48 protein-coding genes (2 of these 48 running past the window's edge) are annotated in these 57671 nt (G+C 76.5%); 28 read left to right on the plus strand and 20 right to left on the minus strand.

The window, feature by feature from the left end:
• The 6 genes from Q0848_RS02415 to Q0848_RS02440 all read right to left on the minus strand — a co-directional run.
• Positions 1–163: the start of a dicarboxylate/amino acid:cation symporter gene (locus Q0848_RS02415; protein WP_299034283.1), read on the minus strand. Its footprint begins 1253 nt before the window's first position; the window shows 163 of its 1416 coding nt (coding positions 1–163); the start codon lies at positions 161–163; the stop codon falls past the left edge of the window.
• A 130-nt stretch (positions 164–293) separates the two neighbouring features.
• Positions 294–2006 carry a DUF885 domain-containing protein gene (locus tag Q0848_RS02420; protein WP_299034285.1) on the minus strand — a complete coding sequence of 571 codons (1713 nt, stop codon included), beginning with the start codon at positions 2004–2006 and terminating at the stop codon, positions 294–296.
• Between the two features lie 102 nt (positions 2007–2108).
• Complete coding sequence (locus Q0848_RS02425) at positions 2109–2825, minus strand: PspA/IM30 family protein (protein ID WP_299034287.1); 717 nt, start codon at positions 2823–2825, stop codon at positions 2109–2111.
• A gap of 407 nt (positions 2826–3232) precedes the next feature.
• Entirely contained in the window at positions 3233–5326 is a 2094-nt protein-coding gene (locus tag Q0848_RS02430; RefSeq protein WP_299034289.1) for a TPM domain-containing protein, read from the minus strand.
• Positions 5323–5631 (minus strand): acyl-CoA carboxylase epsilon subunit, encoded by a 309-nt coding sequence (locus tag Q0848_RS02435; RefSeq protein WP_299034291.1) that lies wholly within the window; start codon positions 5629–5631, stop codon positions 5323–5325. Before Q0848_RS02435 ends, Q0848_RS02430 begins: the two co-directional genes overlap by 4 nt.
• Positions 5628–7268: an acyl-CoA carboxylase subunit beta gene (locus Q0848_RS02440; RefSeq protein ID WP_299034293.1), complete on the minus strand. Its 1641-nt coding sequence runs from the start codon at positions 7266–7268 to the stop codon at positions 5628–5630. The genes Q0848_RS02435 and Q0848_RS02440 overlap by 4 nt, the downstream gene beginning before the upstream one ends.
• Before the next feature lie 132 nt (positions 7269–7400).
• Between Q0848_RS02440 and Q0848_RS02445 the strand changes: the two genes are divergently transcribed.
• Positions 7401–8345 carry a biotin--[acetyl-CoA-carboxylase] ligase gene (locus Q0848_RS02445; RefSeq protein ID WP_299034295.1) on the plus strand — a complete coding sequence of 315 codons (945 nt, stop codon included), beginning with the start codon at positions 7401–7403 and terminating at the stop codon, positions 8343–8345.
• On the plus strand, positions 8342–9556 hold the full coding sequence (locus tag Q0848_RS02450) for an adenylate/guanylate cyclase domain-containing protein (protein ID WP_299034297.1): 1215 nt from the start codon (positions 8342–8344) through the stop codon (positions 9554–9556). The genes Q0848_RS02445 and Q0848_RS02450 overlap by 4 nt, the downstream gene beginning before the upstream one ends.
• 360 nt (positions 9557–9916) lie before the next feature.
• Here the strand turns inward: Q0848_RS02450 and Q0848_RS02455 are convergent, their stop codons facing one another.
• Positions 9917–10642, minus strand: a complete 726-nt coding sequence (locus tag Q0848_RS02455; protein ID WP_299034300.1) for a polyprenol monophosphomannose synthase — start codon at positions 10640–10642, stop codon at positions 9917–9919.
• Entirely contained in the window at positions 10639–11178 is a 540-nt protein-coding gene (locus Q0848_RS02460) for a GtrA family protein (protein WP_299034302.1), read from the minus strand. The genes Q0848_RS02455 and Q0848_RS02460 overlap by 4 nt, the downstream gene beginning before the upstream one ends.
• A 331-nt stretch (positions 11179–11509) precedes the next feature.
• Between Q0848_RS02460 and Q0848_RS02465 the strand changes: the two genes are divergently transcribed.
• Together Q0848_RS02465 and purE are read left to right on the plus strand one after the other, a co-directional pair.
• The gene (locus Q0848_RS02465; protein ID WP_299034304.1) at positions 11510–12721 is read left to right on the plus strand and encodes a 5-(carboxyamino)imidazole ribonucleotide synthase; all 1212 of its coding nucleotides are present in this window, start codon (positions 11510–11512) and stop codon (positions 12719–12721) included.
• On the plus strand, positions 12714–13277 hold the full coding sequence (gene purE / locus Q0848_RS02470) for a 5-(carboxyamino)imidazole ribonucleotide mutase (protein ID WP_299034306.1): 564 nt from the start codon (positions 12714–12716) through the stop codon (positions 13275–13277). Before Q0848_RS02465 ends, purE begins: the two co-directional genes overlap by 8 nt.
• Before the next feature lie 58 nt (positions 13278–13335).
• Here the strand turns inward: purE and Q0848_RS02475 are convergent, their stop codons facing one another.
• Positions 13336–13779: a CoA-binding protein gene (locus Q0848_RS02475; protein WP_299034308.1), complete on the minus strand. Its 444-nt coding sequence runs from the start codon at positions 13777–13779 to the stop codon at positions 13336–13338.
• A 158-nt stretch (positions 13780–13937) separates the two neighbouring features.
• On the opposite strand from Q0848_RS02475, the gene Q0848_RS02480 reads away from it, so the two are divergent.
• Together Q0848_RS02480 and Q0848_RS02485 are read left to right on the plus strand one after the other, a co-directional pair.
• Positions 13938–14741 carry a hypothetical protein gene (locus Q0848_RS02480; RefSeq protein WP_299034309.1) on the plus strand — a complete coding sequence of 268 codons (804 nt, stop codon included), beginning with the start codon at positions 13938–13940 and terminating at the stop codon, positions 14739–14741.
• Positions 14742–14967: 226 nt separating this feature from the next.
• A complete protein-coding gene (locus Q0848_RS02485) occupies positions 14968–15765 on the plus strand; it encodes a hypothetical protein (protein ID WP_299034311.1) in 798 nt (265 codons plus the stop codon).
• 128 nt (positions 15766–15893) lie between these two features.
• On the opposite strand, the gene Q0848_RS02490 is transcribed toward Q0848_RS02485, so the two are convergent.
• Together Q0848_RS02490 and rfbC are read right to left on the minus strand one after the other, a co-directional pair.
• Positions 15894–17180 (minus strand): LCP family protein, encoded by a 1287-nt coding sequence (locus Q0848_RS02490; protein ID WP_299034313.1) that lies wholly within the window; start codon positions 17178–17180, stop codon positions 15894–15896.
• A 145-nt stretch (positions 17181–17325) separates the two neighbouring features.
• Positions 17326–17946, minus strand: coding sequence for a dTDP-4-dehydrorhamnose 3,5-epimerase family protein (rfbC, locus tag Q0848_RS02495; protein WP_299034315.1), 621 nt, complete (start codon positions 17944–17946; stop codon positions 17326–17328).
• A 61-nt stretch (positions 17947–18007) separates the two neighbouring features.
• Between rfbC and rfbD the strand changes: the two genes are divergently transcribed.
• From rfbD to Q0848_RS02520, 5 genes are all read left to right on the plus strand, one after another.
• A complete protein-coding gene (gene rfbD / locus Q0848_RS02500; RefSeq protein ID WP_299034317.1) occupies positions 18008–18880 on the plus strand; it encodes a dTDP-4-dehydrorhamnose reductase in 873 nt (290 codons plus the stop codon).
• Between the two features lie 261 nt (positions 18881–19141).
• Complete coding sequence (locus Q0848_RS02505) at positions 19142–20734, plus strand: hypothetical protein (protein WP_299034320.1); 1593 nt, start codon at positions 19142–19144, stop codon at positions 20732–20734.
• Positions 20731–21225 carry a hypothetical protein gene (locus Q0848_RS02510; protein ID WP_299034323.1) on the plus strand — a complete coding sequence of 165 codons (495 nt, stop codon included), beginning with the start codon at positions 20731–20733 and terminating at the stop codon, positions 21223–21225. The genes Q0848_RS02505 and Q0848_RS02510 overlap by 4 nt, the downstream gene beginning before the upstream one ends.
• A 113-nt stretch (positions 21226–21338) precedes the next feature.
• Positions 21339–22142, plus strand: a complete 804-nt coding sequence (locus tag Q0848_RS02515; RefSeq protein ID WP_299034326.1) for a VCBS repeat-containing protein — start codon at positions 21339–21341, stop codon at positions 22140–22142.
• Positions 22143–22423: 281 nt separating this feature from the next.
• Positions 22424–23227, plus strand: a complete 804-nt coding sequence (locus tag Q0848_RS02520) for a hypothetical protein (protein WP_299034328.1) — start codon at positions 22424–22426, stop codon at positions 23225–23227.
• Between the two features lie 37 nt (positions 23228–23264).
• On the opposite strand, the gene rfbA is transcribed toward Q0848_RS02520, so the two are convergent.
• Positions 23265–24131, minus strand: a complete 867-nt coding sequence (rfbA, locus tag Q0848_RS02525; protein ID WP_299034330.1) for a glucose-1-phosphate thymidylyltransferase RfbA — start codon at positions 24129–24131, stop codon at positions 23265–23267.
• 28 nt (positions 24132–24159) lie between these two features.
• Between rfbA and Q0848_RS02530 the strand changes: the two genes are divergently transcribed.
• Entirely contained in the window at positions 24160–25206 is a 1047-nt protein-coding gene (locus tag Q0848_RS02530; RefSeq protein ID WP_299034333.1) for a glycosyltransferase family 2 protein, read from the plus strand.
• A gap of 36 nt (positions 25207–25242) precedes the next feature.
• On the opposite strand, the gene Q0848_RS02535 is transcribed toward Q0848_RS02530, so the two are convergent.
• Genes Q0848_RS02535 through Q0848_RS02550 form a run of 4 tightly spaced genes read right to left on the minus strand, consistent with a single transcriptional unit; the run spans position 25243 to position 29231 of the window.
• Positions 25243–26349 (minus strand): glycosyltransferase family 4 protein, encoded by a 1107-nt coding sequence (locus Q0848_RS02535; RefSeq protein WP_299034336.1) that lies wholly within the window; start codon positions 26347–26349, stop codon positions 25243–25245.
• A complete protein-coding gene (locus tag Q0848_RS02540) occupies positions 26346–27119 on the minus strand; it encodes an ABC transporter ATP-binding protein (protein ID WP_299034339.1) in 774 nt (257 codons plus the stop codon). The genes Q0848_RS02535 and Q0848_RS02540 overlap by 4 nt, the downstream gene beginning before the upstream one ends.
• A complete protein-coding gene (locus Q0848_RS02545) occupies positions 27112–27972 on the minus strand; it encodes an ABC transporter permease (protein WP_299034341.1) in 861 nt (286 codons plus the stop codon). The genes Q0848_RS02540 and Q0848_RS02545 overlap by 8 nt, the downstream gene beginning before the upstream one ends.
• Complete coding sequence (locus Q0848_RS02550; protein WP_299034343.1) at positions 27969–29231, minus strand: nucleotide sugar dehydrogenase; 1263 nt, start codon at positions 29229–29231, stop codon at positions 27969–27971. The genes Q0848_RS02545 and Q0848_RS02550 overlap by 4 nt, the downstream gene beginning before the upstream one ends.
• A gap of 175 nt (positions 29232–29406) precedes the next feature.
• On the opposite strand from Q0848_RS02550, the gene Q0848_RS02555 reads away from it, so the two are divergent.
• From Q0848_RS02555 to Q0848_RS02585, 7 genes are all read left to right on the plus strand, one after another.
• Positions 29407–30294: a hypothetical protein gene (locus Q0848_RS02555; protein ID WP_299034346.1), complete on the plus strand. Its 888-nt coding sequence runs from the start codon at positions 29407–29409 to the stop codon at positions 30292–30294.
• On the plus strand, positions 30291–33518 hold the full coding sequence (locus Q0848_RS02560) for a glycosyltransferase (RefSeq protein ID WP_299034348.1): 3228 nt from the start codon (positions 30291–30293) through the stop codon (positions 33516–33518). Before Q0848_RS02555 ends, Q0848_RS02560 begins: the two co-directional genes overlap by 4 nt.
• Positions 33519–33671: 153 nt before the next feature.
• Complete coding sequence (locus tag Q0848_RS02565) at positions 33672–35732, plus strand: SpoIID/LytB domain-containing protein (protein WP_299034350.1); 2061 nt, start codon at positions 33672–33674, stop codon at positions 35730–35732.
• Between the two features lie 80 nt (positions 35733–35812).
• Entirely contained in the window at positions 35813–37843 is a 2031-nt protein-coding gene (locus Q0848_RS02570; protein WP_299034352.1) for an N-acetylmuramoyl-L-alanine amidase, read from the plus strand.
• Between the two features lie 44 nt (positions 37844–37887).
• The gene (locus Q0848_RS02575) at positions 37888–39309 is read left to right on the plus strand and encodes a hypothetical protein (RefSeq protein WP_299034354.1); all 1422 of its coding nucleotides are present in this window, start codon (positions 37888–37890) and stop codon (positions 39307–39309) included.
• 230 nt (positions 39310–39539) lie between these two features.
• Positions 39540–42833: a glycosyltransferase gene (locus Q0848_RS02580; protein WP_299034356.1), complete on the plus strand. Its 3294-nt coding sequence runs from the start codon at positions 39540–39542 to the stop codon at positions 42831–42833.
• A complete protein-coding gene (locus Q0848_RS02585; protein ID WP_299034358.1) occupies positions 42830–44095 on the plus strand; it encodes a glycosyltransferase family 2 protein in 1266 nt (421 codons plus the stop codon). Before Q0848_RS02580 ends, Q0848_RS02585 begins: the two co-directional genes overlap by 4 nt.
• Here the strand turns inward: Q0848_RS02585 and Q0848_RS02590 are convergent.
• Positions 44010–44765, minus strand: coding sequence for a class I SAM-dependent methyltransferase (locus Q0848_RS02590; RefSeq protein WP_299034361.1), 756 nt, complete (start codon positions 44763–44765; stop codon positions 44010–44012). The two genes, Q0848_RS02585 and Q0848_RS02590, sit on opposite strands and share 86 nt — an antisense overlap.
• Before the next feature lie 488 nt (positions 44766–45253).
• Here Q0848_RS02590 and Q0848_RS02595 point away from each other — a divergent pair, with 488 nt between their 5' ends.
• Together Q0848_RS02595 and Q0848_RS02600 are read left to right on the plus strand one after the other, a co-directional pair.
• A complete protein-coding gene (locus Q0848_RS02595; protein ID WP_299034364.1) occupies positions 45254–46144 on the plus strand; it encodes a bifunctional 2-polyprenyl-6-hydroxyphenol methylase/3-demethylubiquinol 3-O-methyltransferase UbiG in 891 nt (296 codons plus the stop codon).
• Between the two features lie 20 nt (positions 46145–46164).
• Positions 46165–46404: a hypothetical protein gene (locus Q0848_RS02600; RefSeq protein ID WP_299034367.1), complete on the plus strand. Its 240-nt coding sequence runs from the start codon at positions 46165–46167 to the stop codon at positions 46402–46404.
• A 52-nt stretch (positions 46405–46456) separates the two neighbouring features.
• Here the strand turns inward: Q0848_RS02600 and Q0848_RS02605 are convergent, their stop codons facing one another.
• Positions 46457–48412, minus strand: coding sequence for a heparinase II/III family protein (locus Q0848_RS02605; protein WP_299034369.1), 1956 nt, complete (start codon positions 48410–48412; stop codon positions 46457–46459).
• Between the two features lie 146 nt (positions 48413–48558).
• Between Q0848_RS02605 and rfbB the strand changes: the two genes are divergently transcribed.
• Complete coding sequence (gene rfbB / locus Q0848_RS02610) at positions 48559–49572, plus strand: dTDP-glucose 4,6-dehydratase (protein WP_299034372.1); 1014 nt, start codon at positions 48559–48561, stop codon at positions 49570–49572.
• 117 nt (positions 49573–49689) lie between these two features.
• A complete protein-coding gene (locus Q0848_RS02615) occupies positions 49690–51426 on the plus strand; it encodes a hypothetical protein (RefSeq protein ID WP_299034376.1) in 1737 nt (578 codons plus the stop codon).
• Between the two features lie 27 nt (positions 51427–51453).
• Here the strand turns inward: Q0848_RS02615 and Q0848_RS02620 are convergent, their stop codons facing one another.
• Entirely contained in the window at positions 51454–52842 is a 1389-nt protein-coding gene (locus Q0848_RS02620) for a hypothetical protein (protein ID WP_299034378.1), read from the minus strand.
• A gap of 72 nt (positions 52843–52914) precedes the next feature.
• Between Q0848_RS02620 and Q0848_RS02625 the strand changes: the two genes are divergently transcribed.
• The 4 genes from Q0848_RS02625 to Q0848_RS02640 are packed head-to-tail and all read left to right on the plus strand — an operon-like array spanning position 52915 to position 56558.
• Positions 52915–53454 (plus strand): phosphatase PAP2 family protein, encoded by a 540-nt coding sequence (locus tag Q0848_RS02625; RefSeq protein ID WP_299034381.1) that lies wholly within the window; start codon positions 52915–52917, stop codon positions 53452–53454.
• The gene (locus tag Q0848_RS02630; protein ID WP_299034384.1) at positions 53454–54401 is read left to right on the plus strand and encodes a decaprenyl-phosphate phosphoribosyltransferase; all 948 of its coding nucleotides are present in this window, start codon (positions 53454–53456) and stop codon (positions 54399–54401) included. The genes Q0848_RS02625 and Q0848_RS02630 overlap by 1 nt, the downstream gene beginning before the upstream one ends.
• 40 nt (positions 54402–54441) lie before the next feature.
• Positions 54442–55806, plus strand: coding sequence for an FAD-binding oxidoreductase (locus tag Q0848_RS02635; RefSeq protein ID WP_299034387.1), 1365 nt, complete (start codon positions 54442–54444; stop codon positions 55804–55806).
• The gene (locus Q0848_RS02640) at positions 55803–56558 is read left to right on the plus strand and encodes a decaprenylphospho-beta-D-erythro-pentofuranosid-2-ulose 2-reductase (RefSeq protein ID WP_366146348.1); all 756 of its coding nucleotides are present in this window, start codon (positions 55803–55805) and stop codon (positions 56556–56558) included. The genes Q0848_RS02635 and Q0848_RS02640 overlap by 4 nt, the downstream gene beginning before the upstream one ends.
• A gap of 88 nt (positions 56559–56646) precedes the next feature.
• On the opposite strand, the gene Q0848_RS02645 is transcribed toward Q0848_RS02640, so the two are convergent.
• Positions 56647–57111, minus strand: coding sequence for a GtrA family protein (locus Q0848_RS02645; protein WP_299034390.1), 465 nt, complete (start codon positions 57109–57111; stop codon positions 56647–56649).
• 167 nt (positions 57112–57278) lie between these two features.
• Between Q0848_RS02645 and Q0848_RS02650 the strand changes: the two genes are divergently transcribed.
• Positions 57279–57671, plus strand: the start of a protein-coding gene (locus tag Q0848_RS02650; protein WP_299034392.1) for a DUF1800 domain-containing protein. It continues 1143 nt past the right edge of the window; 393 of the gene's 1536 nt are visible here — the first part of the coding sequence; its start codon is at positions 57279–57281; the stop codon falls past the right edge of the window.

The following is a 57671-nucleotide window of genomic DNA, read 5'->3' on the forward strand; positions in this document are numbered from 1 at the left end:
CGAAGGTGCCGCCGATGGTGGCGAGCACGGTGGTCAGCGCGTTGGGGTCGTCGGCCGTCCCGCCGAGGGAGCGGGCCAGGATTCCCAGTCCGACGCCGGCCACGAGGCCGACGAGGATCTGGGCGCCGAAGGGGATGCGCGCGGCGCGCCGGAGGAGTCTCACGGACCAGGCAACCACCACCGTTGCCCGAGGCATTCCCCGCTATCCCGACTCCATCGGTCGGGAATGCCCCGGGCGGCCGTGACCTGGTGCGGCGGCGCCGGTTCGGCAGCCAGACCGACGCGCGCGGCCGTCAGCGAGCCGGGACCAGCGCCTCGCGCAGCACGTCCAGGCCCACCGCGCCGAGGTCGAGCGCGCGCCGGTGGAAGTCGCGCAGGACGAAGTCGTCGCCCTCGCGGGCGCGGACCTCCTCGCGCAGCGCCAGCCACAGGCGCTCGCCGACCTTGTACGACGGCGCCTGGCCCGGCCAGCCCAGGTAGCGCAGGTGCTCGAAGCGGCGCACCGGCTCGTCCTGGCGGGCGTGGGCGGTGAGGTAGTCCCAGACCCCGTCGGCGTCCCAGGTGCCGCCGCCGACCTCCGCGGGTGCCTCCAGGCGGCAGTGCAGGCCGATGTCGACGACGACGCGCACGGCCCGCAGCACCGAGCCCACGAGCATGCCCATCCGGTCGCCCGGGTCGTCCAGGTGCCCCAGGTCGGCCATGAGGCGCTCGGCGTAGAGCGCCCAGCCCTCGCCGTACCCGCTGCTCCAGGCCATGGTCCGGCGCCAGCGGTTCAGGACGTCGGAGCGCAGCAGGGCGTGGCCCACCTGCAGGTGGTGGCCCGGGACGCCCTCGTGGTAGACGGTCGTCGTGTCCAGCCAGGTGGCGAAGGTGGTCTGCCCCGGCGGCACCGAGAACCACATGCGTCCAGGACGGGAGAGGTCCTCGCTGGGGCCCGTGTAGTAGATGGCCCCGGACGAGCTGGGCGCGATGCGGCACTCCAGCCGGCGCAGCGGCTCGGGGACGTCGAAGTGCGCAGCCCCCATCTCCTCCACGGCGCGGTCGGAGAGGTCCTGCATCCACGCGGTGAAGGCGGCGCTGTCGGGCAGGCGTCGCGCCGGGTCGGCGTCCAGCACCGCGATGGCCTCGTCGGGGGTGGCGCCGGGGCGGATGCGCTGGGCGACGTCGGCCATCTCGGCCTCGATGCGCGCGACCTCCTCCAGGCCCCAGGCGTAGGTCTCCTCGAGGTCGACCTCCGCCCCGAGGAAGAGCCGGCTGCGCAGCGCGTACTCCTGCCGGCCGCAGGCGTCGTCCTCCCGGGCGCGGGGGAGGACGTCCTCGGTCAGCACGCGCGCCAGGTCGGCGTAGGCCGACCGCGCCGCCTCGGCGCCGCGCGCCAGGTCGGCGGCCAGGCCCGCGGCCGGGGCGGTGCCGTCCGGACGGGCGCCGGCCGCGAGGCCCGGGAAGAAGCCGTCCGCGGCGGCGAACTCGAGGGCCTGCTCGGCCCCGGCCGCGACCTGCCGGGCGGCCGGGGGACGGCCCCGGTCGCACGCGGTGCGCAGCGACTCGGCGTAGCCCTCCAGCGCCCGCGGCACGAGGGCCAGGCGGCGGGCGATCGTCGCCCAGTCCCGCGCGGTGCCCGTCGCCATGAGGTCGAACACCTCGCGCACGTCCTGCAGCGGGGTGGCGAGCACCGTGATCTCGCCGGAGTCGAGGCCCGCGTCGGCCATCTCGACCTCGAGCGAGAGCCGCTCGCGCATCGCGGCGAGCGTGACGACGTCGACGTCGTCGGTGACCGACCCCGGCCCGAGGTCCTCGAGACCCGCCAGCGTGCGGCGGGCGAGGTCCGCGCGGCGCGCCGCGCCGGCGGGGCTGTAGTCGGTCATCTCGTCGTCGTGCCCGGGCAGGCCCATCGACGTCGCGGCGACCGGGTCGAGGGCGGCGTAGGCCGCCACGTGGGCGTCCGCCAGGTCGTCGAGCGCCGAGCGGGCGCGGCGGGCGTCGGGGGCGGCGGTCGTCACGGGCACCCGCACCACCCTAGGAGGACGTCGCCCTCCCGCACCGGCCTTCCACGACCCCGACCGCGGGGGGCGGGGAGGGGCGGTAGCCGCCACCCCTCCCCGCGCGGCTCAGACGCCGCCGGCCTTCAGCGCGGCCAGGCGGGCCTCGACCTCGAGGGAGTCGGAGTCGGCGTCGAGCTCCTCGAACTGGGCGTCGATCGAGGACGCCGCCAGCTCGGCCCGGCCGGCGGCGCGAGCCTCCTCGCGGCGGACCTTCTCCTCGAAGCGGGAGACCTCGCTGGTCGGGTCCATGAGGTCGATGCCCCTGACCGCCTCGTGCATGCGGTTCTGCGCCTCGGCGACCTTGGCGCGCGAGGCGAGCTGGTCGCGCTTGGTGCGCAGGTCGGAGAGCTTGCCGCGCATGCCCTCCAGGCCCTTCTTCAGCTTGGCCACGACCTCGGTCTGGGCCGCGATCTGCGGCTCGAAGCCGCGCAGCTCGGCCTCGGCGGCGATCTGGCGCTGCAGCGCGACCTTCGCGAGGTTGTCGAAGCGGTCGGCCTCGGCGGGGGTGCCGGCCGAGCGCAGGTCGTCGGCGCGGCGGCTGGCGGCGAGCGCCTTGCCGCCCCACTCCGACGCCGTCTGCCGGGCCTCCGCGGCGTCGGCCTCGAGCAGGCGCAGGTTGCCGATCGTCTGGGCGACCGCCTCCTCGGCCTCGCGGATGCTGCTCGTGTAGTCGCGGACCATCTGGTCGAGCATCAGCTCGGGGTCCTCCGCGGCGTCGATCGCCGCGTTGAGGTTGGCCCGGACCAGCTGCCCGACCCGTCCGAGCAGGGACTGCTGCGCCATGGTCGTCTGTCCTTCCGTCGTTCTCCGGTGGTCGCGGCCGCGCGCGATGGCGCCCGCCGCTCGCCCGCGAGCCTCCCACGACGGCGCCCGCCGGGCCCGGTCCGACCGCCGCGCTCGACGTCCCGTCCAGGGACCTCGCCGACGACCGCCTGGAAAGGGGACCCCACGACGGCACTGCGCCGTCGAAGTGCTGGGGAGAGCGCCTCACGGCGGCACTGTGCCGACACAGTGCGGGGAAGGGCGGCTTCCCGCGGCACTGTGCCGACACAGTGCGGGGAAGGGCGGCTCCCGGCGGCACTGTGTCGACAGAGTGCGGGGAAGGGCGGCTCCCCGCGGCACTGTGTCGACAGAGTGCGGGGAGGGGCGGCGACGGGCGGCACGGGTCGCCGCAGTGCGCCGGGGGTGGGCTAGAAGCGCCCGCCGCCGCCGGAGCCGCCGAAGCCGCCGCCCCCGAATCCGCCGCCGCCACCGCCGCCCCCGAAGCCGCCCCCGAACCCGCCGCCGCCACCGCCTCCGCCGAACCCGCCGCCGAACCCGCCCCCGCCGCGGGAACCGCCCCCGCCGGTCAGGACGGCGCCGAGGATGCCGCCGATGACGGCGGCCTCCATCGACCCGCCCTGGCGACCGCGGTAGCCGCCGCCGTAGCCCCCGCCGTCCCAGGGGCCGCGGCGGTCGAGGTCGTCCTGGACGCGCTGCTGGACGCGCTCGGCGAGGGCGTCGGCGCGGCGGGCCTCGGCCAGCGCCGTCACCGGGTCGGCGTCGGCCGAGCGCTCGGCCCGGTCCAGCGCCTGCTCCGCCTCGCGCAGCAGCGCGCGGGCCTCCTGGCCGACGCCGCCGCGGCGGACGGCGACGACCTGGCGCGCCATGTCGACCTCCGCGCGCGCGGCCACGAGGGCGTGGTCGACGCCGGCCCGGGCGCGGGAGGCGCGCTGGCGCTGCTCGCGCACCGAGGCCAGGGCGCCGTCGAGGGCCTCGTCGGCCTCCTCCAGGCGGCGCAGGGCGGTGAGCGGGTCCTGGCGGCCGGGCTCGCTGGCGGCCTCGGCCTCGGCCACCGCCGTCCGGGCGCGCGCCAGCAGGGGCGCCAGGTCGCGCACGGCGGCGTCGCCCCGGCTGCCCTCGAGCAGGGCCTGGGCCTCGGAGAGGTCCTGCTCGGTCTCCGCGCGGGCGTCGGAGAGGTGGCGCTCGGCCTCCTCCAGCTCCTGCTCGCGCGTGCCGACGGCGTCGAGCAGCTGCCGCGCCCGAGCGGCGGCCTGGTCGGCGCCGCGGGCGGCGAGCGCCGCGCGCCCGGTGTCCCCGGCCTCGACGGCGGCGCGTCCCTCGGCGATCTCCTCCTCGGCCAGGTCGAGCGACGCCTCCGCGTCGTCCGGCGCGCTGCGCACGGCGGTGACGGCCGAGTCGGCGTACTCGCGGTGCATCGCCACCAGGCGCGAGCGCTCCTGCGCCACGCGGGGGCGCAGCGCGGCGACGTCGTCCGCGCGCGCCGTCAGGACGCCGGGGGCCCGGCGTCCCAGGTCGCGCAGCTCGTCGAAGGCGTCGGACTGCTCGTCCAAGGCCGTGTCGGCGCGGCCGCAGCGGTCCACGACCTCCTGCAGGGCGGCCCGGCGCGCCGTCTCGTCGATCTCGAGGCGGTCGCCGTCGGGACCCTCGCCGTCCGCGCGCCGGCGGGCGGCGAAGGCGGCCGCGAGGTCCTGCCGGGCCGCGGCCAGGGTCTGCTCGAAGCGCACCACGGCCTCGTCGCCGAACTCGGCGCGCGCGAACTCGACCTCGGTGGCCGAGGACATGACCGCGTCGTCGACGGCGACCAGGGCCGAGCTGGCCCGGCGCTCCAGCTCCGGCAGCGGCTCGAGCGGCGCCGGAGCGGGTCCGCGGCGGCGCCGGGCGTCCGCGCGCTGCTCGCCCCGGCCCCGCACGAGGGCCACGACGACCGCGACGCCGACCCCGAGGAGCAGCAGGAGGACCAGGAGGCCCAGCCCCGAGCCGCCGGAGCTCGTGCTCGCCCCCGCACCCGGGTCGGTGCTGCTGCTCCCGCCGGCGGCGGCGCCGGCCGACGAGCCGGCCAGGGCGTCGGCGTACGCCTCGACGGCGCCCGCCCAGTCGTCGTCGGCGAGCTCGGTCTCGGCGGCGCTGTTGGCCGCGGCGACGTCGACGTCGGCGTCCACCTGGCTGCCGTACGCGCGGTCGCCCACCGCCACGGCGAGGACGCCGTCGCCGTCGCCGAGCTGGGAGAGCGTGCCCGTCTGCTGCGCCCACTGCTGGCCGCCGAGCCCGTCGAAGCTGTCGACGAAGACGACGAAGAGCTGGACGCCGGTCTCGGCGCGCAGGTCCGCCAGCGCGGCCTCGACCTGCGCCTCCTCGCCGGTGAGCGCGCCGACCTGGTCGGTGACCTGGTCGTCCAGGCGCAGGGGCTCGACCGCCGAGGCGGCCGGGGCCAGGAGCAGCAGCGGTGCGAGCGCCAGCGCGAGAGCGGTGGACGTCGCGGCGGTGGCCCGCCGGCGGCTCACCGGTGTCCCCAGCCGCGCGTGCGCCACGCGTCCGGGCCGAGCGCCGCGACTCCGAGCCGGTGCGCGGGGTCGCCCCACGCCGGGACGACCTCCGGCGCGGGCTCCGGCAGCGAGGAGCCCTGCCGCGCGGCGACGACGGCCACCAGCGCCGCCAGCTCGGCGTCGTCGGGGCGCCCGCGCAGCACGCGCAGCAGCGGGGGAGCGCCCTCCGTCCCGGTCGCCGTCGTCGCCCCGGTGGTCGTCGCCCCGGTGGTCGTCGCCCAGGTGGTCGTCGCCTCGGTGGTCGTCGCCTCGGTGGTCGTCACAGGGGGATGTTCCCGTGCTTCTTCGCGGGGAGCTGCTCGCGCTTGCCGCGCAGCGCCCGCAGGGCCTTGACGACCTCGGCGCGCGTGCGCGAGGGCGCGATGACGGCGTCCACGTAGCCCCGCTCGGCGGCGATGTAGGGGTTGGCCAGGGTGTCCTCGTACTCGGCGACGAGGTCGGCCCGCAGCGCCTCGACGTCCTCGCCGGCCTCGGCGGCGGCCCCGAGGCGGCCCCGGTGGAGGATGTTGGCCGCGCCCTGCGCGCCCATGACGGCGATCTGGGCGGTCGGCCAGGCGAGGTTCACGTCGGCCCCGAGGTGCTTGGAGGCCATGACGAGGTAGGCGCCCCCGTAGGCCTTGCGCGTGATGACGGTGACCATCGGCACGGTCGCCTCGGCGTAGGCGTAGATGAGCTTGGCGCCGCGGCGGATGATGCCGTTCCACTCCTGGTCCGTGCCCGGCAGGAAGCCCGGCACGTCGACCAGGGTCAGCACGGGCACGTTGAAGGCGTCGCAGGTGCGGACGAAGCGGGCGGCCTTCTCGCCGGCGTCGATGTCCAGGCAGCCGGCCAGCTGCATCGGCTGGTTGGCCACGACCCCGACCGCGTGGCCCTCGACCCGCCCGAACCCGCAGATGACGTTGGGGGCGAACAGCTCGGCGACCTCGAGGAAGTCGCCGTCGTCGAGCAGGTGCTCCACCACGCGGTGCATGTCGTAGGGCTCGGACGCCGCGTCGGGAACGAGGACGTCGAGCTCGAGGTCCTCCTCGGTGGTCCGCAGGCCCCGGACGTCCTCCGGCGGCACGACCGGCGCCTCGGCGAGGTTGTTGCTCGGCAGGTGCGCCAGGAGGTCCTTGGCGTACTCGATCGCCGCGTCCTCGTCCGCCGCCAGGTGGTGGGCCGCGCCGCTGCGGGTGTTGTGCGTGAGCGCCCCGCCGAGCTCCTCCATCGTCACGTCCTCGCCCGTGACGGCGCGGATGACGTCGGGGCCCGTGATGAACATCTGCGACGTGCCCTCGACCATCACCGTGAAGTCGGTGAGCGCGGGGGAGTAGACGTGCCCCCCGGCCGCGGCGCCCATGATGAGCGAGACCTGGGGCACGACGCCGGACAGGCGCGTGTTGCGGCGGAAGATCTCCCCGTAGAGGCCGAGCGAGACCACGCCCTCCTGGATGCGCGCGCCGCCGCCCTCGACGATGCCGACGACCGGGCAGCCCGTCTTGAGCGCGTGGTCGAGGACCTTGACGATCTTCTCGCCGTAGACCTCCCCGAGGGAGCCGCCGAAGACCGTCACGTCCTGGCTGAACACGGCCACGGGGCGCCCGTCGACCGTCCCGTAGCCGGTGACGACGCCGTCGCCGGGCGGGCGGCGGCGCTCCTGCCCGAACTGGGTGGAGCGGTGGCGGGCCAGCGCGTCGAGCTCGGTGAAGGAGTCCTCGTCGAGCAGCGCCTCGAGGCGCTCGCGCGCCGTCTTCTTGCCGCGGGCGTGCTGCCGCTCGACCATCCGGGCCGAGCCGGCGTGGACGGCCTCGTCGGAGCGGGCCTCGAGGTCGGCGAGCTTGGCGGCCGTGCCGTGCGGCGCCTCGTCCGGAGGTGGCGCGCTGCTCGTCTCGGCGGCTGCTGCGGACCCTGCTGCGGGCAAAGGAGGCCTCCAGGGGGCGGGCGCGGTGCCGCGGCCGCCCCGGGGGCGGCCGCGACCGGCGGGCGGTGCGCTCCGGGGCTGGTGCGCCTCGAGCACGACGGTCCGCGACTCTAGTGCGCCTACGCTGGACGGGTGAGCAGCGCCGGGCCGTGGGCCGACCTCGCGCGCCCGCCGCTGCGAGCCGGTGCGCTCCGCGCGGCCCTCGAGAGCCCCTCCGGCCCGCTCGGCCGGCTCGTCGTCGAGCCGGAGCTGGCCTCCACGAGCACCGCGCTGGCCGAGCGCGCCCGTGCGCAGCCGCACCGCTGGCCGGACCTGTCGGTGCTCGTCGCCGAGCACCAGACGCAGGGCCGGGGTCGCCGCGGCCGGACCTTCACGACGGCGCCGCGGGCGGCGCTGACCGCCTCCGTCCTGCTGCGAACCCCCGCCGGGTCCGCGCGCCACCTGCCCTGGCTGCCCCTGCTGGCCGGGCTGGCCGTCGTCGAGGAGGTCCGGCGTCGCGCGGGGCTGCAGGCCGTCCTGAAGTGGCCGAACGACGTCCTGGTCCCGCCGCCCTCGGGAGGGGAGTCGCGGCCGGCCAAGGTCTGCGGCGTCCTGGCCGAGGTGCTGCCCCCCGAGCCCGGTGCCGCGGGAGGCGCCGACGAGGGTCCGGTCGTCGTGGTCGGCCTCGGCCTCAACGTCGACGCCCGCGCGCAGGAGCTGCCCGCGGCCGGTGCGACGTCGCTGCGGCTGGCCGGGTCGGCGACGACCGACCGCGACGTCCTGCTGCGCGCGGTCCTGCGCCGCCTCGCCGACCTCTACGGGCGCTGGCGCGAGCTGGGCGGCGCCGGGGACGACGCCGCGGTCGCGCGCGCCCTGGCCGCGCTCACCGACCCCGTCCGCGAGGTCTGCTCGACGCTGGGCGAGCACGTGCGCGTGGAGCTGCCCGGGGGGAGCGCGCTGGAGGGCGTGGCCGAGTCGCTCGACGCCTCCGGGGCGCTCGTCGTGCGCACGCCCGCGGGAGCTCGCGCGGTGACCGCGGGCGACGTCGTGCACCTGCGTCCGCTGACCGCGGCGCCCCCCGCCGGCGAGCGGCGGTGAGCGAGCCCGCGCGCGCGCCCGGCGCGCCGGACCCCGACGGGGTGGACGGCGCGCCCGCTGCCCTGCCGGAGCGGGCCGAGAGGCTCGCCAGGCCCTCCGAGGACGTCGTCGGCCCTCCTGACGACGCCGCCGGCGCGCCGCAGCGGGACGCGCTCGGCAGCGCCGCGCTGGCGGCCGAGCGGGCCCTCCTGGGCGGTGAGCCCACCCTGTCCCGGCGCGAGGTGGCCACCGCGGCGGACGTGCGCCTGCGCGACGCCCGGGCCCTGTGGCGGGCGCTGGGCCTGCCGAACGTCGAGTCCTCCGTGCCGGCCTTCACCCAGCTCGACGTCGACGCCCTCGCGCAGGTGACGCACCTGGTGGAGGAGGTCCGGCTCGGCGAGGAGGTGGCGCTCGAGCTCGCCCGCGCCATCGGCCGGACCATGGACCGGCTCGCGTCCTGGCAGGTGCAGCTGCTGCTGGAGGAGACGGGCCGCGCCGAGGACGTGCCGCCGCTCCTGGTCGCGCTGGTGGAGGACCTGCGCCCGCTGCTCGACTACACCTGGCGGCGGCACCTCGCCTCGGCGCTGGACCAGCTCGCCGCCGACCGCCTCGCGCTCGACACCGCCACCACCGTGCAGCGGACGGTCGGCTTCGCCGACATCGTCGCCTTCACCTCGGTCGCCCGGCGGGTCTCCGAGGCCGAGCTGGCCCGGCTCGTGCAGCGCTTCGAGACCACGGCGGCGGACGTCGTCGCCCGCCACGGCGGCCGCGTCATCACGATGATCGGCGACGAGGTGCTCTTCGCCTGCGCCCCCGGGCGGCCGGCGGCCGGCATCGCCCTCGACCTGGCCGAGGCCATGAGCGACGACGAGCTCCTGCCGCCCGTGCGGGTCGGCGTCGCGACCGGCAAGGTCGTCGCCCGCCTCGGCGACGTCTTCGGCACGCCCGTCAACCGCGCGTCGCGGCTGACGGCCATCGCGCGGCCGGGCACGGTGCTCCTCGACGGCGCCACCGCGCACCCGCTCGTCGGGACGCCGGGGCTCGACCTGCAGCCCCTGCGCGAGCGCGAGCTGCGCGGCCTCGGGCCGGTGCGTCCCTGGCTGCTGCGGCGCGCGGGTCCTGACGGCGAGGCCGGCCCCCTCGAGACCGAGGACCTCGAGGGCGTCGCGGCGCTGAGCGACGACGCAGACCTCGTGCGCCTGGACGGTCTGGGCGACCGGTCGCGCCCCTGAGGCCTGCGCCGCCGGGCGGGTGGGCACGTCCCGCGCGTCGCGCAGGCCCGTCTCGGGCGTGCCGCGAGTGCGACGGAGCTGCCTGAGTGCGACGAGGTCGGCCGCACGCGTCGGCGCACGGCTGCCGCGACGGGTGGTGACGGCACCCACCAGCGCGGGGGCGGGCGTCCTCCGGGGGCACGTGAGGCGAGCGTCTCGAGCGGGGCGCAGGCCCCGCTCGAGCGCGTAGCCAGTGCCCCCGGAGGGCGCCCGGCTCCGCGCACTCGTCCCCGCGGGACGACACCCGCCCCGCTGGCGGGTGACGTCACCACTCGTCGCGGGGCGATGGGCAGCCGCTCGGGCCCGCGTCCCGGGAGCGACTCAGGCCCTCGCCGCGAGGCGCCGCCGCAGGTCCAGCAGCGCCCACCACGTGACGCGCACGACCGCCTCGCCGACGATGGCGGGCCCCATCTTGGAGCGGCCGGCCGCGCGCTCGACGAACGTGATGGGCACCTCGACCACGCGCGCGCCGGCGGTGACGGCGCGCAGCGTGGTCTCCACCTGGAAGCAGTAGCCCGTCGAGCGCATCCGGGCGACGCCGATGCGCGCGAGCAGCGGGGCGCGGAAGGCGCGGAAGCCCGCCGTCGCGTCGCGGACGCCGAGGCGCAGCGCCGCGCCGATGTAGGCGTTGCCGCCCCGGGAGAGCAGGCGCCGGTGCAGGGGCCACCCGCGCGTGCCGCCGCCCTCGACGTAGCGCGAGCCGATGGCGAGGTCGGCGCCGCCCGGGCCGACGGCGCGGAGCAGGGCCGGCAGGCGGTCGGCGGGGTGGGAGAGGTCCGCGTCCATCTCCACGACGACGTCGTAGCGCCGCTCGCGGGCCCACGCGAAGCCGGCGCGGTAGGCGGCGCCGAGGCCGTCCTTGGTCGCCCGTCGCAGCAGGTGGACGCGCGGCTCGGGCCGGGCCGCGACGAGGTCGCCGGTGCCGTCCGGGCTGCCGTCGTCGACGACGAGGACGTCGACGTCCTCGTCGGCGGCCAGCACCCCGTCCAGGAGCGCGCCGATGGTGGCGGCCTCGTCGTAGACGGGGACGACGACGAGCGCCCTCACGCGCCGCGCTCCCGCGCGTCGGGAGCCCCGCCCGTGACGAGCACGCCGCCGTCCGCGGGCGGGCGCGGGGCGTCGCGGAACACGACCGTGCGGTAGGCCACGAAGCGGAACGCGGTGCCGAGCACCAGGCCGACCCCGTTGGCGGCGACGTTGTCCGCCAGCAGGCTGGTGAAGCCCAGGACGTAGTGCGAGACCGCCAGGCACCCGACCGCGATGCCCATCCCCACGACGTTCATGGCGACGAAGAGCACGAGCTCGCGGCGGGTGGACGCGGTGGTGCGGTGCCCCCAGGTCCACCACCTGTTGCCCTGCCACGTCACCGCCGTGGCCACCGCGGTCGAGGCGACCTTGGCCGTCAGGGGGTGGTCGTCGAGCAGGCCGAGCGCCTCGCTGCGCAGCGCGGTGAAGACGGCGACGTCGGTGACGAACCCCGCCCCGCCCACGAGCAGGAACCGCCACAGCTCCTCGGTGAGGCCGCGCGGGTGCCGGCGCAGGACCTCTGGCCAGCTGCGTCGTGCCCGCCTGGGTCCTGGCACGGGGTCCTCCTCCCGCTCGCTCCGGTGCGCGCGGTCGGTCCACGCCGGGCTGCCGACCTCGGCAATCTAGCCGGGGCCGCTGCGCCGTCCCGACCACCCCGTCCTGCGTCGGCACCCGGGGGCCGGGGCTGGAGCCGTCGGCGCGGCGACGACGGCGCGGCCCGGCTCCGCGGCCCGCGACGGGTGCGGGAGGAGCCTCGTCGCGTCGGTAGCCTCCCCGCGTGCACCTCCTCGAGCTGTTCCCGGTGCGGCCGGGCCGCGCCGCTGTCGTGGCCCCGGCAGGCCTCGTGGCCGTGGTGAGCGCCCCGGGCGCGGAGCCGGGGGGTGCGGCGTGAGCCCGTCGGCGCCCGGCGAGCGCACGGGGGCCGGCCCCGGCTTCCCCGTCGTCGCCGTCGTCGGCGGGGGGCAGCTCGCCCGCATGATGCAGCCGGCCGCCGTCGAGCTCGGGGTCGGCCTGCGGGTGCTGGCGACCGCCCTCGACGAGAGCGCGGCGCTCGCGGTGCCGGACGTGCGCCTGGGCGCGCACACCGACCTGGGCGCGCTGCGGTCGGTGGCCGAGGGGGCGGCGGCCCTGACCTTCGACCACGAGCACGTGCCGACCGAGCACCTGCGGGCCCTCGAGGCCGAGGGCGTCCCGGTCCGCCCGGGGCCGGCCGCGCTGGTGCACGCGCAGGACAAGGTCGTGATGCGCCGCCGGCTCACCGACCTCGGCGTGCCGTGCCCGCGCTGGGCCGCGGTGGACGACGTCGAGGCCCTGGTCGCCTTCGGCGAGGACGCCGGCTGGCCGGTCGTGCTCAAGACCCCGCGCGGGGGCTACGACGGCAAGGGCGTCCGCGTCCTGGCCGACCCCGGGGCCGCCCGCGGGGCGCAGGACTGGTTCGACGCCGCCGACGGGCCGCTGCTCGCCGAGGAGCGCGTCGACTTCGCCCGCGAGCTCGCCGTGCTCGTGGCGCGCAGCCCGAGCGGGCAGGTCGCCGCGTGGCCCGTGGTGGAGACGGTCCAGGTCGACGGGGTCTGCAGCCGGGTCACCGCTCCCGCGCCGGGCCTGGACGAGGACCTGGCCGCCGAGGCGACCGGCGCGGCGCTGCGGGTGGCGGGCGAGCTGGGCGTGACCGGCGTCCTCGCGGTCGAGTGCTTCGAGACGGCCGACGGGCGGGTCCTGGTCAACGAGCTGGCCATGCGCCCGCACAACTCCGGCCACTGGACCCAGGACGGCGCGGCCACCTCGCAGTTCGAGCAGCACCTGCGCGCCGTCCTGGACCTGCCGCTGGGGTCCCCGCGGGCGCGGGCGCCGTGGACGGTCATGGTCAACGTGCTCGGCTCGTCCCGACCGGACCGCGCCGCGGAGGACCCGGCGCAGATGTACCGCTCCTACCTGCACGTGATGGCGCGCGACCCGGAGGTCAAGGTGCACCTGTACGGCAAGGGCGTCCGCACCGGGCGCAAGCTCGGCCACGTGACCGCCTGGGGCGAGGACCTCGACGACGTGCGCGCCCGCGCCCAGCACGCCGCCGACTTCGTGGCGGGGGACATCGATGAGTGAGGCGCCCGCGGGGCCCGGACCTCTGGGCGCGGTCGTCGGGGACGGCGACCCCGTCGTCGGCGTCGTCATGGGCTCGGACTCCGACTGGCGCGTCATGGAGGCCGTCTCCACGGCGCTGCGCGAGTTCGACGTCCCCCACGCGGTGGACGTCGTCTCGGCGCACCGGATGCCCGAGCGGATGGTCGACTACGGCCGCGCGGCCGCCGCCCGTGGGCTGCGGGTCGTCGTCGCGGGCGCCGGGGGAGCGGCGCACCTGCCGGGCATGCTCGCGGCGCTGACGCCGCTGCCGGTGATCGGCGTGCCCGTGCCCCTGGCGCACCTGGACGGGATGGACTCGCTGCTCTCGATCGTGCAGATGCCGGCCGGCGTGCCGGTGGCCACGGTGTCGGTCGGCGGGGCGCGCAACGCGGGGCTGCTCGCGGTCCGCGTGCTGGCGGCCGGCGACGACGCCCGCGGGGTGGACCTGCGCGCGCGGATGGCTCGCTTCCAGGACGACCTGCGGGTCGCCGCCGAGGCGAAGGGCGCCGCCCTGCGCGAGGGGCTCGCCGGGGCCTGAGCCCCGGCGGCCGGGCGGCGTCCCGACGGCCCCGGGCGGTCGGGACGCCGCCGGGCGGTCAGACGATGCCGAGCCGCGGCGCCTCGATCGCGGGGCAGGCGTCCATGACGACGTCGAGCCCGGCCTCCCGCGCTCGGGCGGCCGCCGCCTCGTCGACGACGCCCAGCTGCATCCACACCGCCTTCGCGCCGATCGCGATCGCCTGGTCGACGACGGCACCCACGCGCTCGCTGTTGACGAAGCAGTCCACGACGTCGATCGGGCCGTGCTCGTCGGCGGCGGCGAGGTCGGGGAAGCCCCGCTCGCCGTGCACGTCCACGGCGCGCGGGTGGACGGGGACGACCTCGACGCCCAGCTGCTCCTGCAGGAAGCGCGCCACCCCGTAGGCGGGGCGGTCGGTGTTGTCCGACAGCCCGACGACGGCCCAGCGGCCGGGCTCGGTGAGCAGGCGGCGCACGACCTCGGGGTCGTCGGCGGAGGAGGTGGTCGGCTCGGGGCTCATGGGCCCACGGTGCCCGGCAGGGCGGGCCTCGCGCCAGGCGGAGCGCCCCGCACGGGCGGGACCGGTTCCACAACTCTTCGATCACGACGCCTGCGGCGCCGCGCGCGACGTGCTCGGCTCGCCGAGGGGGCAGGGCGCTCCCCAGGAGGAGGTCATCCATGTCCCGCACCACGCGAGCCGTCACCACCGCCGTCGCTGCGCTGGCGCTCTCGGCGGGCGTCGTCCCCGCCGCCCAGGCGGCGGAGACCCCGGCGAACCCGCTGACCGCGACGATCTACTTCCGCGACGGCAAGGTCGCCGACGTCTTCCGGCCCTTCGACCGCGCCTTCTTCGCGGACACGGGAGAGGGCGTCGAGCTCCTCACCTTCCGCGGGGGCCGCTGGACCACGGCGGGCAACCTGCTCCAGAAGTCCTTCGACTTCGGGAGGGCCGGCGACGTCCCCGTCGTCGGTGACTGGGACGGAGACGGACTGGACGAGCCCGGGGTCGTCCGCGGCAACCGCTACTTCCTGGCCTCGGAGGCCGTGGACGGCGGAGGCGCGGTGCGCACCTTCAGCTTCGGCAGCTCGCGGATGCTCCACGGCGTGGCCGGTGACTGGGACGGCGACGGGGTGGAGGAGCCGGTCGCGGTGACGAGTGCGGGCAGGACCGGCCGCTTCTGGTTCGCCACCGAGCAGGTGGACGGCGGGGGGACCCCCTACGCGCGCGACTGGGGGCGGGCCCAGGGGGACGTCGTCGCCGCGGGGGACCTCGACGGCGACGGCGTGGACTCCGTCGTGCTCCAGCGGGCGTCGCAGGACGGGGGCGCGCCGACCTTCTTCGTCTCCGACGGGCCGCCCGCGGCGGGGCTGCGCGCCGACGAGGTGCTGCGCTACGGACGCAGCGGTGACCTGCCCCTGGTCGCGGAGAGCGGTCGCGCCGGCGGCGCCGACCTGCTCGGCGTCGTGCGCGAGCGCTGGTGACCGGCACCCGCTGAGCCCAGCACGTCCGGAGGCCCCTGCGCGGTCGGCCCCGGGGGGGCCTGCGCACCAGCGCTCCCACCCGGTGGCCGGTCGGGCTCCGCGGGCGGGGCGGCCCCGCCCGCGCGGAGCCGTTCCCACAACGTTCTGATCACTTCTCCTGCAGCGCCTCCCGCGACGTGCTTAGTTCGCCGAGGGGGGCAGGGCGCTCCCCAGGAGGAGGTCATCCATGTCCCGCACCACGCGAGCCCTCACCACCGCGGTCGCCGCTGCGCTGGCGCTCTCGGCGGGCGTCGTCCCCGCCGCGCAGGCGGCGGACGAGTCGCTGACGGCGCAGCTGTTCTTCCGCGACGGCACCGTCGTCGACGTCTTCCGGCCGTACGAGCGCCTCTTCATGGCGGACACCGGGCAGGGCGAGGAGCTCCTCACGTTCTACCGGGGTCGGTGGACGGCGGCGGGCGGTGCCTGGGAGCGGTCCTTCAGCTTCGGGCGGCCGGGCGACGTCGCGGTCGTCGGGGACTGGGACGGCGACGGCGTCGACGAGCCGGGCGTCGTGAGGGGCAACCGGTACCACCTGGCCTCGGAGGCCGTGGACGGCGGAGGAGGGGTGCGCAGCTTCACCTTCGGCAGTCCCTCGATGTACCACGGTGCGGTCGGCGACTGGGACGGCGACGGGGTGGACGAGCCGATGGCCGTGACCGGCGCGGGACGGTCGATCCGCTTCTGGTTCGCCACGGAGCAGGCAGACGGCGGTGGGACGCCCTACGCCCGTGACTGGGGGCGGAACCTGGGCGACGGCTTCGCCGTCGGCGACGTCGACGGCGACGGCACGGACTCGATCACGCTCCAGCGGCCCAACCTCAGCGGAGGAGCTCCGACCTTCTACATCTCGACCACCTCACCCCGGGACGGCCTGCGCGCCGACGTGATCCTGAGCTACGGGCGCAACATCGACGCTCCCGTCCTCGCCGACGTCTCCGGCGACGAGAGGGACGAGGTGGGGGTGCTGCGCGAGTACCTCTGGTGAGCCCTTCCGGGACACCGGCCGTGACACGCCGGGCCCCGGTGGGCGGAGGTCGCCCTGACGTCTCCGCGCCTCCGAGCGAGGTCCGCTCGGGGGCGCGGAGAGCGCCGGGCGCGCCCGCCGGTGAACTCTCAGCTCGTCGCGGTGGCCTGCGCCTCCGCGATCGCCCGGACGGCCTCGGTGTCGTCCTGCCGCAGGGCCGACCACAGGGCCTCGGACTGCTCGGGGTCCCAGTCGACGACCTGCCCGGAGTTGGTCATGCGGTCGGTCCCGGCCACGGGCACCGCCATGGACACCCCGCCGGAGGACGAGGCGCTCCTCATGCCGCGGGCGAAGGTCACCAGGTCCCCCAGGCCGGTGGACTCGTCGACCGTCAGGGCCGAGCCCCCGGCGCGTGCGGTGGGGAAGGCGCGGAAGGGGTTGAGCAGCAGGGCGGGCGAGGCGCCCTCGTCGGCGATGGCGGCCATCAGCTCGCGCTGGCGGTCGGCGCGCCCCAGGTCCCCGCGGGGGTCCTCGTAGCGGGTGCGCGCGTAGCCGAGCGCCGTGTCGCCGTCCATCTCCTGGCAGCCGGCCTCGATGTCCAGGCGGGCCTTCGGGTCCTCGATCGCCGACGGCGGGCACATCTCGACCCCGCCGACGGCGTCGACGATCTCGGCGAAGCCGGTGAAGCCGGTCTCGACGTAGTCGTCGACGCGCAGGCCGGTCGCCTGCTCGACCGTGTCGACGAGCAGCGGCGCGCCGCCGAGGGCGAAGGCGGCGTTCACCTTCGTCTCGTAGTAGCCCGGCACCTCGAGGTAGGAGTCGCGGGGGATGCTCACCAGGACGCTCGGGCCCCCGCCGCGGGGGACGTGCAGCAGCAGGATCGAGTCGGTGCGCGCTCCCTCGGCGTCCCCGCCGATGGTGGTGCCCTCGCGGCTGTCCGAGCCGACCAGCAGGTAGGTGCTCCCCGGGGTGTTCTCGACGGTCGACGCGCCGAGGGCGTCGACGCGCTCGAGCGCGCCCAGCGCCGTCAGCCCCAGGGCGACGGGGTAGACGACGAGCGCCGCGACGAGCAGCGCCACGAGGACCGCGGCCGTCCGGCGGCGGCGCACGCGGGTCGAGCGCCTCCGGGGGCGGCCGTAGGTCGTCCCCGGTGCACCGGCGGGGGTCGCCGCCGGCCGCGCTGCGGAGGCGTTCGCGGGCGTCGCCGCCGGCCGCACCGCGGGGGCGACCGGGCCGGGCGCGGGCCGGCTCGGCGCCTCCGCGCGCGTCCCGGCGGGTCGGGAGGAGGACGGCGGCCGCTGCGGGCGCCGCCCGTCCTCGTCCGGGCGGCGCAGGCGGGGGCGCGGGCGGGCGCGGTAGGTCGTCGACGGTCCCCAGCGGGGGTCCTCGGTCCCCTCGGCGGACGTCTCCCGCCGGGGGTCGGGCTGGCTGGGCATGCCGGTGAGGATACGGGCGGGGGCTGGGCGCCCCCTGGGGCAGCGCGGCGCGTCGCGCCGGCCGTTCACCCCGTCGCGGCTCGCCCGTCACCCGTCGTGACCAGCGCGGACACCCCGTGGCCAGAGCCCCGCGAGGTGACGAGGATCAGGGCCGGCGCAGCGAGGCGAGGTGCTCGGCGACCTGGTCGACCGTCGGCAGCAGGCCCTGCTCGCGGGCCTGCGCCAGGGTCGGTGCCGCCGTGTCCTTCTCGCTCAGCAGCGGCTCGAGCGGCTTCCCGTCGCGGTCCTGCGTCGGCCAGTCGACCGCGAGGTCGCCGTCTCGCGGGTCGATGCCGTGCTCGCGGCCGGGGGAGTAGCCCTCCGAGCACAGGTACACGACCGTGCTGCCCTCCGCGAGGGACATGAAGGCGTGGCCCAGGCCCTCGGCGAGGTAGACGGCGCAGCGGTCCACGTCGTCGAGGAGCACCGAGCGCCACTGCCCGAACGTCGGGGAGCCGACGCGGATGTCGACGACGACGTCGAGCACGGCGCCCGCGGGGCAGAACACGTACTTGGCCTGGCCCGGCGGGACGTCGGCGAAGTGGATGCCGCGGACGACGCCGGCCGCCGAGACGCTGCAGTTCGCCTGCGCCAGCCGCAGGGGGTGCCCCGTCTGCTCGGCGAAGGCGCCCTCGGTGAACCACTCCATGAAGACGCCACGGGCGTCGCGGTGCTGGGTCGGGCGCACGACGAACGCGCCCTCGATGTCCAGGGGCTCGACAGGCATGGGGGAACCCTAGGAGCGCCGGCTCGTCGGCGCCGTCCCGCCGCGCTGAGAGCATGGGGCCATGACGACGCGACGGTGGGCCGTGGTGGGCGCGGGCGGGATGCTCGGGCGCGAGGTGGTGGACGTGCTGCGGCAGGCGGGCGAGGACGTCACGGGGCTGGCGCGGGCGGACCTGGACGCCACCGACGCCGCGGCCTGCCGTGATCGGCTCGCGGGCGCTGACGTGGTGGTCAACGCCGCGGCGTGGACGGCTGTCGACGACGCCGAGCAGCACGAGGGCGCGGCCTTCGCGGCCAACGCCCTCGCGCCGGCCAACCTCGGCCGGGCCGCGGCGGCGACCGGTGCGCGCCTCGTGCACGTCTCGACCGACTACGTCTTCGACGGCCGCGCGAGCGAGCCCTACGCGGAGGACGCCGTGACGGCGCCGCGGTCGGCCTACGGGCGCACGAAGCTGGCCGGGGAGTGGGCCGCCGCGGCCACCTGCCCCGACCACCTCCTCGTCCGCACGGCGTGGCTGTACGGCGACGGGAAGTGCTTCCCGCGCACCATCGCCCGGCTCCTGGGCCAGCGGGACACGGTCTCCGTCGTGGACGACCAGCTGGGGCAGCCGACGTGGACGAGGGACGTCGCCGACCTCGTCCTGCGGCTGGTGCGGGCCGAGGTGCCCACCGGGACCCACCACGCGACGTCCTCGGGACGCGCGAGCTGGCACGACCTGGCCCGTGCCGTGGCGACGTCCCTCGGGACGGACCCCGAGCGGGTCCGCCCCACGACGTCGGCGGACTTCCCGACGCCGGCCGAGCGGCCGGCGTGGAGCGTCCTCGGCCACGAGGGCCTGCGTGCCGCGGGCGTCGAGCCCGTCGGCGACTGGGCGGACCGGTGGACGGCGGCCGCTCCGCACGTCCTCGCGGAGACGGGGTCGGCCGGCGCCTGACGGTGGCGCGGCGGGCTGAGCGCCCGCGGACGACGCGACGGGCGCGGCCCGCTCAGCCCCGAGGCCCGCGTGGTCTCCGTCGCCCGCCTCGACGCCGGCGCGTGAGCCCTCGAGGACGACGACGCCCCCGCTCGCCGTCGGGCGCTGGCGTCCGGGCGGCACAGGCGGCCTCGACCGGCCCCGGCAGCACGAGCCAGCCCGGAGGGCCACCGCTCACGACGGCCACGGCGCAGGACGAGCGGCGTCCTAGAGTCCTCCCTCGTGAGCGGAGCCGGTCCCGAGGTCGGCCGGGGAGCGCCCCCGGCGGACGACGTCGACGTCCTCCGCGTCCTCGCCCCGGACGAGGACGCGGCGGTGGTGGCCGAGGAGCTGTCGCTGGTCGCGGAGACCGGCTCGCGCGGCGCCGTGCTGGCGTCGTCGCCGGGGCTGCCCGAGGAGGTCCTCGCCCTCGTCCGGCGAGGGGTCACGCGGGTCCTGCGTCCTGGGGAGCCGGTCCGAGCCGGTGCGGTCGTGGTCGGGACGCCCCGACCGGAGCACGACCTCCTGGCCGCGGTGGAGTCCCCCGTGGTCCTGGGCCGGGCGGAGCTCCCGGCGGGCGCCGCGGCCCTCCTCCGGGCTCTGGACGGGCGGCTGCCCGGGGGGCGCGGGAACGGTCCCGAGGGGCCGGACCCGGTCGGGCCCGGGCCGGTGGCCGCCGGGTCGTCGGGCCGGCGGCGGGTCCTGCTCGTGAGCTCCAACGGCTCGGGCCTCGGGCACCTCACCCGCCTGGTCGCCATGGGACGCCGCGCGTCGGCGGGCACGGACGTCCACGTCCTGTCGATGTCCTCGGCCGTCCCCCTGGCCGCCGAGGGCCTCCTCCCGTACGAGTACGTCCCCTCGGCGGGGGACCTCGGCATCTCCGCGCGCCGGTGGAACGTGCTGCTGCACCGCCGCCTCGGCGAGGCCGTGCGCAGGTTCCGTCCCGACGTCCTCGTGTTCGACGGCACCTACCCCTACCGCGCCGTGGCCGAGCTGGGGGACCGGTTCCCCGGCGTCCGCCTCGTCTGGTCCCGCCGGCCGATGTGGAAGCCCCGCATGGGCGCCGTCCAGCTCGGGCTCGTGCCGCGGTTCGACCTCGTGCTCGAACCGGGGGAGCTGGCGGCCGACCTCGACCGGGGCCTCACCGTCGGTCGAGGTGACGCGCTGCCGGTCCGCCCCATCACGCTGCTCGACCAGCACGAGCTCGTCGGCGCCGCGCAGGCCCGGACCGCCCTGGGCCTGGAGCAGGACGTGCCGACCGCCCTCGTGACGCTGGGAGCGGGCGCCTGGCACGACGTCGACTCCCAGCTCGGGGCCGTCGTGGCGGGGCTGCGGCGCGTGACCCCGGACGCCCAGATCTGCCTCGTGCGCCCGTCGATCGCCCGGTCCGGGGCCGACCCGGGCCACGGGGTCCGCACGGTGAGCGCCTACCCGCTGAGCCGGTACCTGCGCGCGTTCGACGTCGTGGTCACCGCCGCCGGGTACAACACCTTCCACGAGGCCGTGGCCTTCGGGCGCGCCAGCGGCTTCGTCGGGGTGACGGCCCAGCTCGACGACCAGCCGCAGCGCGCGCGGTGGGCGCAGCGGGAGGGCGTGGGGGTGGACCTGGACCCGCTCGACCCCTCCTCCGTCGCGCGGGTGGCGGAGCTCCTCGTCGACGAGCGCGCCCGCGAGCGCTGCACCGCCCGCTGCGCGCAGGTGTGGCCCGGCAACGGCGCCGCGGAGGCCATGGCGGCCGTCGAGGCCGTGGCGGACGGGGCGAGCGGTCGTGAGCTGCTCGGGCGCGCCGGCGCCTCCGAGGGGCGCGGCGGCCGCGAGCGGGAGGCGTCGCGGTGATCCGCCGGCAGCCGCCCGCGCTCGTGCGCCGCGCCGCCGGGCCCGTCCTGTACCGCCTGGCGCGCCTGGCCGGGGGGCCGCCCCCGGGGCTCCGGCGCGGGCGGGACTTCGCGCCCGCGGACCTCCCCACGGTCGTGGTCGTGGTGGCCGGGGCGGACGAGGGCTCCTGCGCCGAGGTGCTCGACGCCGTGTCCCGGGCGCAGTGGGCGTCCGACGCCTTCACCCCCGTCTTCGTCGTCGACGCCCCGGTGCTCTCCCCGTTCCGGCGCGCGGGCTACGTCGTCGAGCTGGCGGGGCCGGGGGGGCTGGGCGCGGCGGTCGCCGAGGCGCGTCGCAGCTACGCCGCCGACCTCGTGGTCGTCGCGGGCGGGAGGGGCCCCGAGGCCGCGGACGCCCTGACCGGCCTCCTGCTGGCCCAGCGACCCCCGATCGAGGGACCGGTGGGGCGCTCGCGCCGGTTCCTGCGCGCGGCGGAGGCGCGACTCCGCTAGGGCGCCGCTCCCATATGGGTGAGATGCGAGGTTCACCTGCGGAGACGGCCCACGATGGTGGAGCCTGGCGCGGCAGCTCGTCCGGGTTGCGCCACGCCCCCGAAGGGACACCCATGCACCGCACCGCACCTCGTGTCGTCGTCGCCGCCACCGCAGCGGCCGTGGCGGCCGTCGTCACAGCGGGACCGGCCCTGGCCGCCCCTGGTGACCTCGACGTCTACCTCGCCGACCCCCAGGACCGCGGCCGCTCGGTCTCCGAGCTGGACGTCGGCAACGTCTACGAGGGTGACGTCCCCCTGGTGTGCGACGCGATCGACGCCCCGGACGGCGCCGTGACGTTCATCTTCTCCGGCGGCTTCTGGTACGCGCCGTCGGCCGACGGCGAGGTCTCCTTCGGTCGACCGGGCGACGTCCCGCTCTGCGGCGCCTGGGGCTTCGCCGAGGACGGCGCCCCGGCCCAGGACACGTTCGCCGTGCGCCGGGGGAACCGGTACCTGCTGTCGGCGGAGCCGGCGGTCTTCACCGGCGGTCGGGCCGCCCAGAGCTTCGTCTTCGGCCAGCCGAGCGACCAGGCGCTGGTCGGGGACTGGGACGGCGACGGGATCGACACGATCGCCGTGCGCCGGGGCAACACGACCTACTACGCCAACGACAACGTCGACGGCGGTGGCGGCGTCCGGGCCTCGTCCTTCGGCCGCGCGACCGACATCGCCGTGGCGGGTGACTTCGACGGGGACGGCCGCGACACGATCGCCGTGCGCCGCGGGAGCACCTTCTTCGTGAGCGCGGGCGAGCCCGGCGGGCGCCTGACCAACCCGCTGGCCTTCCAGTACGGGCGCTCGACGGACGTCCCCGTCGCCGGGTCGGTCCTCCGGGACGAGGGCGACTTCCTCGGCGTCGTCCGGATCGAGGGCTGAGGCGCCTCGAGCGCTGAGGTGAGGGGCGGGCCGGCGCGAGCCGGCCCGCCCCGCACCTGCCGGGTGCTGACGCCCGCGGACGACGCCGGAGACGCCCCGCGGACCCCACCCCGGCGAGACCACCGGAGAGCTCCGGGGCCGGCGCGCGGCGCAGGCCCGGACCACGAGGACGACCCACGTCTCCTCGGCGGGGTGCGAGTTCGCCGGTGAGCACCGACCGAGGTCGTGCATGCTGGCGCAGCGGCCCGTCCGGGCTGCGGCGAACCCAGGAAGGGACACCCATGCACCGCACCGCACCCCGCGTCGTCGTCGCGGCCACCACGGCGGCCGTGGCGGCCGTCGTCTCCGCGGGACCGGCCCTCGCCGCCCCCGGTTCCTACGACGTCTACCTGGCAGATCCCCAGGACCGCAGCCGGTCCGTCTTCGAGAACGACGTCGGCACCATCGACGATGACGCGGTGCCGCTCTTGTGCGACATCAGCGACCTGGACGACGGTGCGATCGTCTACGGCTTCTCGGAAGGCCGCTGGTTCGTCGCGTCCACCGACGGGGAGGTGTCCTTCGGCCGCGCGGGCGACGAGCCGCTCTGCGGCAGCTGGGGTCTCGCCGAGGACGGCGCCCCGGCCCAGGACACGTTCGCCGTGCGCCGGGGGAACCGGTTCTTCCTGTCCGCGGAGCCGTTCGCCGACACCCGGGGCCGCGCGGCCACGTCCTTCGCCTTCGGCCGGGCGAGCGACCAGGCGCTGGTCGGCGACTGGGACGGGGACGGGGTCGACACGATCGCCCTGCGCCGGGGGAACGAGATCCACTTCGCCTCCGACAACGTCGACGGCGGAGGTGGGGTCAGCGTCTCGAGCTTCGGTCGGGCGTCGGACGTCGCCGTGGCGGGTGACTTCACCGAGGCGGGCCGCGACACCGTCGCCGTGCGCCGGAGCAGCACCTTCTTCGTCAGTGCCGGCGAGCCGGGTGGGCGCCTGAGCAGCTCGCTCACCTTCCAGTACGGGCGCTCGACCGACATCCCCGTCGCCGGGGGCCCCTTCCGGGACGAGGGCGACTTCCTCGGCGTGGTCCGGGTCGAGAGATGAGGTGCAGGGGCGGGGCCGGCAGGAGCCGGCCCGCCCCTCACCGTCCGGCGACGACGCCCAGCAGGTACTCGCCGTACCCGCTCTTGCGCAGGGGCTCGGCGAGCGCCGTCAGCTGGGCGTCGTCGATCCACCCCTCGCGCCAGGCGATCTCCTCGATGCAGCCGATCTTGTAGCCCTGCCGGGCCTCGACCACCTGGACGAACTCCGAGGCCGACATCATGTCGGCCACCGTGCCCGTGTCGAGCCAGGCCGTCCCGCGCTCGAGCACCGACACCGTGAGGTCCCCGCGCTGCAGGTAGGCGTCGTTGACGGCGGTGATCTCGAGCTCGCCGCGGGCGCTGGGGCGGATGCCGCGGGCGATGTCGACGACGTCGGCGTCGTAGAAGTAGAGGCCGGGGACGGCGAAGGAGCTCTTGGGCTCCGAGGGCTTCTCCTCCAGGGACAGCACACGTCCGTCGTCGGCGAACTCGACGACGCCGTAGGCCCGCGGGTTGCTCACGTGGTAGGCGAAGACGTGCCCGCCGCGGACGTCCGTGAGCCGCTTGAGGGCGGTGCCCAGGCCGGTGCCGTAGAAGATGTTGTCGCCGAGGACGAGGGCGACGGGCTGGTCGCCGATGAAGTCCGCCCCGATGAGGAACGCCTGGGCCAGGCCCTCGGGCTTCGGCTGCACGGCGTAGGAGATCTCCATGCCGAGCTCGGAGCCGTCGCCGAGGAGCCGGCGGAAGGCGTCGGAGTCCTCCGGTGTGGTGATGACCAGCACCTCGCGGATCCCCGCCATCATCAGCGTGGACAGCGGGTAGTAGATCATCGGCTTGTCGAACACGGGCATCAGCTGCTTGCTGATCGCACGGGTGATGGGCCACAGGCGCGTGCCGGTGCCACCGGCCAGGATGATCCCTCGCATGGGCTCGGACGCTACCGTGAGCGCCGCCATGGACCCCGCTGACACCGCCGAGCACCGCACCCGTCCTCGGGCCGCTGCGGCCCCCGCCGTCTCCGTCGTGATGACGGTGCTGGACGAGGCGCGCCACCTCGAGGAGAGCGTCGGCAGGGCGCTGGCCCAGGACTACGACGGCGACCTCGAGGTCGTGGTCGCCGTCGGCCGCAGCTCCGACGGCACCCGCGAGGTCGCCGACCGCCTGGCCGCGGTCGGGGGAGGACGCGTCGTCGTCGTCGAGAACCCCGACCCCCGCGGCGCCACGCCGGCGGGGCTGAACGCCGCGGTCGCGCGCGCCCGCCACGACGTGCTCGTGCGCGTGGACGGCCACTCGATGCTCCCCCCGGGGTACGTGGCCTCCGCGGTCGAGTCGCTCCTCGCGACGGGCGCGGACAACGTCGGGGGGGTGATGGCGGCCGAGGGCAGCACGTGGTTCGAGGCCGTCGTCGCGCGCGCCATGACGACCAAGCTCGGCGTGGGCAGCGCGCCCTTCCACACCGGCGGGTCCGCCGGGCCGGCGGAGTCGGTCTACCTCGGCGTCTTCCGCCGGAGCGCGCTGGAGCGGGTGGGCGGCTACGACGAGCACTACCTGCGCGCGCAGGACTGGGAGCTCAACCACCGGCTGCGCAGCACCGGCGGGCTCGTGTGGTTCGACCCGCGGCTGCGCGTGTCCTACCGGCCCCGCTCGACGCCGCAGGCGCTGGCGCGGCAGTACTTCCACTACGGGCGCTGGCGCCGGGCCATCGTGCGGCGGGACGCGACCACCGTCTCGCCGCGGTACCTGGCGCCGCCGGTCGCCGTCCTCGGGGCGCTGGCCGGTGCGGTCGTGGGCGTGCGCTGGCGGCCCGCCCTGCTGCTCCCCGGCGGCTACGCGGCGCTGCTCGTGGGCGGCGGCGCGCTCCTCGGCGGCGGCCTCGGGGTGCGCGGGCGGCTCGCGCTCGCCGGGGTGTACGGCCTCATGCACGTGTCCTGGGGGACGGGCTTCCTCACGAGCCCGCGGCGGCTCGCGCGCGCCCCCGAGCCGGGGACCCGCACCGGCTGAGGCCGCCGCCCGGCGGACCCGCCGCCGCGCCCCGTCCTACCTGGCGTCGGCCCAGCGCCGGAGCTGGTCGACGAAGCGCGCGCCGTCCAGGCGCCAGTCGAGCTCGGCGAGGGCGTGCGCGCGCCCGGCCTGCGCCAGGGCGCTGCGCCGCACCGCGTCCCGCCGCAGGTCGCGCACCACCGCGGCCGCCGCGGCCGGGTCCTCGAAGGGGACGACGACGCCGCAGCCGGCGCGCTCGACGAGCTCCACGGCGGCGCGCGTCGGCGTCGTCACCACGGGCAGGCCGTGCGCCATGTACTCCATGACCTTCGTCGGTCGCGAGTGCGCGTAGTTGGGCTCGTCGTGGAGCAGCGACAGGCCCGCGAGCGCCCCGGGCAGCCCGGCCAGCGCCTCGTCGTTGGGGACGAAGCCCCGCCACCGGACGTGCCCGGCGTCGTGGGCCCGCTGCAGGTGCTCGCGCACGTCGCCGTCCGCCGGGCCCACGACCTCGACCTCGACCTCGCCCGCGAGCAGGCGCCCGAGCTCCACCAGGTCGAGCCCTCCCCGGGCCCCGGTGACGCGGCCCAGGTAGACCACCCGGTCCGCCCCCGGCGCGGGGAGGTCCTCGTGCGGCACGAGCACGCTGTTGGGCACCACCGGGTGCTCGCGCCCGAAGCGCTCCCGGTAGCCGGTCTCGGCGAGCGTCAGCCGCACGCCGCGCTCGGCCAGGCGCTCGGCGCCGCGGACGACCGCCGGCAGCAGCCGGCGCAGCGGCGCCGGCAGCCAGGCCTTCATCGACAGGGCGGCGGCCGTGTCCTCGTGCACGTCCCAGACGACGACCGTGCCCCGCGGCCGCGGGAGGACCGCGAGGAGGAGCTCGGGGTCGTGCAGGAGCACGACGTCGTGGTGCGGCCCCCGCTCGCGCAGGACGCGGCGGGCGGCCAGGGCGGCACGGGCGCGCCGACGCCCGACGGCCCGCGGCAGGTCCACGGGCTCGACCCCGGGTGGCGGGGTGCGCCCGTACGCGGTGAAGGGGGCTGCGTAGGTGACCTCGCAGCCGCCCTCGAGCAGGGACACCAGCTGGCGGTGCCGGACCCGCGCGTCCTCCGGGTCGTGCACCACCGTGACGACGAGGACCCGCAGCGCCCGGGCGGCGGTCGTCACCGGGTCGAGTCCTTGTACGCGGGCAGCACCTCGTCGACGGGGCCGTCGGCCCGCAGCTGCCCGTGGTCGATCCACAGGGCCCGGTCGCACGTCTGCTGGATGGAGCCCATCGAGTGGCTGACGAGGAAGACGGTGCCCGCGCGCTCGCGGAGCTCGCGGATGCGCTGCTCGCTCCGCCGGCGGAACTCGGCGTCCCCCACGGCCAGCGCCTCGTCGACGAGGAGGACGCGGTGCTCCGCGGAGGCGGCGATCGCGAAGCGGAGCCTCGCGCCCATCCCGGACGAGTAGGTCGCCATCGGCAGGTCGATGGCCTCGCCGACGCCCGAGAACTCGACGATGTCGTCGTAGCGCTCGCGCACCTCGTCGGGGTCCATCCCGAGCGCGAGACCGCCCAGGATGACGTTCCGCTCGCCGGAGAGGTCGTTGATCAGGGCCGCGTTCACGCCGAGCAGGGTGGGCTGCCCGTCCGCGTAGACGGCGCCGCGGGTCGGCGTCGCGAGCCCGGCGACCGCCCGCAGCAGCGTGCTCTTGCCCGATCCGTTGTGGCCGACCACCCCGATGCTCTCGCCCTCGTGGGCGGTGAAGCTCACCCCGCGCAGGGCGTGGACGACGCGGGATCGGCGCAGCGCGCCGCGGCGCTGCGCGACCCCCCTCGCCCGGTCGGCGCGCCGGCCGCCCGCCAGGACGGTGTAGTCGACGTGCAGGTCGTCCACGACCACGGTCGGTCGCCGGCCGGCGACCTCCGGGGCCGGTGCCGTCGGCTCACTCACGGCCGTACCTCTCCTCGGCGCGCCAGAAGAACAGGTACCCGAGGACCAGGACGACGAGGGCCCAGCCGACCCCCAGCCACCACGTCGACCCGTCGACGGCCTGGCCCTCGACCAGAGCCCCTCTGGACAGCGCGATGTAGACGTGCACCGGGTTGAGCAGCGCCACCACCTCGACGGCACGGGGGAGGCCGACGCGGTCGACGGCGTAGAAGATCCCGCTCGTGTAGAAGAGCAGCCGGGTGACGAAGGGCAGCAGCTGGGTGATGTCGCGGATGTGCAGCGTCGCCCGCGCCGCGATCATCGCGACGCCCGCGCTGAAGGTGGCCAGCAGCAGCAGCGCCGGCAGCAGACCGAGCCAGCGCAGCCCCACCGGCTCGCCGAAGACGACGCAGATGACGGCGGCGACCACCATCATCGGCCCGAGGGCGAGCAGCTGCTGGAGCACCGAGGCCAGGGGCAGGAGCGCCCTCGGGAACCGCAGGGTCCGCACGAGGCCGAGGTTGCCGGTGATCGCCTTGGCCCCGTCGTTGAGGCACCCGCTGAAGAACTGGAAGACGAAGATGCCCACGACGAGGAACGGCACGAAGTTGTCCGGCCGCGTGCCGGCCGGGAGCAGCAGGCCGAAGACCAGCCCGTAGACGGCGGCGTTGAGCAGGGGCCGGATGACGACCCAGGCCATGCCGAGCCGGGTGCCCTCGTTCGTCGCGCGGAAGCGCGACCGCGCGAGCTCCACGAGCAGCGCCCGCCGCTCCCACAGGTCCCGCGAGTAGTCGACGAGCGGGGGGCGACCGCCCAGGCGCGGCAGGCCCGCGCGCCGGGCGACCTCCGCGGCCGGGACCTGCTCACCCGTCACAGGCGCACCACCGACGCCGCGGCGGGGGCCCTGCCGCTCGTGTCCAGCACGGTCCGCGCCGCGCGGCACAGCGCCGGCAGGTCCAGGCGGGAGTGCGGCTGCAGCAGGACGACGACGTCCGCGCTCGAGGCGGCCTCGAGGAGGTCGTCGTGGTGGGGGACGACGACGTCGCGCACCCGCAGGGTCGGGACCAGCGGGTCGTGGTGGGCCACGTCCGCGCCGAGCGCGAGCAGCGCAGCCGCCAGCCCGAGGGCCGGCGACTCGCGCTGGTCGGCGACGTCCGCCTTGTACGTGGTCCCCACGAGCAGGACCTTCGCGCCGCGCGCTGCTCGCGACCGGTCGTTGAGCAGGTCCTGGACCCGCCGGGCGACGTAGCCCGGCATCGACTGGTTGATCTCCTGCGCGAGCTCGACGGAGCGGAAGGGGTAGCCCAGCTGGGCGCGCACCGCGGACGACAGGTACGTGGGGTCGATCGGGATGCAGTGACCGCCGACGCCCGGGCCCGGGCGGAAGGCCTGGAAGCCGAACGGCTTGGTCGAGGCGCAGCGGACGACGTCCCAGATGTCGATGCCGAGCTCGTGGCAGAACTTGGCCGTCTCGTTGACCAGGGCGATGTTGACGTGCCGGTAGGTGTTCTCGAGCAGCTTGGACATCTCCGCCTCGCGGGTCGACCGCGCCACCACCACCTCGTCCACGAGACGGCCGTACAGGGCCTGCGCCCGCTCGGCGCAGGCGGGGGTGGACCCGCCGACGACCTTGGGGGTGTTGCGGAAGCGGTGGACGGCGTTGCCCGGGTCGATGCGCTCGGGCGAGAACGCCAGGTGGACGTCCTCGCCGACCACGAGGCCGGTCGCCTCGAGCCTGCTGCGCACCAGGGTGTCCGTCGTCCCGGGCGCGGTGGTCGACTCCAGCACCACGAGCTGGCCGCGGTGCAGGTGCTGCGCGACCGCGTCCACCGCGGCCTCGACGGCCCGCAGGTCCGGCCCGCCCTCCTCCGACAGCGGCGTCGGCACGCAGATCACGACGGCAGCGGCCCCGGACAGGACGGAGGCGTCCGACGTGGCGCGGAAGCCGCCCCGGAGCATCTCGGCGAGGTCGGCGTCGCTGAGGTCGTCGACGTGGGAGCGGCCGGCGGTGAGGCCCTCGACGACGGCCGGCGACGTGTCGAGCCCGACGACGCCGAGGCCGGCCCGCACCGCCTCCTGGGCGAGGGGCATCCCCACGTAGCCGAGGCCGATGACGGCCAGGTCGTCGCTCACTCGCTTCCTCTCCGCCGGGTCCCGGCGCCCGGGGACGCTCGTCGCATGGTGCTGGGGCGGTCCGCCCACGGCAGTGCGGGAGTCTGCCACCACGCCGCCACCACGAGGCGCACCGCCACCCGCGGCGACCTCGCCTACGATGCGTGGCCTCCCCTCACCCAGGTGGTGCTCCTCCATGCCCTCAGCCGCGCTCCTCGCCCACAGCGACCCCCACGGCCTGGTCGCCCCCCACGTCCTGCGCCACCTGAGCGCGCTGGCGGAGGTGGTCGACCGCGTCGTCGTCGTCAGCTCCTCGCCGCTGCGCCCGGAGGCGGAGCGCGAGCTGGCGCTCCACGGCGAGCTCGTGCGGGACGTCGACGCCCTCGGGGAGTGGTCGCTGTGGCGCACCGGGATCGAGCACCTGGGCGACCAGCGCGCCCTGGACCGCGTCGTCCTCGCCGACGAGGGGCTGGTGGGCCCGCTGCGCCCCCTCCCGGACGTGCTCGGCCCCCCGCGCCCGGGGGCGCTGCGCGGGGTCACGGCGTCGGGCCCGCACCTGTCGCGCCACCTGCTCGACGTCGGCGGCGACGTCCTGCGCTCGGGGCCCCTCCGCGCGTTCTGGACCGGGGTCGGGAGCGGGCTGCGGGCCGCCGCGGCGCCGCAGCTGCTCGAGCGCAACCTCAGCCGCGCCGCAGCGGCGTCCGGCTGGCAGGTGGAGCCCCTGTTCCTCCCGAGCGGGCGGGACCGGCTGCGGACGCGGGGGCGCGCGCTGCGCCGCGAGCTGGGGCGCGCCGTCACCAGGACCGGCGAGAGGCGGGCCGAGGCCCTGAGGTCGGTGCGGCACCCGCCGGTGCGGCTGCTCGACCCGGCCGCGGTGTGCTGGTACCGAGCGCTGGACGGCGCGCTGCCCTACGTGCGGCTGGACGTCCTGGTCGAGGACCCCGAGGGGGTGGGGCGGCGGCGCATGCTGTCGGCCCTGGAGCAGGCCCAGCCCGGGGCCATGGCGGGAGTCCGCGCCCACCTGGCGCGCGTCGCGCCGGAGGACCCCGCGCGCCGGGGCGCACGCCGGGGGGTCGCGGCGTGATCGACCTGCGCACCGTCCTGCGACGGGCCGCCGCGGCGTCGGGCTCGGCGCGGCCCGCGGTCAAGGGCGCCTACCGCGCGAGCTCCGCCGCGGACGTCCTCCGCAGCGGCCTCGTCGACCGCGCCTGGTACCAGCTCCAGGCGGGCAGGACCTTCGACTCCGACGCCTCCGCCGCGGCGCACTACGTCCTGCGCGGGCGCTTCGCGGGGCTGAGCCCCTGCCCGCTGTTCGAGCCGGAGTGGTACCTGCCGCAGACCTGGCGGGAGGCGGACCGCGACCCGCTGGCCACCTACCTGCGGCACGGGGCCGGGGCGCGCGTGTCGCCGCACCCCCTGTTCGAGCCGGACGCCTGGCTCGCGGAGCACCCGGAGGCCGCGGAGCACCCGGTCGGGGCCCTGGGCCACTTCCTCGCGGTGGCCGACCGCGGGACCGAGCTGCCGGTGCCGGCCGAGGTGCGGCGCTCGCGCGAGCGCGCGGGCCTGCCGCCGCTGCGGTACGGCGACCTGCTGGACCGCGTCGCGGGGGCGATGAGGGAGCGCGCCGCCGGGGAGCGGGTGCGCACGGCGCCGCGCGTCAGCTCCTCGCACGACTGGGCCGCGGACGCGGCGCACGTGGCCGCGGCCGCGGCCGCCCCGCTGCCGAGCGCCCCTCCGGGCTCGCCGCTCGTGAGCGTGGTGATGCCGGTCTACGACCGGGCGACCACGGTGGTCGCCGCGATCGCCTCGCTGCAGGCGCAGACGACGGACGACTGGGAGCTCGTGGTCGTCGACGACGGCTCGACGGACGGCACCGGCGCCGTGCTCGCCGAGCTCGCCGCCGAGGACCCGCGGATCGTCGTCGTGCCGGGCGAGCACGTCGGGATCTCGGTGTCCCGCAACCTGGCCGCGTCCCGGGCCCGGGGCCGCTACCTCGCCTTCCTGGACTCCGACAACACCTGGACCCCGCACTTCCTGCGCACGGCCCTGGCCGACCTCGCCGCCGCCGGGGGCGCCGTCGGCTACGCGACGTCGGAGCTGCGCTCGGCGCGCGGCTCCACCTTCCGCGCCCTGGACGCGCAGGTCGACCACTTCGCGGTCCGCAACCACGTGGACCTCAACGTCCTCGTCGTGGAGCGCGCGCTCTTCGAGGAGGTCGGCGGGTTCGACGCCTCGCTGCGCCGCACGGTCGACTACGACCTCGTCTGGCGGCTCGGGAAGCGCTCACGCCTGCACCACCTCCCCTTCGTCGGGGTGGTCTACGACGACGACGCCCAAGGAGCGGACCGGGTCACGGTGCGGGAGCTGCACTCGTGGAAGGACGTCGTGCGCAGCAAGCACCTGGTCGACTGGGAGGCGCTGTCGGCGGCCGACCGGGTCGCCGACCGGGTGTCCGCCGTCGTGGTCGTCAGCGGTGACTGGCTGGAGCCGCTCACCGCCGCGCGCAGCCTGCTCGCCGCGGCCGACGCCGCGGCCGAGGCCGCTGGTCCCCGGGCCGGGGCCGAGGACGTCGCCGGGCGCCCGTGGCGCGGTGACGCCGAGGTCGTCCTGGTCGAGTGGTCGACCCGGCCGTCGGTCGCCAGGCTGCTCGCCGCGGCCTCCCTGGCCGACCCGCGGATCGTCGTCGAGCCGGCGCCGGACGACGTCCACAGCGCCCTCGGCACCAACCTCGGCCTCGCGCGGGCCACCGGCGACCACGTGCTGCTCCTCGCCCCCGACGCCGTGGTGCCCCCGGGGGCCGTCGAGGACCTCCTCGGCGTGCTGGCGCAGCCGGGAGTGGCGGCCGCGCAGGCGCTGCTGCTGGAGTGGACCGAGGTGGTGCGCAGCGCGGGGTGGGTCTTCCCCGAGCGCGGCGTGCTGCCGTCCCCGCTGCTCCACGGGCACCCCCGCGAGGACGCCCGACGGCTCGGGCCCGTGCGGGAGGTGCCGTCCGTCGACGGCGGCGCCCTGATGGCCCGGACCGCCGACCTCGTCGCCGTGCGCGGCGCGGACGCCCTCCTCGTCGACGTCCTCTGGGACGCCGACCTCGGGCTCCGGCTCGCCGCGAGCACGGGCGGGCGGACCGTCGTGGTCACCACCGCGGAGGTGGTCCGGCAGGTGCCGGCGAAGGTGGCGACGCCGGCCCGGCTCGCCGCGGGGCGGCGGGCCTTCCTCGACCGCTGGTCGGGCCGCGAGCCCGCGGACGGCCGGCCGCTGTGGGAGGCCGCGGGGCTGCGCGTCACCCACTACGCCCCCCGGTGGGTCAAGGGCGTGCCGCTCCCGCTGCGCGTCCCCGAGCCCGTGGTCAGCCGTCCTCGTGCGCTGGTGGGGTCGGTGCGGGAGGCGGCGCCCCGGCTGCGCTGGGCCGTGCGCACGGCCACGCCGCCGGGCGTCGAGGGCCTGCACTGGGGGGACCTGCACTTCGCCGAGGCCCTCCAGTCGGCGCTCACCGCCCTCGGCCAGGAGGTGGTGCTCGACGGGCGCGCCTCGCTGTGGCGCCCCAGCACGCCCCTGGACGACGTCACGCTCTCCATCCGGGGCAAGCTGCCGCTGCCCGCCCAGCCGGGCGCCGTCAACCTGCTGTGGGTGATCAGCCACCCCGAGATGGTCACCGCCGAGGACGTGGACGGCGTCGACGCCGCCTTCGCCGCCAGCGCCGTCTGGGCCCGGACGGCCACCGCGGCGTGGGGCCGCGAGGTGCTCCCGCTGCTGCAGGCCACCGACCCGAGCCGCTTCACCCCCGACGCCGCCGAGCCGGACACGGGCCACCCCGTGCTCTTCGTGGGCAACTCGCGGGGCGTGCACCGGCCGGTGGTCCGCCACCTCGTGGAGGCCGGCGAGGAGCTCGCCGTCTACGGCGGGGGATGGGAGGGGCGCGTGCCCGCCGGGTTCGTGCGCGGGCTCCGGGTGGCCAACGCCGAGGTACCGGCCTTCTACCGGTCGGCGGGGGTCGTCCTCAACGACCACTGGGACGACATGCGGCGCCTCGGCTTCGTCTCGAACCGCCTCTTCGACGCCGCCGCAGCGGGCGCGCGCGTCGTCAGCGACCACGTCGAGGGCGTCGAGGAGCTGTTCGGCGGCCTGGTGCGCACCTACCGCGAGCCCGCCGAGCTCGTGTCGCTCGTCCGGCAGGGGGCCTCCGCCTTCCCCGGCGAGGACGAGCGCGTGCGCGTCGCCCGCGGGGTCGCGCGGGACCACTCCTTCCTGGCGCGGGCCGAGGTCCTCCTCGACGCCGCGGTCAGGGCGCACCGCCGACGCGCCCAGCCCTAGCCCCCCCAGAGGCTCAGCTCCCCTGAGTCCTAGCCCTAGCACCGCCGGCCTCCCCGCCCGCCGGCAGCTTCGCGTGGGCTCGGCGCCTGCGCCGTCCCGGTCTCTCGCGGGAGGCGCCGTCCAGGCCGCCCCCTGATCTGCCGAACCAGCGCCATGCCCAGCGCGAAGCTCACCGGCCACCGTCCCCCCGTCCGCAGCGAGCGACCGGCCCGGGGCCGCGGCCCGGGGCCCCGCCGGGGAGCGGGGCGCTGGGGCGGCGTCCTGCTGGCGGTGCTGCTGGCCGTCCCCCTGGCGACGGCTGCCGGGAGCGGGACGGCCGAGGCCGCCTCGGGGTGCCCGGCCCCGGGCGGGACCCCGGCCGCCGACGCCGCCGGCTCGCCGGGCGCAGACCTGGTCGTCCACGGCCACGGGTACGGCCACGGCATGGGCATGAGCCAGTACGGGGCCCGCGGGGCGGCTCTGCTCGGGTGCTCCGCCGGCACCATCCTCCGGACGTACTACCCGGGCCTCGAGCCGCGCAGCAAGGCCCTCGCGGGTCGCGTGCAGGTCCAGATGCTCACCGGTGGCAGCCGCGCGGAGGTCCGGGCCGAGTCGGGAGCGGTCACCTGGAGGTCCGGCAGCTCCGCGGTGGTGCAGCCGGCGGGCTCGACGTGGACGGTGGCCCGCCAGGGGAGCGGCCTCCTCGTCCGCGCGGGGACGGGCGCCTCGGCGCCGGCGGTGCCGGCTCTGGCCGCGGCGGCGGGGGCGGCACTGGTGGCTGACCACCGCGGCGTGGTCACCCGCACGAGCACCTGGGCCGCGAGCGGCGCCGCGGGACTCGTCCGGCGCAGCAGCGGGGACACCACCCGCTTCACCGGCAGCTCCTCCGGCCTGGCCGTGGCGGAGCTGATGGTGGACGACGCCCGCGGCGCCGCCGTCCAGAAGTACCTGCGGGGCCTCGGGGAGATGCCCGTCTCCTGGCCCGTCGCGGCGCAGGCGGCGCAGGTGGTCGCCGCCCGCAGCTACCTGGTGGGCACGTGGCGCCCGGCGGAGGGGGCGTACGTCGTCCAGCCCACGACCACCGACCAGGTGTGGCTCGGGGCCGACCAGGAGGAGACCGACGCCCGCCACGGCGGGAACCTGGCCCGAGCCGTCGCGGAGACCTCGACGGGGACGTCGGGCACCGTCATGACCACGGCCTCCGGCGCCGTCGCGCGCGACCTCCTCTACGCCTCCTCCCACGGCGGGTGGTCGGAGGGCAACGCCTACGTCTGGGGCTCGTCCCCGGTGCCCCACCTGCGGCCCGTCGACGACAGCAGGTGGGACGCGGCCTCGAGCAACCCCTACCGGAGCTGGACCGTCGAGCTCAGCTGGGACCAGGTCGCCCGCGCCTTCGGCTTCACGGCCGTCGACGCGGTCGCGGTGGCGCCGCGCGGGAGCGCCGACCGGGCGCAGGGGGTCGTCGTCACCGGCGTGCGGGGCGGGGTGCGCACGCGCGCCGCCTTCACCGGGCAGCAGGCCAGGGACCGGCTCGCGACCGTCGCGCCGGCGGTCCGCTCGAGCGGGTTCACCGTGAGCACCACGTCCCTCGAGCAGGGCGTCGCGCTCGCGGGCGACTGGGACGGCGACGGGCTCGACGAGGTCGGGTGGTGGCGCGACGGCGTGTTCACCCTGCGCGGGCGCGACGGCGACCTGCGGCGCGTCCGCTTCGGGCCGAGCGCCGGGGTGCCGGTGGTCGGGGACTGGGACGGCGACGGGCGGGACAGCATCGGCGTCGTCGCGTCCGGTCGCTGGTACCTGGGCGACGCCGGGTCGACGGGCGCGCTGCTGCGGACCTTCACCTACGGCAGCCCCGGGGACCGGCCGGTGGTCGGCCGGTGGGCCGGTGGGCCGGCGGACGGCATCGGCGTGGTCCAGGGCAGCCGCTGGCTGCTGCGGTCCGCGGCGTCGCCCGGGAGCCCGACCGCGAGCGCGGTCTTCGGGCGGGCCACGGACGTCCCCGCACCGGGTGACTGGGACGGCGACGGCACCGACGAGCCGGGGGTGCGCCGCGGGCGCACGGCGCACCTGTCGGGCGCCGGCTCCGTGGTGCTCGGGAGGGACTCGGACAGCCCCGTCTCGGGCGCCTGGGTCGCACCCGGTCGCGACCTGCCGGGCGTGGGCCGGCAGGGCGTCGTGCACGTCGCCACGGCCGGTGGCGGGCGTGCGGTGCAGGCCTGGGGGCTGTCCCGGTGACGCGCCTCAAGGGGCTCTCGGGGCGTGACGACATGTCGGAGGACGGACGAGCCCCCCTCCACGTGACAGGAGCACCACCCATGCATCCCACCTTCTCCCGCCGGCTGGTCGCGACCGCCGGGTGCGCCGCGGTCGCCCTGCCGATGGTCGTCCTGGCCGGCCCCGCGGTCGCCGCGGCACCGACCGCCGCGCCCACCACCGTGGAGACCGCCGCGGGCCGGGTCGCCGTCGAGACGGCTCCTGTGGAGACCACCGAGAGCACGGTCGACGTCGCCGGCGTGGACCGCGACGCGCTCGCCGAGCTGCGGGCCGCCGAGGGAGCCGCAGCGGCGCCCGAGCTGCTGACCGCCCCCACCCCCGTCGACGAGTTCAACCTCGTCGGCGTCACCTGGGACCCGGCGACCTCCGGCGACGTCCAGGTCGAGGTGCGCGTGCGCGAGGCCGGCGGCTGGAGCGCGTGGGAGACCCTCGCGGTCGAGGACGGCGGCCCGACCCCGGGCACGGAGGAGTACGAGCGGTCCGCGAAGATCGCGGGCACCGAGCCCCTGCTCACCGACGGCGCCGACGCCGTGCAGGTCCGCATCGACTCGCCCACCGGGCGGGCTCCCGAGGACGTCCGCGTGGCGCTCGTCGACGGCGGCACCGGGGCGGCGGCCTCCGCGCGCGCCGGCTCCCTCTCCGCCGCGTCCGCCGGTACGGTCACGGCGGCCTCCGCCCGGCCCGCGGTCATCACGCGCGCGCAGTGGGGCGCCGACGAGTCCTACGCGCGGACGGCCTCGCAGAACAGCCGGGTCACGGCGATGACCGTGCACCACACCGCGTCGTCGAACTCCTACAGCACCGCCGCGGGGGCCATGGCCCAGCTGCGGTCGATCTACGCCTACCACACGAAGACCCAGGGCTGGTCCGACATCGGCTACCACTTCGTCGTCGACAAGTTCGGCAACGTCTACGAGGGCCGTCGCGGCAGCATCACGTCCATGCCGGTGGGCGCGCACGCGTCCGGCTTCAACACCAGCACGATGGGCGTCTCCGCCCTCGGCAACTACGAGACCGAGCGCCCGAGCTCGGCCATGGTCAAGAGCATCGCCTCCGTCGTCGCCTGGAAGCTCGGCGAGCGCGGGCTCGACCCCGAGGGCACGACGACGCTGACGTCGGCCGGGGGGACGGCGAAGTACGCCAGCGGGCGCAGCGTGACGCTGCCGCGGGTCTTCCGCCATCTCGACGTCGGGTACACCTCCTGCCCCGGCATCTACCTCAGCTCGCAGATGGCCACGATCCGGTCGACCGCTGCCGGCCTGATCGAGGCGTCGTCGACCCCGACGCCGACCCCGACTCCCACGCCGACGCCGACGCCGACCCCGACTCCCACGCCGACCCCGACGCCGACGCCGACCCCGACCCCCAAGCCGACGCCGACGCCGACGCCGGTCGTGGCGGTGCCGACGACCGGTGTGCCGCTGGTGGGGGACTGGGACGGCAGTGGTGGGGACAAGGTGGGGTGGTACCGCGACGGGGTGGTCTCGCTGCGGATGGGTCCGACGACCGCGGTGACGTACCGCTTCGGCAAGGCGGGGGACCTGCCGGTGGTGGGGGACTTCGACGGTGACGGCAAGGACTCGGTGGGGATCTACCGGGCGGGTCAGTGGCACCTGCGGAACAGCCACTCCAGCGGTGGTGCGGACCACTACTTCGTGTTCGGCAACGCGAGCCAGGTCCCGGTGGTCGGTCGCTGGGGCGGCGGGCAGCTGGGTGTGGGCGTGGTGTCCGGGCGCCGGTGGCTGCTGCGGGGCTCCCTGAGCGGTGGGGGCTACGAGAAGGAGGTCAACTTCGGGGCTCCGGGGGACGTGCCCATGGCGGGGGACTGGGACGGTGACGGCAAGGACAGCCCGGGTGTGCGCCGCGAGCGGATGCGGTACCTGCTGAACGGGCAGGACCCGAGCGGTCCGGTGACGGCCGTCTCGTTCGGGAGCCCGTCGGACCGGGGCATCAGCGGGGACTTCAACCGTGACGGCTCCGACACGGTGGGGATCGAGCGCACCGGTCTGTTCGCCTGGCGCGACGACCTGCGCGGCGGCGGCGCCACCGCCTCCATCCGGTACGCCGGATGACCGCGCGGGGACGTCGCGGCCGCCGGCATCGCGTCGCCGCGGCGATGGCGACCCTCGTCGCCGCGTCGGTCGTCGCCCCCGCGGCGGCGTCCGCCGAGCCGCCGTCCGCGCCCCTGCCCGCGGTGGAGGTCGGGCAGCTCGAGGCGTCCACCACGGCGGCGGCCGCGGCTGCGGTCGTCCCCGCCCCGGTCTCGACGTACACCGCGGCGCCGGAGGAGCTGGGCCGCTACGTGCCGCAGGTCTCCTGCGACCCCGTGGAGCGCCCGGGGGCGCAGGCGTTCCGCGCGCTGCTCGACCGCACCTACGGGGCCAACGCGGGCGGCATCACGCGAGCCTGCTCCTCGTCCAGGACGGAGCACTCCGAGGGGCGCGCCTACGACTGGATGCGGGATGCGGGCGAGCCCGCCGAGGCGGCGCAGGTCGAGGCCTTCCTGGGGTGGCTGATCGGCCCGGACGCCGAGGGGGTCCCCGCCGGGAACGCGCGCCGGCTCGGGGTCATGTACGTGATCTGGGACCGCAAGATCTGGGGCAGCTACAACCAGACGTGGAAGGCGTACACGGGAGCCAGCCCCCACCGCGACCACGTGCACGTCTCGTTCACCTGGGACGGCGCCATGGGGCGCACCTCCTTCTGGAGGGGCAGGACGGCGACCGGGCAGGACTACGGGCCCTGCCAGGTCTACGTGGGGGAGGCGGCGCCGGCCTACTCGGGGCGCAACACCTCGCCGTGCCCGCCGGCCGTCCCGCGCACCCCGACGCCGACGCCGACGCCGACGCCGGTCGTGGCGGTGCCGACGACCGGTGTGCCGCTGGTGGGGGACTGGGACGGCAGTGGTGGGGACAAGGTGGGGTGGTACCGCGACGGGGTGGTCTCGCTGCGGATGGGTCCGACGACCGCGGTGACGTACCGCTTCGGCAAGGCGGGGGACCTGCCGGTGGTGGGGGACTTCGACGGTGACGGCAAGGACTCGGTGGGGATCTACCGGGCGGGTCAGTGGCACCTGCGGAACAGCCACTCCAGCGGTGGTGCGGACCACTACTTCGTGTTCGGCAACGCGAGCCAGGTCCCGGTGGTCGGTCGCTGGGGCGGCGGGCAGCTGGGTGTGGGCGTGGTGTCCGGGCGCCGGTGGCTGCTGCGGGGCTCCCTGAGCGGTGGGGGCTACGAGAAGGAGGTCAACTTCGGGGCTCCGGGGGACGTGCCCATGGCGGGGGACTGGGACGGTGACGGCAAGGACAGCCCGGGTGTGCGCCGCGAGCGGATGCGGTACCTGCTGAACGGGCAGGACCCGAGCGGTCCGGTGACGGCCGTCTCGTTCGGGAGCCCGTCGGACCGGGGCATCAGCGGGGACTTCAACCGTGACGGCTCCGACACGGTGGGGATCGAGCGCACCGGTCTGTTCGCCTGGCGCGACGACCTGCGCGGCGGCGGCGCCACCGCCTCCATCCGGTACGCCGGCCCGAGCTGAGGCGAGCCCTCCGCAGGCGTGCGGGACGCCGCGCGACGGAGCCCGGGACGACCGCCCGACTATGCTCGAGCGGTGCTGATCCGCCCGGACCACCAGAGCAGCGGTGCCGCCCTCGCAGGCCTCTGCTCCACCACCTCGGACCCGCACCGGGGCTCGAGGTGAGGGGCGTCCGGGGGGTTTGGCAGCTGGCGGCGGCCGGGCGGCGCGCCACCTCGGGCCGGGGCGCGGCGGTGGTGACGAAGACGCCGGCGACGCCGCCGCCGCCCAGTGCGGCCGAGCGCCTGGTGGCTTCCCCGTTCTTCGACCACGACTGGTACAACGCCATCACGGGCGGGACGCGCTCCCGCGCCGCCGCGGCCCGGCACTACGTGCGACGCAGCGAGGACCTCCAGCACTCGCCGCACCCGCTGTTCGACGTCGGGCACGTGCGCGACCGGCTCGCCGAGCTCGCCGAGCTGGCCCGGCTCGCCGAGCTCGAGCGGCTCGCCGAGCTCGAGCGGCTCGCCGAGCTCGACCAGCCCGCCCCTCCGCTCGTGGCGGCGGCGGGGGAGCCCGAGGAGGCGGAGGAGACCCCGGCGGAGCTCTTCCTGCGGCTCGTCTCCGACGAGCTGCCGCGCGAGCTCTCCCCGCACCCGCTGCTGGACGCCGAGCTCTACGTCGCCGAGCACCCCGAGGCGCTGTCCCACCGGGCCGGCGTCTTCGGCCACTACGTCCAGGTGGGCGCCTCCGCCGGGCACCGCCCGAGCTCGTGGTTCTCCCCGGCCGAGCACGGCGACCTCGTGACCTGGCTCGGCGCGCAGGGCGCTCGGTGGGCGCACCGGCAGTCGCTGCGCCCGCAGCAGGACAGGGCCCCCCGTCCCGCCGTCGAGATCCCGGACCCGCCCCCGCGCACGGCGGCCCACCCGGCGGTCAGCGTCGTCGTGGTCGCCGACGGGGTCCTGCCCGAGCTGCTGCTCGACTCGCTCCGGTCCCTCGCGGCCCAGGTGGACCGCGACTTCGAGGTGGTGCTCGTCCACCACGACGACCTCCCCGAGGCGGTGGTGGAGGAGCTGGCGCCGGCGGCGGGGCGGGGCGGTCACCGGGTGGTCCGCTCGAGCCGGCCCGGCGCCGCCCGGCTCCGCAACCTCGGCCTCGCCGTGGCGACGGCGGACGCGGTGGCCTGGCTCGTCGACGGGGCGGCCTGGGGCCCCGACCACCTGCGCACCTGCCGGTCCGTGCTCTCGACCGCGGTCGGGCCCGCCGTCCACGACGTGAGCGAGGTGCACCTGGGCCCGACGCCGAAGGCGGTCGCGGACCCGCCGACGCGCGCGACGCGGTACACGACCGGTCGCCTGACGCCCGAGGCCCTGGTGCAGGGGGCGACGGCCCCGCTGTCGAGCGTCCTCGTGCGGCGGTCGGCGGCCGTCGAGGCGGGCGCCTTCGACGAGGAGCTGCCCCTCGCCGCCGCTGCCGACGCCGACTGGCTCCTGCGCGTGGCCCTGGAGACGGGTGTGGAGCCGGTGCCGGCGGTCGGGACGCACGTCTGGTCCCCCCCGACGCCGCGCGGGCCGTACCGCGGCCGGACCCGGGAGGCCTCCGTGCGCGACCCGGGGGCGCTGAGCACCTGGGGCGACGTGGTCCTCAACCGCCGGGTGCTCGACTGGGACGAGCAGGTGACCCGCCCGCGGGCACCGGGCAGCGTCAGCGTCGTCATCCCGACGCACGACGACGTCGTCCTCACCGCGCGAGCCGTCGAGCGGGTCGTCGAGACGACGCGCGGCGGGGGCCGGGACGTCGAGGTGGTGGTCGTGGACAACGGCACCCCCCTGTCGGTGGCCGTGCAGCTGGACGCCCTCCCGCTGCGCCACCCCGGCGCCGTGGTGCGCGTGGTGGCGCTGGCCACGAACCACGGCTTCGCGCTCGGCAACAACTTCGGCCTCGCGGCGGCCACCGGCGAGCACGTCGTCCTGCTCAACAACGACACCGAGGTCCTCGACGGCTGGCTCGACCCCCTGGTCGAGGCCCTGCGGGACCCGCAGGTGCTCGGGGCCCAGTCCCTCCTGCTCTACCCGACCGGGAGCATCCAGTCCGCGGGCGTCGCCTTCCCGGCCGTGGGCGGCGTCCCGCACGCCTTCCTGCAGGGCTTCCCCGCAGAGGACGGCGTCCGCGCCCTGCCCGGCGCCACCTTCTCGGCGCTGACGGCCGCCGCGATGGCGGTCCGGGCCGTCGACGTCGCGCGCGTGCAGGGCCTCGACCCCGTCTTCCGCAACGGGATGGAGGACGTCGACCTCGGACTGCGCCTGCAGCGCGCGTCCGGCGGCCACTTCGTGGTGCGCCCGGACTCCCGGGTGGTCCACTACGAGTCGCGGGCGACGGGCAGGTACGCCAAGGCCGTGCAGAACCGGCGCGTCTACCTCGAGCGGTGGCGCGACCAGGCCCCGCGGGACGACGTCGACCTCTGGGCCCGAGCAGGTCTGGAGGTCGCGGGGCACGCCGTGCGCCACCGCATGGGGGCGGACGGCCCCGCCTCGCTCCCCGAGCCCCGCCTGTGGCGCAGGCCGAGGGTGGACGAGCCCGCGCCCCGCCTGCGCTGGGCCCTGAAGAACCCGGCGCCCGCGGGCGAGGAGGCCGAGCGCTGGGGCGACACCCACTTCCTGCGTGCGCTGGGAGCAGCTCTCGAGCGCCACGGGCAGGAGGTCGTCCACGACCACCGGGCCGAGTTCAACCGGGCCACGGGCGTCCACGACGACGTCGTGCTCGTGGTGCGGGGGCTGGCGCCGGAGTACGTGCCCGTCCCGGGCCAGGTGAACCTCCTCTGGCTCATCTCGCACCCGGAGATGGTCGGGCGCAGCGAGCTCGAGCAGTACGACGCCGTCTTCGCCGCGAGCGAGACCTGGGCGCAGCGCACGCGGCAGGGCTGGGGCGTCGACGTCGAGGCGCTCCTGCAGGCGTGCGACCCCAGCCGCTTCCACCCGGACGCCGGGGTGCCCGACACCGGCCACCCCGTGCTCTTCGTGGGCAACTCGCGGCTGCAGCGCCGGCTCATGGTGGGCCTGGCCGCCGACAGCGGCCTGCCGCTGTCGGTCTACGGGCCCGGGTGGGAGGGGCTCATCCCCGAGCGGTTCGTCAAGGGCGCGTACGTGCCCAACGAGGCCCTCGCCGCCGCCTACCGCTCCGCCGGTGTCGTCCTGAACGACCACTGGGAGGACATGCGCGCCGAGGGGTTCGTCTCCAACCGCCTCTTCGACGCCGTGGCCGCCGGCGCGCGCGTGGTCAGCGACGACGTCGCCGGGCTGCCGGCGGACTTCGGCCGCTCGGTCCGGGTCGCCCGCACCGCGGAGGAGCTGGGCGACCTGCTCCGCGGCGACCCCGACGAGGTGTTCGGCGACGACGCCGCGCGCCGTCGCGTCGCCGCGGCGGTGGCCGAGAGACACTCCTTCGACGCCCGCGCGGCGCGGCTGCTGGAGCGAGCGGTCCCGCTCTGGCGCGCCACGCACGCGCACACCCGCTCTGACACGGACACGCCCAGGAGGCAGCTGACATGAGGATCGTCGCCACGCTCATGGTGCGTGACGAGGTCGACGTCGTCGCCGCCGTGGTGGAGCACCACCTCGGCCAGGGGATCGACGCGCTGGTCGTCACCGACAACGGCTCCGTCGACGGGACGGCCGAGGTGCTGCAGTCCTACGCCGACCGCGGCCTCGTCGAGCTGCACCGCGACCCGGTCCACCGCAAGCAGCAGAGCGAGGTCGTGACCCGCATGGCCCGGCGGGCGCGCACCCGCTTCGCCGCGGACTGGGTGCTCAACATCGACGCCGACGAGTTCTGGGTCCCGGTCGACCGGAGCCTGGACCTGCGCCAGGCCCTCGAGCGGACCCCGCTGTCCCTCAACGCGTTCACCGTGCCGGTGACCAACCTCGTCGGGAGCGCCTCGCAGCCGGGGTCCTGGGCGAAGCGCCTGCTCTACCGCGACCAGCGGTCGGCCGAGGAGCTGCTGGGCGTGGGCGTCCACGCCCACCCGACGCCCGACGCGGTGCACCGCGGCGAGTCCGACGTCGTCGTCGCGCAGGGCAACCACTTCGTCAGCCTCGCGAGCAACGGGCAGCCGGACCCGGCCGTCGCGATCGAGGTGCTGCACGTCCCGTGGCGCTCCTGGGCGCAGGTGGAGCGCAAGGTGGTGCACGCGGGTCGGGCGTACGAGTCCAACCCCGACCTGCGGCCGAGCCCGCGGCACCACGGCATGGCCGACTACCGGCGCCACGCGGCGGGTCGCCTCCTCCACCTCTACGCGCTGCGCCTGCCGCCGCAGGAGAGCCTCGAGGAGGGCGTCGCGCGCGGCTCCTTCGTGGAGGACACCTGGCTGCGGGACCACCTCCGCGCGCTGGTCGAGGAGGGTCGCGCGCACCAGCCGGAGCTGCTGGCCCCTCTGCTCGCCGACGTCCCGGCGGACCTCGAGCCCGAGCGGCACGCCGACCTGGTGGAGACGGGCGCGCTGCTGACGGCCCTGGAGCGCGAGACCGCGGACGCGCTGGAGCAGTCGCGGGAGACCATGCGGCTGGCCCGGCGGCTGGGCTCGGAGCGGGACAGCGCCCGGCGCGCCCTCGAGGAGGCCCGGTCGGAGCGCCGCGAGCTGGCGAGGCGCCTCGCGCGCCAGGAGAAGGCGTCCCCGCCGCCCGTCGCCGACGACGTCCGGAGGGTGGGGGCGCGGGTGCTCACGGGGGTCAGGCGGCGGGCGGGTCGCCTGCGGCGCGTCGTGCGCGCTCGAGCACGAGCAGCGACTGGCCGTCCGTCTCGCCCCCGCGGCTGAGGTCGACCACGGCCAGGCCGCTCGCCGCCACGAGGTCGGCGAAGAAGTCCTCGTCGTAGCGGACGCAGTGCAGCGGGCCCTCCCAGGCGAGCGGCCCGTAGCCGGGGGGGTTCACCGACCAGGAGGGGACGCCGCGCTCCACGAAGGCCGTGACGACAGCCCGTCCGGCCGGCGCCAGCACCCGGCAGACGCCCTCGAGGTACCGGGCGGTGTCGTCGGCCGTCATGTGGGAGAAGACGGAGTAGGCGTGCAGGACGTCGACGGAGGCGTCCTCGGCGGGCAGGTCGCGCACCGCCGTGCCCCCGGGGTTGTAGCGGGCGTTGGGGTCGTCGACCCGCACGAAGGAGATGCGGTCGGTCGCGAGGTTCGCCTGCGCCCAGGCGACGTGGTCCGCCTGGACGTCCACCCCCAGGTAGGACCCGAACTCCGCCCCGGTGGCCCGCAGGCCCACGGCCAGACGTCCTGCGCCGCAGCCCCAGTCCAGGAGCCTGCTGGCGGCGCCGAGGCCCGCGCGCTCCTGCAGCCCCCGCACGTCGCGGGCGGCGAGCCGCCGGTAGTCCTGGTCGTCCGTGAAGTGCGCACCACCGGTGCGCAGCTCCAGCGGGGGCAGGGGCACCTCGCCGGCGGGCGGTGCGGACGGGGGCCGGGCGTCGTCGTCCAAGTCCTGCATGTCCCGATCCTAGGCGCCTCGCCCCCTCGGCCACCGGGACGGACCACCGGTGGTGGGCCCGGCGCGGGAGCGACCCCGGTGCGCTCCCCAGGCCGGGCGTTGACGGCGGCTCGGCCATCGAGGATGGTCGCGGTCCGACGGACAGCAGCGCTCTCGAGGAGGTCGACGTGCACAGCAGAGCCGGACGCGCGCTGCGGCGCCTCCTGCCCACACCGGTGCGGCGGCGGCTCTGGCGGGTGCGGCGCGATCTCGACCGGCGGGGGTGGCTGCCGCCAGTCCTGGTGCCACCACCCACCGGCGCGCCGGCTCGGCGGCGGCACCCCTCGCGGCCGCCGGGGGCGGACCCCGCAGGACGGGGAGGGCCTCCGGGACCTGCGGGCCCCTCAGGACGTGCGGGGCCTCGGGGACCGGCCGGACCTCCCGGACCTCCCGGCCCTCCGGGGCCTCCGGGGCCGCCGGGGCCTGCGGGACCTCCGGTGCAACCCGCGATGCCGGCGGGAGTCGCCTCGCCCGCGCCGTCCCGGACCCGGCAGGAGCTCCGGCGAGATGCGGCGTTCGCGGGGGCTCCTCGCGACGGTCTGGTGCTGGAGATCGGCCCCGCGCACAACGCGGTCCTCCCGAAGCGCGAGGGCTTCCGCACGAGGACCGTCGACTACCTCGACCGCGCAAGACTCGTCGAGAAGTACCAGAGCTTCTCGCAGTACTCGCCGGACGACATCGAGGACGTCGACTACGTCCTGGCACCGGGCGCCCGCATGAGCGAGGTGATCACCGAGCGCTTCGACCTCGTCATGGCCTCGCACGTGCTCGAGCACACGACCTCGCTCGTGCACTTCGTCGAGGAGTGCACGAGCCTCCTGGCACCGAACGGCGTCTTGTGCCTCGTGGTGCCCGACAGCCGGTACTGCTTCGACAGGTTCCGGGAGCGGAGCTCTCTCGCCAGGGTGATCGACGCCGCGCTCAACCCCCCGGCGGTGCACACCCGGGGGACGCTCACCGAGTTCGGCATGAAGGCCGTCCGCCACCGCGGCACCACGTCCTGGGCGCCGCTCCACCGCGGGACGTACGAGTTCGTGCACGACATGTCCGCGGTGCACGAGCTGGCGGACGAAGCGGCGTCGGGGCAGTACGTCGACGTCCACAACTGGGTCTTCACGCCGAACCACCTCCGGCTGCTGCTCGCAGACCTCGCCGACCTCGGGTACGTGCAGGTCCGCGAGTCCTGGTTCCACCCCACCGTGGGCCACGAGTTCTTCCTCAACCTCAGACCGGGTGCCGACGTCACCACGAGCAAGCGGGAGCTGCTCGGTCTCGCGACCGAGGAGCTGCGCACCCTCGACGCGGCGGTGTTCTCCGGCGAGGACGGCGCGGAGGGCTGACGCCGTCCTCGCCGGCGGCGGTGCCGGCCGGCCCGAGACGGCTGCTCGGCGACGTCGCCGTCGCCTGCGTCGTCGTCGACGAGATGCCCGACGCGCTGGTCCCGTCCGTCCGGACGACGCGCACGACCGAGGTCGCGGGCTCCCGTGTTGAAGGCCACCGGGACCTCTTCGACGGCGACGACGCGCGACGCCGGGTGGCGCGCGACGTCTGCGACGAGCACGTGCGGAGGAGGCTCGCGCCTCCCGGCTGGTGGGGATGACGATCGCCCTCTGGCGTCGACGCCCGGGCCGCCGCAGACCAGCGCAGGGGGCTCAGCGCGGGATGAAGGAGACGACGATCCCGGCGGCGGTCGTGCCACTGCTCGCCGGCCAGGTGGTGAGGTCGAGGTCGACCGACCGCCATCCGGAGGTGGACACGCCGCCGGCGGGCGCGGCCGGCGCCGCCCGGACGCGGAAGGCGCCGGGCGTGGAGCTGCCGAGGCGGACCTCCAGGGACTGCCCGTCGATCGTGAGGACGGCGGAGCGCCCGCCGCGCTCGAGGCGCACGGCCGCCTGCGTCTGGATCTTCCAGCGCAAGGACGTCCGCTTCGCGAAGCGCGACGTGTCCTTGACCGTCACCACCTCGCCCTGCATCGTCACCTCGCGCCGCGCGGACATGGCCTGCAGCGCGGAGGTCGTGTCGACGCCGACCATCGCCCGCCCGCCGGAGAGCGCCTGGGGGGCGGTCACGGCCGCTGCGGCCCCCGCCGGCTGGTTGACGCCCGCCCGGGCGAGCGTCGAGTGGCCAGCGGTGGACCGGCGCCAGTACCCGAAGCGGTTCGCGCCCGAGAGGTAGCCGGGGAGGGAGTAGGAGTCCTGGCCCGGGTCGTCGACGAAGCGTCGGCCGTTCGCGTCGAGGACCAGGCTCCCGAGGTCGAGGTGGCTGTGGTTCGCGCTGTTCCACCCGCCCTTGACGCCGACCCACGTCGCGTCCTTCGCCCAGCTGCTGCGCAGGGTCGCCACCCCGGAGCGGGGGAAGGTGCGGCGCGGGGCCTCCGCCGCCGCAGGGGTGGTCGTCGCGGGTCGGGTCCAGAGCAGCAGCAGCGTGTCGGGGTGGCTCTGGGCCAGGCGCTGCTGGCCCAGCCAGTCGCCGAGGGGGTCCCCGCCGTGCCGGGCGTTCCACAGGGGCAGCCAGGGCATCATCAGCGCGCCGTCGGAGTCGCTGTAGGTGAACGGCCGCCCTGAGGGGCCCGTCGAGTGGAGGTAGTACCTCGCCGCGTCGGGCACCGCCTGCACGAGCCGCCGGCCGCCCTCGCCGTAGGAGAGCGTCATGGAGGCCGAGAGGTAGGCGAGGTAGCGGTGGGACAGGACCGCGTAGTTCGGCCCCTCGAAGCTGCCGCCGTCGCCGCCGCTCACGGACGTGGCGCGGTTGGCCCGCGGCAGCGCCTGCTTGACCACCGCGCCGGCGAGCGCCTCGTCCCGCTCGGCGACGACCATCGCGGCCATCACGGCACCGCTGTTGACGATGACGCCCCAGTTGTGGCGCGACTCCGTCATCCAGATGCCGCGGTTCCAGCCGGCGCAGGCCGGTGCCAGCAGGTTGCGGGTGAGGGCGTCGAGGACCTGCGCGCGCTGCGCGCCGCTCAGGCGGTCGGCGACGAGGCTGTAGCCGAGCGCCACGGTGGTGCCCACCTCGGCCGCCTCCAGGAGGGAGTCGTCGGCGGTCAGGGCCGTGGAGGCGCCCCAGGACGGCATCTTCGACCAGGCGAGCACCTCGTCGGCGACCCGGCGGGCGTACGTGGCGGACGACGTGGGGGTCGTGCCCTCGGCGAGGGCCGGGGAGCGGCCGTCCGCCACGACCTCCTGGGCGTAGCGCAGCCGGAGCATCCGCTCGGCCGACGCCCGCGCGCCGAGGGAGAGGTTCTTCGCCGTCGGCAGGGGCGCCGACAGCGCGGCGTCGGCGAACTTCAGCTGCTGGCGCGTGCGCACGCCCTCGGGGCTCGAGGCGGTCGTCGTGGCCCTGGCCTCGACCGTCCTCGCCCACGCCATGTCCTCGGGGCCGATGACGAGCGCGGCACGCCCCTCGCCCGAGGCGACCAGCTTCTGCATCGAGGCGTCGGCGGGCAGGGAGCAGGAGCCGACGCGGACCGTCGCGGCGGCGTCGGCCGAGGCGGGCGTCAGCACCACGGCCCCGACGACCAGGGCCAGCACCGCGCGCAGCACCGTGCGCGGGGCGGGACGCTCGCGCGCCGTCCGAGGAGTGCGGTCGAGGTGCGGTGCGGTCTCCATCACCCCAGGGTCGTCGGCACGCCGCGGCCCCCTCCCACCGGCGGGGGCGAGATGTCACCCGATCGCCGCAGCGCCCGGTGCCGGGACACCGGGCGCGCCGGGGCTCGTAGGGTGAGGCGCCAGACCGCCACGACCGAGGGAGAACGATGCGCCTGCTCGTCACCGGGGGTGCCGGCTTCATCGGCGCCAACTTCGTCCACCAGACGGTGCGCGAGCGCCCGGGCGTCGACGTGACCGTCCTCGACGCGCTCACGTACGCGGGGGACCGCGCGTCCCTGGCCGACGTCGCCGAGCGCATCTCCTTCGTCGAGGGCGACGTCGCCGACGCCGACCTCGTCGCGCGCCTCGTCGCGGGCAGCGACGCCGTCGTCCACTTCGCCGCCGAGAGCCACAACGACAACTCGCTCTCGGACCCGAGCCCGTTCGTGCGCACGAACCTGCTGGGCACCTACGCGCTGCTGGAGGCCGTGCGGGCCCACGACGTCCGCTACCACCACATCTCGACCGACGAGGTGTACGGCGACCTGGAGCTCGACGACCCGCAGCGCTTCACCGAGCAGACGCCCTACAACCCCTCGAGCCCGTACAGCTCCACGAAGGCCGGCAGCGACCTGCTCGTGCGGGCGTGGGCGCGCTCCTTCGGGGTGCGCGCCACGATCTCGAACTGCTCGAACAACTACGGGCCCTACCAGCACGTCGAGAAGTTCATCCCCCGGCAGATCACCAACCTCGTCGACGGCGTGCGCCCGAAGCTGTACGGGGCGGGGGAGAACGTGCGGGACTGGATCCACGTCGAGGACCACAACAGCGCGGTGTGGGAGGTCCTCGAGCACGGCCGCCTGGGCGAGACCTACCTCATCGGCGCGGACGGCGAGCTGAGCAACAAGCGCGTCGTGGAGCTCGTGCTCGAGGCCTTCGGCCGCGACGCGGGCGACTACGACCACGTCACGGACCGACCGGGCCACGACCTGCGCTACGCCATCGACTCGTCGAAGCTGCGCACCGAGCTCGGGTGGACGCCCCGGTACACCACCTTCGAGGAGGGCCTCGCGGCGACCGTCGACTGGTACCGCGCCCACGAGGAGTGGTGGCGCCCGCGCAAGGCGGCGACCGAGGCCCGGTACGCGGCCAGCGGGCAGCGCGTGGTGACGCGCGCCTGACGCCGGTGGGGCGCGCGTCCGGCCCGGGCAGCGGGCGGTGACCGAGCGTCGCCGACCGGAGCGCTGCGCGAGCAGCCCTGTCGTCGAGGGCCCCGTGCGGACCAGTACGTTCGGGACGTGAGCGTCCAAGCACCCCCGCGACCGGAGGCCGTGCGCGCGACGACGTCGACCCGCTGGAACCTCGTCGTCCTGCTCGCCGTGACGGGCGCCTTCGCGGCCCTCGCCTGGACCCGCCGGTGGGTCAGCGACGACGGCCTCATCGTCACCCGCACCGTGCGCCAGCTGCTCGCGGGCGACGGACCGGTCTTCAACGCCGGCGAGCGGGTGGAGGCCAACACCTCGACGCTCTGGACCTACCTGCTCGCGCTGGTCGGGGCGGTCGTCGACGTCGACCTCGTCCGCCTGTCGGTCTGGGTCGGCCTGGTGCTCTCCGTCGTGGCCGTGGCCGTGGCCGTCGACGCCTCCCGGCGCCTGCACGCGGGCGCCCCGGGCTCCGAGCGACTCCTCCCGCTGGGCGCCCTCGTCGTGCTCGGGCTGCCGCCCTTCTGGGACTTCGCGACGTCGGGACTGGAGACGGGCCTGGTCTTCGCCTGGCTCAGCACGGCCTACTGGAGCCTCGTGGTCAGCTCTCGCGCAGGGGCGGCGGGCTCCCGGCGCGGCCCGCTGGTCGCGGTGCTGCTCGGACTGGGGCCCCTCGTGCGCCCGGAGCTCGCCGTGGCGAGCGCCGTGCTGCTGCTCGCGCTCTGGTGGCGACGGGGAGCCGGGCTCCGCGCCGGCGTGCTCCTGCTCGCCGCCGGCATCGCACTCCCCGTGGCCTACCAGGTCTTCCGGATGGGCTACTACGGCGTCCTGGTGCCGCAGACGGCGATCGCCAAGAGCGCCGGAGCGGCGCTGTGGGACCGCGGTCTCGTCTACCTCCTCGACCTGGTGGCGCCCTACGCGCTGGTGGTGCCCCTCGTCCTCGTGGGTGCGGCCACGGTGCTCCTCCTCGCCCGCGGAGCGCGCTCGCGCGACCGCGCCGACCTGGTCCTCGTGGCGGCCCCCCTCGTCGTCGCGCTGGTCCTGGCGACCTACGTCCTGCGGGTCGGCGGTGACTTCATGCACGCGCGGATGCTGCTGCCGCCGCTGCTCCTCGTGCTGCTCCCCGTCTTCGTCGTCCCCCTCTCGCGGCTGCGCCTGGCACTGGTCATCGGCGCAGCGGTCTGGGCGCTGGTCAGCGCCGTCGCGCTGCGGCCGGACTACGCGAGTGCGGACCCCCCGCTCGACCTCGGGTCCGGCATCGCCGACGAGCGCGCCTTCTGGGCGTCCTCGGTGGGCGAGGCGAACCCCACGACCGCCGCTCCCTTCGTGGCGTCGTTCCACGCGCTGGCGACGGAGGTGGCCGAGGCGAGGCCGCAGGGCCTCGTGTGGCGCAACCGCTCCGCCCAGCTGCCGGTGGCGGAGCAGCTCCCGTGGGACGTGGCCGTCGTCACGAGCATCGCCGGCACCGGCGGGAGCATGACCCAGCTGGACGAGGCGGTCCTGGACCCGTTGGGCCTCACCTACCCGCTGGCCGCCCACATCGAGCTCGGTGCCCGGGACCGGCCCGGTCACGAGAAGGTGCTGCCCGACAGCTGGATCGCCGCCGACGCCGTGCAGCCCGGCGCCGCCCTGTTCCCCGACGGGCCCTCGCCGCAGGAGGTCGCCGCGGCGCGGGAGGCCCTCGGGTGCGGCGACCTCGCGGAGATGCAGGACTCCGTCCGGGCGCCGCTGACGCCCGAGCGGTTCGTGGCCAACCTCCTCGGGGCCCCGCACCGGACCTCGCTCACCATCCCGAGGGACCCCGCGCAGGCGGTGGCCGAGCTCTGCCCGTGAGACCGGTCCGGCTCGCGGCGGGCGCGGTCAGCGCAACGAGGTGCAGGGCAGGTCGACGACCCAGTTCGGCCGGTCGGGCGCGATCTGGACGCGCGCGCTGACGAGCGACGGATCGGCTCGGCACTCCTGCGCGGCGGCCAGGACACCGGCGTCCCACAGCGGGCCGACCCGGGTCGCCGCCTCCGGGCGGAAGCTGGGGAGGACGGTCACGGCGCCGAGCACGAGGACGAGGGCCAGCAGCGCCCCGGCGAGCGGCCGCGGGAAGCGGTCCAGCGCCGCCTGGAGACCCGCGGCCGCCACCGCGAGCAGCAGCAGCATCGGGACGACGGAGTACCGGCTCGAGGGGTTGGGGTCGACCCCGAAGGCGAACGGGTCGAAGCGGTCGCTCCACGAGACGGCTGCGGGCACGACGAAGAAGACGACGGAGGCGGGCGCCGCGGTCAGGGCGACCCACCTCGTCCGCGCGTCCACCAGCAGGGCCAGGGCCCCGGCGACGCCGAAGGGGACCAGCGCGGCCACCACGACGAGCCAGCCGTGCTGCTCGAAGAGGGACGCAGCTCGGCCCAGCCCGGTCATGAGCGTGTAGGGGACGCGGGTGAGGTAGGCCGCGAGCACCTCGCCGGTCGCGGGCGTCGGGTCGCCCGGCCCGCGGTCGGTGCCCAGGACGACGAGGGCCTGCACCGCGCTGGACAGGACGAACGCCGCGGTGACGACGTGGTCCCGCAGGCCGCGCAGCAGGACGACGCGAGCCAGGACCAGGGGGGCCAGGATCGCCGTCAGCGGGTCGCTGCCCATGGCGAGCACCACCACGCCCGCGGCGAGGGCCGCACCCGACCGGCTCGTCGGCCGGCTGGTCAGGGCCCAGAAGGCCGTCGCCATGAGGAACCAGTGGCTGTTCGCGGTGTTGCCGGCCGCCTCGAGCCCGGCGGTCGGCAGCAGCACCACCATGCTCGCGAGCAGCCCCCGGACCACCGGCGAGGGCAGGTGGCCGCGAGCGAGGGCGAACGTCGCGGCGGCGCAGACCCCGACCACGAGGGAGGCGAGGACGGCGAACACGTCGTCGGCCCACCTCGGCGGGACCTCGCCCGCGACGAGAGCGGCCAGCCGCGGCACCAGGTGCATGTAGCCGGCGTAGGGCTCGGTCGTGCTCGCCGGCCAGCCGATCACCAGCTGGTCCGTGAGGAAGCGGGTGCCGTCCTCCGCCCAGATGGACCCGGCCGCGCCGGGCGGCAGCCGCAGGTAGGCGGCGATCGAGGCCAGGAGCGCGCCGAGGAGGTACCACCGGCGCGCGGACGGCGACGAGCGGTCGAGGAGCGGGAGAGCCGCCCCGGCCAGCGGGGCGCTCCGTGCGCGCAGCGCGTCGACCCGCCGCCCGCGGGCCGCGGTGGTGGTGCTGCCCGCGGTCGACGACGCCATGGACGTGGACAGTAGAGGACGCGTCCGGCGGGGCCGGTTCGCGCGGGCCCGCGCGGCGCCTAGCCTGGGGGCGTGCCTGACGTCCTCGCGAGCCCTCCTCACGTCGACGTCGCCGTCCTGCGCGGGGTGCGGCGCGCCCTGGACCGCCCGGTGCCCGTGGGTGCGGCGCGCGCGCTCTCGACCGTGGGCGAGCACGCCGCCGGCTGGACGCTGGTCGCGCTCAGCGGTGCGCTGCTGCGGCCCGCCGAGCGCCGGCCCTGGCTCGAGGCCGGCGCCGTCGTCCTGGCGTCCCACGCGACGAGCGTCGTCCTCAAGCGGGTCGTGCGCCGGCCCCGGCCGGACCTCGCGGACGCCCCTCCGCTCGTGGGCACCCCCAGCCGCCTGAGCTTCCCGAGCTCGCACGCCACGAGCACCACGGCCGCCGCCGTCGTCCTGACCCCCTTGCTCGGTCGGTCCCCGGCGGCGAGGGCTGTGGCGGTGGCGCTCGTCGCGGCCATGGGGACCTCCCGGGTCCTGCTGGGCGTGCACTACCCGAGCGACGTCCTCGCCGGCTCCGCCCTCGGCGGCGCCACCGCGCTCGGCGCGCGCCGGCTGCTGCGCGGGCACCGGTGATGGCGGCCCCGAGCCGCACCACCACGGTGACCGACCGCCGCACGGGCGACCCGGAGCGCGGCGCGAGCCCGCTCGGCGTGCTGGTCGGCCTCGTCCGCACCGCCCGCCCGCGGCAGTGGGTCAAGAACGTCCTCGTGCTGGCCGCGCCCCTGGCCGCCGGGGTGCTGCTGCAGCCCTCGGTGCTGGTGGCGACCGCGCTCGCCTTCGTCGTCTTCTGCCTGGCCGCCTCGGGCATCTACCTCGTCAACGACGCTCGTGACGTCGAGGCCGACCGCGCCCACCCGGTCAAGCGGCACCGCCCCATCGCCGCGGGCGTCGTGCCCCCGGGCCTGGCCGTCGGGGTCGGAGCCCTCCTGCTCGCCGCGGCTGTCGCCCTGGCCGCGCTGACGAGCTCCGCGGGGCTCGTCGCGGTGATCAGCACGTACGTCGTGGTCCAGCTGGCCTACTGCTTCTTCCTCAAGCACCAGGCGGTCATCGACCTCGCGGTGGTCGCCTCCGGCTTCCTGCTGCGGGCCATGGCGGGCGGCGTCGCCGCGGGCATCGCCCTCTCGCAGTGGTTCCTGCTCGTCGCCGCCTTCGGCTCCCTGTTCATGGTGGCGGGCAAGCGGTACTCCGAGCACCGGCTCGTCGGCCCGGACGAGGCGGCGACGCGCTCGGCGCTCAAGGAGTACTCCGAGAGCTACCTGCGCTTCGTGTGGAGCCTGTCGGCCGCCGTGGCGGTGACCGCCTACAGCCTGTGGGCCTTCGAGCTGACGACGCCGGAGTCCGGCAACCCGTGGCCGGCCCTGTCCATCGCCCCCTTCGTCCTGGCTCTGCTCCGCTACGCGGTGGACATCGACCGGGGGAGCGCCGGGGCGCCGGAGGACATCGTGCTCGGCGACCGGACCCTGCAGGTCCTCGGCGTCGCCTGGGTCGTCATCATCGTCATCGGCGTCAGCGTCGCGTGAGCGACCCCGCCGCCCCCCGAGGCAGATCGAGAGGCCGCTCGTGAGCACCACATCGAACGCTCCCCGCACCGCGCTCAGCGGCTGGGGGCGCACCGCGCCGTCCGTCGCGACGCTGGTGCCCGCCGGCACCGACGAGGACGTCCGCCGCGCCGTGCTGGGCGCCGGGGACCGGGGCGTCCTGGCCCGCGGGCTCGCGCGCAGCTACGGCGACTCGGCCCAGAACGGCGGCGGCACGGTCCTGGACATGACGGCCGCCGCGCGCGTGCTGTCCATCGACACGACGACGGGCCTGGTGTCCGCCGAGGCGGGGGTCTCCCTCGACACCCTGGTGCGGGTGCTCCTGCCGCTCGGGCTCTTCGTCCCGGTGCTGCCGGGGACGCGGCAGGTGACGCTCGGGGGAGCGATCGCCGCTGACATCCACGGCAAGAACCACCACGTGAAGGGGAGCTTCGGCAACCACGTCGTCTCCCTGGACCTCATGACCGCCGACGGCCAGGTGCGGACCCTCACGCCCGAGGGCGCGCCGCGCCTGTTCTGGGCCACGGTCGGCGGCATGGGGCTGACGGGCGTGGTCCTGCGGGCGACCGTCCGGGCCGTGCCCGTGGAGACGGCCTACTTCTCCGTCGACACCGAGCGGGCCACGGACCTCGACGACCTCATGGCGCGGCTCCAGGCGGACGACGACCAGTACACGTACTCGGTGGCGTGGATCGACCTCGTCGCCAAGGGCAGCTCGACGGGGCGCGCGGTGCTGACGCGCGGCTGGTCGGCGCGCCGGGACCAGCTGCCGAAGAAGCTGGTCGACAAGCCCTACCACTTCGCGCCGCGCTCCCTGTTCACGGCGCCGGACGTCTTCCCCTCGGGCCTGCTCAACCGGGCGACGATCACGGCCTTCAACGAGGCCTACTACCGCCGCGCCCCGAAGGAGCAGCGGGGAGCGATCCAGTCGATCGGCCAGTTCTTCCACCCGCTCGACATCGCCAAGGACTGGAACCGCGTCTACGGGCGGCGGGGGTTCCTGCAGTACCAGTTCGTCGTCCCCTTCGGGCAGGAGGACGCGATGCGGCGGGCGGTCGCCCGGCTCTCCCAGGCGGGCACCGCGTCGTTCCTGGCCGTCCTGAAGCGCTTCGGGCCGGGCAACGAGGGCTTCCTGTCGTTCCCCACGCCGGGGTGGACGCTCGCGCTCGACATCCCCGTGGGGGCGGGGCTCGGCAAGCTGCTCGACGAGCTCGACGAGCTCGTGGTCGAGGCCGGCGGCCGGCTGTACCTCGCGAAGGACTCGCGCGCCACCGCGGCGACCCTGCACCAGATGTACCCGCGCGTCGACGAGTGGCGCGCGGTCCGCGATGAGGTGGACCCGCAGCGGGTCTTCACCTCCGACCAGGCGAAGAGGTTGGACCTGTGATGGACGCCGTCGGTGACGTGCAGCGCGTGCTGCTGCTCGGTGGGACCTCCGAGATCGGGCTCGCCGTGGTGCGCCGGCTCGCGGGGGAGCGGAAGGTCGCGGTCGTCCTCGCCGGCCGCCCGACGCCGCGCCTGGACGAGACGGCGCAGGAGCTGCGGGGCGAGGGCCACGCCGTGGAGGTCGTCGGCTTCGACGGGACGGACCGCGCCAGCTGGGCCCCGGCCGTCGAGTCCTCCTTCTCCGGCGGGGACGTGGACGTCGCCGTCGTGGCCTTCGGCGCCCTCGGGGACGCCGAGCGCGACTGGCAGGACGCCGCCGCCGCCGCGGACCTCGTCACGGTCAACACGACGGCGCCCGTGGCGCTCGGCGTCGACGTGGCCGCCCGCTTCCGCCGGCAGGGCCACGGCGCCTTCGTCGTGCTCTCGAGCGTGGCGGGGGAGCGGCCCCGGCGCTCGAACTTCGCCTACGGGGCCACGAAGGCCGGTCTGGACGCGTTCTTCACCGGTCTGCGGGAGGCGCTGCGCCCGGAGGGCATCCGGGTGCTCGTGGTCCGCCCCGGGTTCGTGCGCACCAAGATGACGGAGGGCCTGTCGGCGGCGCCCCTGGCCGTGGACGCGGCCGCGGTCGCCGAGGCGGCCGTCACCGGTCTGCGCGGGGGACGGGAGACCGTGTGGGTGCCGGGGGCGATGCGGTACGTCATGTCGATCCTGAGGCACGTGCCCTCCGCGATCTTCCGCCGCCTCCCGATCTGAGCGAGGCCCGGGACGCCCCGGTCGGGACCTCTCGCGGGTCTCGGCCGGGGCGTCCTGCTGCGCCTGGTGCCGACGGGCGCAGGAGCCGCTAGACCCGCGGCGGAGCGCTCGTCGGCGGGAAGACGTAGGTGCGGAACGTCCAGAACCGGAACGCCATGGCGAGCGCCATGCCGACGACGTTGGCGGACAGGTTGTCCACGAGCGGGCTCGTCCACCCGAGCACCTCGTGCGTCAGCACGAGGCAGAGGTACTGGATGCCGGCGGCCAGCACGCTGAAGACGACGAACAGCACGTACTCCCGCACCACCCGGTCGCTGCGCCGGTCGCGCCAGGTGAACCAGCGGCTCCCCGCGAACGCCACGGCGATGGCGAAGACGCTCGAGACGACCTTGGCCGTGAGCGAGCCGACGTCCGCGAGCAGGATGAGCGCGTTGAAGACGGCGAGGTCCACGGCGTAGGCGGCGCCGCCCGTGAGCAGGAAGCGGGCGATCTCGGCGTGGCCGGGGGCGAGGCGGTCGAGCCCGCGACGGCGCGTCGTGGGTTCGGACGTCATGGGGATCCTCCGCGCACCGGGCGGCCCGGCGCCACCGTCGCCGCCGAGGATACGGATCCGTCCTGCGGGGCCCGCCCCCGCGGAGCCGGACCGGCGCTCGGGCGACGTCCGCCGGCGCGGGCCGGGCGGCGCTCAAGGGCCCGCAGCACCACGACGATGTCGTGGTCATGGCTCTCCCCACCCGCGGCGTCCTGCGCGCGCAGCGCGTCCCGGAGCCCCGCCCCGCCACGGCGGCGGTGGTCCCGGCCGTCGTCGACGAGGCTGTGTGCCGGCCGGCGCCCGACCCGGCGGCGGAGGCGGCGGCCGACCTGCACCTGCTGCGCCGGGCGACCTGGGGCCCGACCCCGGAGCTCGTCCAGGAGGTGTCCGCCGTCGGCCGCGAGGCCTGGGTGGACCGCCAGCTGGCGCCCCGGCACGTGGAGGACGCCGCGTGCGACGCCGTCCTCGCGCGCCTGCCGCAGGCGGCGCTGAGCAGCGCGGCGGCGTGGGGCGGGGGCGTCGAGAGGTACGCCTGGACGGGGATGTTCGCCCTCGGGCAGGCCACCCTCGTGCGCCAGGCG

Source organism: uncultured Pseudokineococcus sp., assembly GCF_947495735.1.
In the GTDB taxonomy this organism is placed as follows: Bacteria; Actinomycetota; Actinomycetes; order Actinomycetales; family Quadrisphaeraceae; genus Pseudokineococcus.

What these genes read in the sequence shown, in the direction of transcription:
- Q0848_RS02425 (WP_299034287.1), bottom strand. Translation starts at nt 2,825, where the DNA reads ATGGCGCAGCAGTCCCTGCTCGGACGGGTCGGGCAGCTGGTCCGGGCC.
- purE (WP_299034306.1), top strand. Translation starts at nt 12,714, where the DNA reads ATGAGTGAGGCGCCCGCGGGGCCCGGACCTCTGGGCGCGGTCGTCGGG.
- Q0848_RS02475 (WP_299034308.1), bottom strand. Translation starts at nt 13,779, where the DNA reads ATGAGCCCCGAGCCGACCACCTCCTCCGCCGACGACCCCGAGGTCGTG.
- Q0848_RS02480 (WP_299034309.1), top strand. Translation starts at nt 13,938, where the DNA reads ATGTCCCGCACCACGCGAGCCGTCACCACCGCCGTCGCTGCGCTGGCG.
- Q0848_RS02485 (WP_299034311.1), top strand. Translation starts at nt 14,968, where the DNA reads ATGTCCCGCACCACGCGAGCCCTCACCACCGCGGTCGCCGCTGCGCTG.
- Q0848_RS02490 (WP_299034313.1), bottom strand. Translation starts at nt 17,180, where the DNA reads ATGCCCAGCCAGCCCGACCCCCGGCGGGAGACGTCCGCCGAGGGGACC.
- rfbC (WP_299034315.1), bottom strand. Translation starts at nt 17,946, where the DNA reads ATGCCTGTCGAGCCCCTGGACATCGAGGGCGCGTTCGTCGTGCGCCCG.
- rfbD (WP_299034317.1), top strand. Translation starts at nt 18,008, where the DNA reads ATGACGACGCGACGGTGGGCCGTGGTGGGCGCGGGCGGGATGCTCGGG.
- Q0848_RS02515 (WP_299034326.1), top strand. Translation starts at nt 21,339, where the DNA reads ATGCACCGCACCGCACCTCGTGTCGTCGTCGCCGCCACCGCAGCGGCC.
- Q0848_RS02520 (WP_299034328.1), top strand. Translation starts at nt 22,424, where the DNA reads ATGCACCGCACCGCACCCCGCGTCGTCGTCGCGGCCACCACGGCGGCC.
- rfbA (WP_299034330.1), bottom strand. Translation starts at nt 24,131, where the DNA reads ATGCGAGGGATCATCCTGGCCGGTGGCACCGGCACGCGCCTGTGGCCC.
- Q0848_RS02530 (WP_299034333.1), top strand. Translation starts at nt 24,160, where the DNA reads ATGGACCCCGCTGACACCGCCGAGCACCGCACCCGTCCTCGGGCCGCT.
- Q0848_RS02555 (WP_299034346.1), top strand. Translation starts at nt 29,407, where the DNA reads ATGCCCTCAGCCGCGCTCCTCGCCCACAGCGACCCCCACGGCCTGGTC.
- Q0848_RS02565 (WP_299034350.1), top strand. Translation starts at nt 33,672, where the DNA reads ATGCCCAGCGCGAAGCTCACCGGCCACCGTCCCCCCGTCCGCAGCGAG.
- Q0848_RS02570 (WP_299034352.1), top strand. Translation starts at nt 35,813, where the DNA reads ATGCATCCCACCTTCTCCCGCCGGCTGGTCGCGACCGCCGGGTGCGCC.
- Q0848_RS02575 (WP_299034354.1), top strand. Translation starts at nt 37,888, where the DNA reads ATGGCGACCCTCGTCGCCGCGTCGGTCGTCGCCCCCGCGGCGGCGTCC.
- Q0848_RS02585 (WP_299034358.1), top strand. Translation starts at nt 42,830, where the DNA reads ATGAGGATCGTCGCCACGCTCATGGTGCGTGACGAGGTCGACGTCGTC.
- Q0848_RS02590 (WP_299034361.1), bottom strand. Translation starts at nt 44,765, where the DNA reads ATGCAGGACTTGGACGACGACGCCCGGCCCCCGTCCGCACCGCCCGCC.
- Q0848_RS02595 (WP_299034364.1), top strand. Translation starts at nt 45,254, where the DNA reads ATGCCGGCGGGAGTCGCCTCGCCCGCGCCGTCCCGGACCCGGCAGGAG.
- Q0848_RS02605 (WP_299034369.1), bottom strand. Translation starts at nt 48,412, where the DNA reads ATGGAGACCGCACCGCACCTCGACCGCACTCCTCGGACGGCGCGCGAG.
- rfbB (WP_299034372.1), top strand. Translation starts at nt 48,559, where the DNA reads ATGCGCCTGCTCGTCACCGGGGGTGCCGGCTTCATCGGCGCCAACTTC.
- Q0848_RS02620 (WP_299034378.1), bottom strand. Translation starts at nt 52,842, where the DNA reads ATGGCGTCGTCGACCGCGGGCAGCACCACCACCGCGGCCCGCGGGCGG.
- Q0848_RS02630 (WP_299034384.1), top strand. Translation starts at nt 53,454, where the DNA reads ATGGCGGCCCCGAGCCGCACCACCACGGTGACCGACCGCCGCACGGGC.
- Q0848_RS02645 (WP_299034390.1), bottom strand. Translation starts at nt 57,111, where the DNA reads ATGACGTCCGAACCCACGACGCGCCGTCGCGGGCTCGACCGCCTCGCC.